Source organism: Microbulbifer maximicatervae (SeqCode) (assembly GCF_052467325.1).
The window spans coordinates 4,585,343-4,643,013 of sequence record NZ_CP174310.1 but is presented as its reverse complement, the minus strand read 5'-3'; the positions used below and the strand labels follow the sequence as shown (position 1 = coordinate 4,643,013).

Genomic DNA, 57,671 nt, shown 5'->3' with positions numbered 1-57,671 from the left:
AATTTCAGCCACCCCCTGTACCAATTCGCTAAAACGGGCGGCCCACTGATCATTGTGCTGGTTGGTACGAATTGAAATATAGACCGTCAGCGGCAAGTTCAGTTTTTGCTGATCGAGGAGGGTAACCCTGTCGCAAATCACCCCCTCACTCTCAAGACGCTGAATGCGGCGCCAGCACGCCGACTTGGACATCCCAACCCGCTCGGCAATATCCCCCACTGACAGGGTCGCATCAGCCTGCAACAGCTCGAGTATTGCCCTATCCAGTTTGCTTAATCCTTCAGTCATCACTCAGTCCCCGCCTCGCCCAATCATACAAAATAACGCTTTATGGCACAGTTTTACGGTTTATATCTTATTATCGGCACATTCATTCATAAAATACACAATAAAAGATACAAGTAGAGACATTGTTTCAAGCATTCGGGACTAAAGTGAGCCCCACAAAACAGGGGAAAGGAAATCATGACAGACCTGATAAAGCACATCCGCGACTCGGTAATCGGCGATATGCAAGCAATCGTAACGCCATTTGGAAAACGTCCTCTGGTGTACGCCGATTACACAGCTTCCGGTCGTGCGCTGACATTTATCGAAGAGACTATCCGCCAGCAGGTACTGCCCTTCTATGCCAATACCCACAGCGAGAGCTCCTATACCGGTGCCCATACAACCGCGCTACGGGAGCAAGCCCGTGAAGAAATTCGTCAGGCAGTCAACGGCGGCGATAACCATAAAGTGATTTTTTGTGGTTCTGGTGCAACAGCCGCGATCAACAAATTGATCGATATTCTCAACTTGCGCCTGCCCGCAGACCTGGATAGGCAACACCAGCTCTTAAGTAGAATTCCCGAACATGATCGCCCGGTTATTTTTATCGGCCCATACGAGCACCATTCCAATGAACTCCCCTGGCGAGAGAGCATTGCCGATTTGATCGCTATTCCACTAGATCAAAGTGGCAAACTTGACCTTGAAGCACTGGAATCAGAACTGCGCGCCCATGCCCATAGACCACACAAAATCGGCAGTTTTTCTGCGGCCTCTAACGTAACCGGAATCAAAACAGATGTAGAGGCAGTGACTGCACTCCTTAAAAAACACGGAGCTTTATCTTTTTGGGACTACGCCGCCGCAGCACCCTATGTGCAAATTAATATGCAAGGGCCAGCAACGCCGGATAGCCATTACCAAAAGGATGCCGTGTTTGTCTCCCCGCACAAATTCATCGGAGGACCCGGCACTCCAGGTATTCTGGTTGTACACGAAGACCTGCTGAAAAACTCGGTACCTGCTACACCAGGAGGCGGTACCGTCCTTTATGTCACACCGGAAGATCACCGCTATCTGGAAGACGCCGAGCGCAGTGAAGAGGGCGGCACTCCAGCCATTATCGAGTCGATCAGGGCCGGTATGGTTTTCAAACTTCAACAGACGGTGGGCGCAAAAGAGATTGGTCGACGCGAAACCCAATTTTTACAGCGGGCACTGCAACGCTGGTCGGAGGAGGAGGCCATTGAGATACTCGGCAATACTGACTCCGCACGACTATCCATCATCTCCCTGCGAATTAAATGGAACAATAAGGACCTTCACTACGGTTTTGTAGTGGCATTGCTCAATGACCTTTTTGGTATTCAGGTTCGCGGAGGCTGCTCCTGTGCCGGTCCCTATGGGCACGCTTTATTGGGCATCGACATGGACCATAGTAAATCCCTGGAAGAACAAATCCTGCAAGGTCACAAGGTACTGAGACCCGGTTGGATAAGACTCAATTTTAACTATTTTATCAGCGAGGAGGTCTTCGAATACTTATTGGAGGCAGTGGCCCTGGTCGCCAACTACGGCTGGAGATTGTTGCCGTTTTACCGTTTTGACCCACTCACCGGCGTATGGCGATATCAGGATAAGAAAATGAAGACATCGCTTGATATTTCTCAGCTGACATTTACCGAGAAAGACACGCAACAAGAGCAGGAAAACCGTTGCAACTTAAATCTTAAGAGCTATTTAATGATGGGAGAAAAAGAGCTTCGCAAAGTTGGTCGCGAAGCCCTTTTCTACGATTTAAGACTGCCCGATGAGGCAGAACCCCTACGCTGGTTTGCCAGCCCCCGGGAAGCGGCACTGGCACTCTAAGTGGGAAGCGAAGAGGCTTCTACCGCAACAGCAACAGAGGCTGACGGGCTTTCAACAACATTTTTACAGTGATGCTTCCCATCAGAAGGTCGTGCAGGCGGTTGTGACTGAAAGCTCCCATCACGGTTAGGTCAATCTGGTGCTCAGTTTGGTAGGCCACCAAAGCTTCAACGGTATTGCCAGTGAGATTACTGGCAGTGCAAGTGAGTCCTGCAGAATCCAGTTTGGCCGAGGCTTCAGCCAACAAATTCTCCGCAGTTTCAGCGGGCCCTACATAGACAAGGTGACAGGAGAGTTCGCGAAATAATGGGCTCTCTGCAACCATCGCCAATGCCTTGCACGAGGCCTCACTGCCATCGTAGGCAAGCATCACCCTGCTGGGCTCTGTGAAGTCCCGATTGACCACCAGAATCGGCTTGTGCAGTGAGCGCACTACTGTCTCCAGGTGAGCGCCAAGTCCACGCTCAGAATCCCCGTGCTCTTCACCGCGAATTCCTAACACCAGCGCGCGAATGGAGTCTTCCATTTCCACCACTGATTCTGTCAGGCTGTCGTGACGCTGGCAGGCTTTGATATTTTGCACACCGGCATCTTCGGCGCGGCTGCGGGCGGCCTGTAGCATCAGCTTGCCCTGCTGCACCATTAACTGCGCCCGCTGCTGCTCCAGCGCAGTTAACTCTTCCAGCAACTCCTCCTGACTTCCCAGGCCAATACTGCCGGTAAAATCGGTTACCGCAGGGACACTGCTTCTTTCGATGTTGTGCAACAGCTTCAGCGGTGCTTGCAGGCTCCTGGCCAGCCAGGCCGAGTAATCACACACCGCTCCAGTGTAATGAGAGCCATCGATACAAGAGAGTATCAATGGCGCCTTGCCGCCATTACCTGTGTTCTCATTGTTATTTTCGCTGTTGCTTACGGCCATCAATGTCCTCCAAGAACCCGCTCAATTTCCTCGGGCTTATCGTGTACGCCAAAACGGTCGACGATCGTTTCACTGGCCTCATTCAGTCCTACCAGTTCAACTTGTGCTCCCTCGCGGCGGAACTTAAGCACCACCTTATCCAGCGCATTAACCCCGGAAACATCCCAGAAATGCGCACGGTTGAGGTCGATCACCACCGTATCCACCACCTCTTTGAAATCAAATGAAGCGGTAAACTTATCGGCTGAATTGAAAAATACCTGCCCAATGACCTTGTAAGTGCGGCGACTCTGCTTTTCATCCAGAGAGCTGCTCACATACATAAAGTGACTGACTTTGTTGGCAAAGAACAGCGATGCCAACAGCACACCGACAAATACACCATAGGCCAGGTTGTGAGTCCACACTACCACAACCACAGTGGCCAGCATGACCAAATTTGTAGAGAGTGGGTAGTGCTTCAGGTTGCGGATGGAGCCCCAGTCAAAGGTGCCGATAGAGACCATAATCATGACTGCCACCAGCGCCGCCATGGGGATCACAGCAACCCAGTCACTGATAAACACTACCAGTGTCAGCAGACCGATACCGGCCACCAGAGTGGAAAGACGGCCGCGGCCACCGGATTTCACATTAATAACAGACTGGCCGATCATCGCACAGCCAGCCATACCACCCAGGGTACCCGCAGCAATATTGGCAATACCCTGACCTTTACACTCGCGGTTCTTGTCACTGGTAGTATCCGTCAGGTCGTCGACAATCGTCGCGGTCATCAGGGATTCCAGCAAGCCCACAACGGCCAGACCTGCGGAGTAGGGAAAGATAATCTGTAAGGTTTCAAAGTTAAGCGGAACTTCTGGCCAGAGGAAAACAGGCAAAGTATCCGGCAGCTCACCCATATCGCCGACAGTGCGAATATCCAATCCCATAGTCACCGCCACTGCGGTGAGGAGCAGAATACACACCAGCGGTGATGGCACAGCCTTGCCAATCACGGGGATATAAGGGAACAGGTAAATAATCCCCAGACCCGCCGCAGTCATTGCATAGACTTCCCAGGTGCCGCCGATCAATTCCGGCATTTGCGCCAGGAATATCAATATTGCCAGGGCATTGACGAACCCTGTCACCACAGCCCGGGAGACAAAACTCATTAAGCTCCCCAGCTTCAGGTAACCCGCAATAATTTGCAGTACCCCCGTCAATAAGGTTGCCGCAAGCAAATATTGCAGCCCGTGTTCCTTCACCAGGGTCACCATCAGCAGAGCCATGGCCCCGGTGGCAGCGGAGATCATTCCCGGGCGACCGCCAACAAATGCAATCACAACAGCAATACAGAAAGAGGCGTAGAGCCCGACCCTGGGGTCAACGCCCGCGATAATCGAGAAAGCGATGGCTTCGGGTATCAAAGCCAAGGCCACTACCAGGCCGGCGAGAACATCCCGACGTATGTTGCCGAACCAGTCGGCTTTGGTCGATGAGAGCAGCGAAGGAAACATAGGAGACAGCTAATTAAATTGAGATTGATCAAAAAAAGGCCGCGCACTCTACCATAAACGGCAGCAACCCCGCATGGCACAACCCCCCTATCCCCACTTTTCCTCTGACAAATATCAGAGCTGTCCTCTGCCGTCCGACTGCGGACAAGGCGGACACCGGACACTTTTTGCGGACACCCTCAAGAAAACAAAAAAACACAAAAATCTAAAAAATTCCTTTTATTTCAACAGGTTAAACAAAACTTAACTGTTGGCATGCTTATTGCGATACCCCTCCTAACAAGCAGATTCTTAACTCTGAATCCAAATTTCCAAAAGCCTGCATCCAAATACCAACGACAGGCAAAACAGTAAGAGAAACGGAAAGCCGCAATGATTAGAGATACTTCCAGACAAGATACCAAGATAGAAGCCGTGCCGGTTTGGAAGAACAAAAAGGTCGTCAAAGTCTCGGTATTTGCCAGTTTGACAGTGGCATTCCTGATCTGGGGTATCAGCTCCTGGCACAGCAATAGCTCCGTCGACAGCACCCTTTCCCTGTCCCAAATCAATATCGCCCAGGTCCAGCGAGGAGACCTGGTGCGGGACCTGGTGGTTCAGGGCCAAGTGGTCGCTGCAAACAGCCCAACGCTTTTCAGCCCTGCCCAGGGCATTGTGAAGTTTGCGGTGAAAGCTGGGGATACCGTTGACGAAGGGCAATTGCTGGCCACAGTCGACAGTCCGGAACTATCCAATCAGCTGGCCCAGGAAAACGCCCAACTCAACCAGCTGACGGTGAACCTACAGCGCCAAAAAATCCAGGCCAAACGCCAGCATATGGAAAACCAGCAAAAGGCCGACCTGGCCAAAGTCAACCTCACCGCTGCCAAGCGAGAGTTGAGACGTGCAGAGCTGTCTATGGAAAAGCAAATTATCTCGCGGCTGGATTTTGAAAAAACCAAGGACGATATGGCCCGCGCCCAGCTGGAGTACGAACAAGCCGTACAAAATGCGGGACTGGAAAAAGAATCACTGACCTTTGAAACCCAGAACCTGGAACTCCAGGTCTCACAACAACGTCTTCAGGTAGAAGAAACTGAGCGCCGTGTACGCGAGCTGAACATTATCTCACCGGTCAACGGCACCGTCGGTAGCTTGGCTGTGGCGCAGCGCAGCGCCGTAGGTGCCAATGCGCCACTTATTACAGTCGTCGATCTCACCAGTTTTGAACTCGAGGCCAAGGTGCCGGAAAACTATGCCGACGATCTGGGCATCAGCATGGCCGTGGCAATCAATCTCGGTGGAAAAGAATTATCCGGGGAAATTACCGCAATCTCCCCCGAAGTCATCAACGGTCAGGTGGTTGCACGGGTTCGCTTTACCGAGGGCCAGCCGAAAAAGCTGCGACAAAATCTCCGCCTTACCGCCCGCATACTGCTGGAAAACCGCAATAACGTACTACTGGTCAAACGCGGTGGCTTTCTCGATCAAAGCGGTGGCAATCATGCCTTTCGCTTGAACAGCGAACAACAGGCGGAGCGAGTTTCCATCCAGATAGGCGCCTTTGGCTTAAAACAGGTGGAAATTGTCTCAGGCCTGCAAGAGGGAGACAGAATCATTATCTCCTCTTCCGAGGAGCTCGAAAATGCCCAGCTGGTTGCGCTGACAGATTAACCCGGAATTCAAATTGGAGCTCGGTATAGCTCCTTAGTAAATCAATCAATAGTTTAAAGTTTAAGAAAAAGGGAATATCGCAATGTTGAAAATGAACAATATCCGTAAAAGTTTCCGTACCGATACTATAGAAACTCATGCGCTGCGCGATTTCAGCCTAGAGGTTAAAGAGGGCGAATTTGTTTCGGTGACCGGCCCCAGTGGCTCCGGTAAAACCACCTTTCTCAACATCGCCGGTCTGCTGGAAACTCCCACCAGTGGAGAATACCTGCTCGACGGTGAGAATGTCAGTAATCTCAATGACCGCCAGCGTTCACATCTGCGCAACGAAAAGATAGGCTTTATTTTCCAGGGATTTAACCTGATTCCCGACCTGACCTTATTCGACAATATCGACGTTCCCCTGCGCTATCGTGGTTTCAATGCAAAAGAACGCCGCAAACGTATTGAAAAAGTGCTCGAGCAGGTAGGTCTTTCTGCACGCGCCAAGCACCTGCCAGCACAGCTCTCCGGTGGACAGCAGCAACGTATCGCTATCGCTCGCGCTTTAGCCGGCGAGCCCCGTTTTTTACTCGCGGACGAGCCCACCGGCAACCTCGACTCCTTAATGGCCCGCCAGGTAATGGAGCTACTGGAGTTTATTAACGAGTGGGGAACCACCATTGTGATGGTTACCCACGATCCGGAACTCGCTCGCCGTGCCCATCGCAACATCCAGATCGTGGATGGACAGGTTTGTGATTTACGTGCGGTCCCCGAGCAGCCTGCTGCCGTTACTGCTTAAGGAGTCTGCACCATGTTTGGATACTATATTTCCCTGGCTTTGCGCAGCCTGCGCGGTACGCCAATTTTAAGCGGCTTGATGATCTCTGCTATTGCGGTGGGCGTCGGAGCCTCCATGACTGTTCTCACCCTCAACTATATGATGTCGCAAAATGCACTCCAGCATAAAGATGACGTTCTTTTCGCTGTGCAGCTGGATGGTTGGAACCCTAAGGAAGCTGCAAATACGGCCAATGAGATACCCTGGCAATTGACTTACCAGGATACACAAGCGCTTCTACGCTCAGATATTCCAACTCGCCAAGTTGCCATGCACCGCTTCGGGTTTACGGTTCAACTTGAAAACTCATCGATGCGCCCTTTTACCGCATCTACCCGCGTCACTACGCGCGATTTTTTCTCCCTTTTTGATGTGCCTTTTATTTACGGCGGTACCTGGGAAAATGAAGCAGACTCTTCTCATGTCGCGGTTGTTGTTCTATCCAAGTCGATGAATGACAAATTATTTTCTGGCGAAGACAGTGTAGGCAAATCCATCATCCTAAATGGCGAGCCCTTTACTGTTGTTGGCGTTATTGATCACTGGGAGCCTGCTCCTAAAGTTTATGACCTTAACAACAGTGCCTTTGGCAGCGCCGAAAAACTGTTTGTGCCCTTCGGGCTACATAGGAAACTGGAGATATACAGCTGGGGAAACACCAATGGGTGGAAAAATGGTGAAGGCCATGGCTACGAGGGATTCCTACAAAGTGAGGATATTTGGATACAGTATTGGGTCGAGATAAATAGTAGCGACCAAAAAGCTCAATATGAAGATTTCCTGACTGCATATATTAATGGTGAAAAAATACAGGGGCGCTTTGAACGACCATTAAAATTTGCCCTGAGCAAGCCCTCTGAATGGCTGGTTCTTAACGAAGTCCTCAGAGATGATAACCGTGTATTGGGCTGGATATCTCTGGCTTTCTTATTAGTTTGTATCATCAATGCTGTAGCTTTATTGCTCGCTAAGTTTTTGCGTAAAGCACCCGAGGCTGGTGTCCGACGTGCCCTGGGAGCGAGCAGAGGCGCTATATTTACCCAACACTTAATTGAAAGTTCTGCCATTGGATTAATCGGTGGTATCGCCGGAATATTCATTGCAGTCATGGGTATTAGTGGAATTCGCTACCTAGCCATGGGGCAAATGGATACTGTTGCTACGATGGATTGGATAATGATGATTGCAGCCATCGCTCTCGCTTTGATTGCAAGCCTACTCGCAGGAATCTATCCGGCTTGGCGTATCAGCCGTACCAACCCCTCCATTTATCTGAAAACCCAGTAAGGCCGAATCATGTTGGAATTGAAACCTATGTTGTCTGCCCTCTGGCGCAACAAAATATCAGCAATGTTAATCGCTATGCAGCTAGCATTAACATTGGCGATCATCAGTAACATTGTGGTTATTGTACAGGATCGCATTGGCAAGATAACACGACCGACAGGTATTGCCGTGGAAGAAATTATTGCTATAAACGTTATGGCAATCCCCCAAGATTACGACATGATCAGTGCAGCTTCTTCTGATTTAAAATTGCTACGCGAACTGTCCCACGTCAAGGACGCATCTGTTACACAGCAAGTACCCTTATCACAATCAGGATCTGCTGGCGTATTTTACACGCAGCCAAATCAGGAAATCGGTGGGGTCGTCTCCAACCGTTACAATACAGATCCACACTTCATTAATACTCTAGGTCTTAATTTAATTGCGGGCCGAAATTTTACAGATGTGGAAATGCAGTATTTTGACCCTAATGAAATCAGGGAAATGTCAGTTGCCATTATCACTAAGCAGTTCGCTGAAAAACTGTACCCTAACCAGGACCCTATAGGTAAACCTTTATATGATGGCAACAACCATCCAATAGAAATCATTGGTGTTGTCGAGAGACATCTGGGAGCCTGGGTAGGATGGTCAAACGCAGGTAATGTAGCCTTTTTTCCCGTCGTTAGAAACACGCAAGATATAAATTATTTAGTTCGGACTGAATCAGGAAAGCGCAATGACGTACTGAAGGTACTAGAGGAAAAATTATCTGAACGCGACCCTCAAAGAGTAATAAAAACAAAAGTACTTACAGAGTATGTCGCCCGAAGTTATGCCCGCGATAATTTAATGGTTAAAGTCCTATCTATTGTTGCTGCCATGTTGAGTTTTATTGTAGCTCTTGGCATTGTAGGCCTAACCATATTCTGGATTAATCAAAGGGCCAAACAAATTGGGGTTAGACGTGCATTAGGAGCCACCCGCACCAATATCAGTCGCTATTTTCTTATAGAAAACGGAATGATAGCGAGCCTGGGTATCGCAGTTGGCAGTGCAGCAGCACTAATTGCCAATCAATATATGGTTCGCGATTACTCACAGCCCACTTTGACAATTGCACCCCTAGTTGTTTGTGCATTACTGGTACTTTTAGTCAGTCTTGTAGCTGCACTTGCCCCAGCGTTACGAGCAGCGAATATATCGCCGGCAACAGCCACCCGAAGTATCTAAATAACAACCTTGAGGGGGTGGCCTACTTGCTCGCCCCCAGCAAACAATAAGGACATTGATTTTGTTAAAAAAAATATTTTCTTTATTTTTTATGGGGCTGCCCCTCCTAAGCTCAGCTTCTCAAGCTGAAAAACATCCAGTTATTGCTGGACCAATAGCAAATGAAGAATTAGTACAACAAATTACAAAAGCTGACCAACGCTTATTTGATGCGTTATTCAACAATTGTGATCTAAGAGAAGCACAAAACCTGGTGACCGATGATTTTGAAATGTACCATGACAAGTGGGGTCAAACAGCGAAGTCTGGAGAAGAGTTTGTCAAGGCCATTACCAATATGTGTAAACAGCGTGAAAATGGAAATGATATTCGTGCACGTCGTGAATTGGTAATCGAGAGTTCTAAAGTCTACCCCGTCAACCATTATGGTGCTATTCAGTCCGGTACCCATCGATTTTATGGCATCAATGACGACAATTCTGAAGTCTTACGGGAAAGTTCTCAGTTCACTCATCTCTGGAAACAGGTTGATGATAAGTGGCAGCTCGCGAGGGTACTTAGCTTCGACCATAAACCCGCTGAGTAACATATCGGCCACCAACTCTCCCGAACCTATTTGTGGCAGGGAAAACCTGCCACAAACATTCCCCCTCGCCACCAACACATTGCATAATAGGCGCCTTAATAGCGTGTCTTAGAAACTATGGACAAAGTACTTATTATTGATGACAACAGCAGTATCGTTTCCGCCCTGGAGATCCTGTTGTCCCTGCATGACTTGCAGCCACTTTGTGCGATTACTCCTCAAGCCGGATTACAACTGCTGCGAGAGAACAGCGATGTAAGCCTGGTTATCCAGGATATGAATTTCACCGCTGATACAACCTCTGGGGAAGAAGGCAAAGAGCTGTTCTTCGCAATTCGGGAAATAAATCCGGACCTTCCAATTATCCTTTTGACCGCTTGGACCCAACTGGAAATGGCAGTCGAGTTAGTCAGAGCTGGGGCTGCTGATTACCTGGGCAAACCCTGGGATGACAATAAACTAATATCCACAATTAACAATTTATTGGAGTTGGGAGAATTACAAAAGCGCCAGCAGGCATCCCAGCAACAGGTTTTGGATGCTCGACGCCAATTACAGGAAGATTTTCTACTACAAGGCATAATTTACCGCAGCGATAAAATGCAAAAGCTGCTGGAGATGGCCACTCAAGTAGCTAAATCTGAAGTTCCTATCCTGATCACAGGACCAAATGGGGCCGGCAAAGAGAAGATTGCTGAGATTGTCCAAGCGAACTCTTCATCGAGAGAAGGGCCTTTTATTAAAGTTAACGTAGGTGCACTGCCAGAAGATCTGATGGAAGCAGAGCTGTTCGGAGCCGAACCCGGAGCCTATACCGGCGCCGGCAATCGGGCACGGGAGGGTAGGTTTGAGGCCGCCGATGGCGGCACCCTGTTTCTCGATGAAATTGGCGAGCTGTCATCCAGTGGCCAGGTGAAACTACTGCGCGTACTGCAAACCGGGGAATTCCAACGTTTAGGCAGCAGCCAAACCCGCAAAACCAAAGTTCGGGTAATCAGTGCTACCAATAGGGATCTCCACAAGGCTATCGGGGAAGGTAAGTTTCGCCAGGATTTATTTTATCGACTCAATGTTATAGAACTGCGCCTCCCGCCACTACATGAGCGCCCTGAAGACATCCCTCCCCTGGCGATGAGCTTCCTCGCAGAAAGTGGCAACTCAAAAAAACTATCTCCTCAAGCGTTAAACGCCCTTACTCGCTATCATTGGCCCGGCAATGTGCGAGAACTTCAAAATGTTATGCAGCGAGCGGCCGTCCTTAGTCAGGAGGATACTATCGATGAAGCCGTCCTGGCACTTCCTGAGCAAACGCCAACCGACAAAGTGGAAGTGAGTTTTGAGCCCAGTCGCGAGTTGCTACAGGAGACTCTCTCCAATTGTAATGGCATTATTGCCCAGGCTGCACGTGAACTCGGTATGAGCCGTCAAGCGCTGTATCGCCGCTTGGAAAAACACGGTATACCCTATTGATGTCAAAATATTTTTCGCTTGAAGGCCGCCTAATTGCAATAGCAGCTATTCCTTTATTAGCCGGCATTACTATCAGCTGGCTCGGCACCCGAGCGGGCTTTAGCCCATCACTCTCCTGGGCTGTGGGGCTTTTAGCTTCACTGCCCCTGTTAATTGGACTTATAAGGCACACAATTGGCCCCCTGAACAGCACCATAAAATCACTGCAAAATGGGCTGCTAAATTTTCGTGACGGCGACTTCTCAATCTCCCTTGTGCCCCCGAAGGACAATGAGCTCCGACAAATAACACTGCTTTATAATGAGATTGGCGAACACTTACGTAAAGAGCGTGCTCATATTTATCAACGAGAACTCCTTTTAGATACCGTTATCCAGACATCTCCCCAAGCTCTTTTACTGGTCGATCAAAGCGATCGCATCATTTACTCAAACAGTAGTGCCAAACAACTACTCAATAATGGGAAACCTATACAAGGATTACTATTACAAAAGCTCCTGCCCAAAAGCCCCAAAGAAATAGTTAGCGCCATAAACAGCTGGAAAAATGGACTATTTAATTACACTGATACTAATGGGCCACACTCCATGCATATCGGAAATAGTACTTTTGTATTAAATGCCCAGAAGCATCGCTTAATCGTCTTGCGAGAAATGACCCGCGAACTAACCCGTGCAGAGGTAGAAGTTTGGAAAAAAGTTATTCGCTTGATCAGTCATGAACTGAACAACTCTTTAGCCCCAATTTCATCTCTCGCCCACTCAGGAAAGGTGCTGGTAACAAAACCTGGAAAAGAGCAAGCACTGGAAAAAGTGTTCGATATTATTGCAGACCGCTGCAAGCACCTTACGGAGTTCACCCAAGGGTATGCCTCTTTTGCAAAACTCCCTCCTCCAAGTTGCGAGACCATAGCTTGGCAAGATCTAGTCGATCGTATAATGCCAATTCAAGCGTTCTCACTTAAAGGCTCCTTACCAGATGAACCCGGTTATTTTGATCTCATTCAACTAGAGCAAGCCCTGCTAAATTTGATTAAGAATTCACGAGAAGCAGGCAGTAATAGTGAGGATATTGAGCTTGAAATCGCCACCGATACCTTTGGACAAAAGTTAGTACTCTCCGATCGTGGCTGCGGCATGAGTGAGAAAGTACTTGAGCAGGCGCTGCTCCCCTTTTTCTCAACTAAAGAGCAAGGTGTCGGCCTGGGCTTAGCGCTTTGCCGGGAAATCATTGATGCACACGACGGGTACATACAGCTCTTGAACCGCCCCAGCGGGGGGTTGCAAATTTGCCTTTGGCTACCATGGAAAAATAAAAAAAACTAGACATGTAACAAGCTATGCTACAGAAGCTCTTCAGATGGGGAAATAATTTTCATTAACATCTTCAGGAAAATTTATCAGCGATCAAATAAACATCACACTTTAGTTTAAAATTGTGCCACCCCCCCATAAATTTATTGCGGCCTATTCATCTTAAAACGTCATCCCTCTGTAGCTAATAATAAAAAACCTGAGCTGCCATAACTCGAAATCTGACTATTTTAGTAAATTTTATTTATGTCTAATTTCGGAACTTAAAATCATCTCGGAACGCACAAGAAGGGATCATGCTAAAAATAAACAGTTTGCTCTCCGTCGGCACGCTGGCACTGAGCCTGATGACAGTCAATGCCCACGCCGTTAATTCATCTCAAAAGGGTGGTGATCAAGTCGACTTGGTCATTGCCAATGAAGCCAAATTGATTGATATGCTCAAGCGCTCTGGTCGCATCAGCCAAGATGCCTCTATTGCCGAAGCTGAGCGCACTTTACGGGTTTATTTAAAAGAGCGGGCCACCCATAGTATTAATGGGGCTCAAGATCTTACCAGCGATACCGTAACAATGATGCGCGATGCCCGAGGAGGGCACCACCCTCGGCTTAAAAGGGGCAAAGGTTCCCTTCACCGCAACCACGGCAGCCGCTACCCTAGAAACATTCAACTTGAGAGCTACGACGGTGAAGCCCAAACTGCACGGGTTCTCGCTATTTTGATGGAGTTCCCCGATTTTCCCCATAACAGCATCGAACCCGGGGAAAGTGATATGTACTACGCGGATTACGCCGCTGAACATTACGCTGACCTGCTTTTCTCCCAAAATGGCTTTGAAGGCCCCAATGGGGAAAACATGCTATCCATGCAACAGTTTTACTGGCAGCAATCCGGTAACAGCTACTCGGTTGAAGGCTCTGTTGCAGGTTGGTATATGGCCAGCCAACCAGCAGCTTATTACGGCAATAACACCGATGGAGATGCCCGCTCCCTAATTCGTGAGGCCCTGGAAGCTGCAGCTGCCGACCCCACAGTAGACCTGTCAGATTTTGATATTGAAGACCGTTACGACCTGGATGGTGATGGCGACTTTTGGGAAGCAGATGGTTTGGTAGATCACATCATGATCTTCCACTCCTCGGTTGGTGAAGAAGCAGGTGGCGGGCAACTGGGTGAAGACGCCATTTGGTCTCACCGTTGGAACCTTGGCGGAGTCTATTCACTTGAAGGGACTACTGCGGAGGTAGATTACTGGGGCGGCACTATGGCTGCTTACGATTACACCATTCAGCCGGCGGACGCCGCTGCAGGGGTTGTCAGCCATGAATATGGCCATGATTTGGGCCTGCCCGATGAATACGATACCGATGGAAGCGGCCGTGGAGAACCCGTCTCCTACTGGTCCATTATGTCCAGTGGTAGCTGGGCTGGTGTAACACCGGGTGCAGAACCCACGGGCTTTTCCGCATATGCCAAGGAATACCTGCAACACAACCATGGTGGGAACTGGCTTCACGGTGAAACTATTGCACTAGATGAAATTCCTCGCCGCGGTATCGAGTTGCTACTCGATGAAGCGGTTAATAAGGGGACCAATAACGATGCCGTCCGAATTGACCTACCTGCAAAACAAGAAATAGTTACCGAACCCAGCAGTGGGGAATACGCCTACTTCAGTGGTAGCGGCAACAACCTGCAAAACTCTATGACAATATCTGTTGATCTGAGCAATGCAGAAACAGCAAGCCTCTCTTTCAAAGCTTGGTACGACATTGAGCTGGATTGGGATTACGCCGCGATCATGGTAGATTCCGGTGATGGCTTTGTCTCCATTCCTGGTTCAGTAACTACAGATACCAACCCCAACGGCACCAACCCAGGTAATGGTATTACTGGTAGCTCCGAGGGCTGGATTGACGTTGCATTCGATCTAAGCGCTTACGCCGGGCAAGAAATTAGCCTTTCGCTTGCCTATATTACTGATGGCGCCGTAGCGAATTCAGGTCTTTTTGCCGATGACATCAGCATCGAAATTGATGACACAACATTCCTTTTCGATGATGCTGAGACTGATGGCAACTTTAGCCTTGCAGGCTTTAGCCGAAACCCAGGCTATCTTGAGCACGATCACTACTATTTACTCGAATGGCGTACTCATCGCGGCGTTGATGCCGGATTGGCGCACGTGAATGTAGCTGGCGAAATGCTCACTTTCACGGAAGGCCTCTTGGTTTGGTACGTAGATTCCAGCTACGATAATAACTGGGTTGGCGTACACCCAGGAAACGGCTTCCTCGGAGTTGTTGATGCTGACCAAAATGTATTGAGATGGAGTGATGACTCTGTTGCCAGTACCCGCTATCAGGTTCACGATGCCACATTTAATATCGAAAGAGCCGACGACATGGTTCTGGATTTACTCGAGGACTACGGCATACTCCTGAGTGACACTCACAACCGCCGCTACCCATTGTTTAATGACACCCGGAGCTATAGCAGCGAAGAAATACCAGATGCCGGCCGCGCTATCACACCTTACGGCTTAAAGGTTCGGGTCGTATCTCGCAGCGGAGATAAATCTGTAGCTAAAATACGCGTAACCAAGTAAAAGAAGTAAAAACAGACGGCGCCTACATGGCGCCGTCTCCAACTTAACAAATAGAATAAAATTACCGCTTAAAACAAAGCCTTTAATTTGAGCAAAACTCCCTTCTCCAGCTAACCTGAATGCCAGAAACTTTTTTTCATCATTCAGGCATTCATTTATGGAAAAGCCGCTAGACAATTCCCGTCGTCACTTTCTTAAGCTTTCAGGAACATCGCTACTTTTAATTCCTACCACATTTATCACAGCACCCTCGGCACAGGCACAAATCAAAGCACAAAAAGACAAGGTAAATTACCAGGATACTCCCAAGGATGGGAAAAAGTGCGTGGACTGTCAGCTGTTTGAGCCCCCCAATGCCTGCCTGGTTGTGGAGGGCGATATCAGCCCCGAAGGGTGGTGTAGCTTATTTGTTTTGAAGCAGGGCAACCCAGTTTCAAATTAAGCTGGGACCCGCTGCTCACCGCGCAATTTAATCACATCCGCGCGGGGCGGAAGACCAAACATGCGGCTGTATTCACGACTGAAATGCGAGGGGCTCTCATAGCCAACCCGATAGCTGGCGGAAGCCGCTTCCAGCCCCTCGGTCAACATTAGGCGTCGTGCCTCGTGTAAGCGCAGCTTTTTCTGGAACTGCAACGGGGACATGCGGGTGATCTGCTTAAAGCTGTGATATAGGGATGACTCACTCATATTGGCCTGGTCAGCCAAGTCACTGATACGCAATGGCTCTGAGAAGCGGTCTTTCAGCACCTCAATCACCCGGGATACCCGGTTCGCCTGGCTATCTACCATGGCAAACTTGCGCATCCGCGCGCCGATCTCCCCCATCAAGGCACGATAGATAATCTCACGCCGGGCTAATGGCGCCAGTATCGGGGCATCTCTAGGACTATCCAGCAAGGAGACCAGCCGGTTTAGCGCATCGAGCATACTGTAATCCATTTTGGTCAGGCACAGGCCGCAGCTGACTTCGGGGCAGTCGTAGCCAGCCTCCACACCCGGCGCCTTATCACCTAGCTCCATAACCAAGTCTGCCACCTCTTGCGGGTCGATCGTTATCTTTACCCCGAGGAACGGTGTATCCAGGGAAGCGTCTTCAACGCGTCCCAGGATCGGTAAGTGCACTGAGGTTGCCACATAGCTCAGCGGCATATAGGAAATTTCCCGGTCTCCCAGCTCTAAGGTCTTGCGGCCTTGAATAATAAAATTCAGGGACGGTGTATACACCGATGCCGCACAGGCTCCCGGCTCATTGCAGCGAATCAGGGAGAGACCACCCAGTACCGTTTCATTTAATCCCTGTTCCGGTGCCTGACGCATCAGGGAGGCAATCAGCTTCTGCCGTATCGACTCCATATCCATGGCGACAGAGTTAAATTCCGCTCTTTTTTCAATGCTCATATGCTCCCCTTGTGCCCGCTAACAATTCCACGACTCAACACGAAGTGGCACAGAGTATACGGAGTTTTAGGCAATTTCCGTGCAGTTTTGCAGGATTGGGCAATTACTGTGCAGTAATAGGTAACCATAATCGATTAACAGGCCTACAGTCGCTGTAATATCTTAATCACTTTTTGCGATAACTAGTTATATATCCAGTTCTTTACACGTCCACCAGAATGTGATCCTTCCAACCCAAAAGCACGCCTTAAGTAGAAATAGGCAATCAATTAACAGTTCCCGGATACCGCAACCAACTTGGCCACCGCTAGAGTTACGCCCTTACTGGGAGAAGCACCCAATAGCCCTTCCCCCTCCGTAGCAAAGGGAGTACACGCGTAATGGTAAGAAAATTAACGACGGTTTTATTCGGCGTATCTGCACTGGTACTCGCCGGCTGTAACAGTGACGCACCCAGCGGTCAACAACCGCCTCCCCCAGCCGTGGAGGTCGCCCAGGTATCTGCAGGAAATACGACATTGTGGCGCAGCTTTACCGGCCGTGTGGCAGCCCCAGAAACCGTTGAACTGCGCCCACGGGTTAGCGGTTATATCGAAAAGGTTTCATTTGCCGAGGGAACTCTGGTCAAACAGGGCGATATCCTGTTCACCATTGACCCCCGCCCTTATCAGGCCCGCGAACGCGCCGCCCGCGCAGACCTGGCTCGGGTTCGCAGCGACCTCTCCTATAGCGAGAAGCAAGCCGGCCGGGCAAAACAGCTACTCAACAGCAAAGCCATCTCCCGCGAGGAATACGATCGGCGTATCGCTTCGCGAGATTCGGCCCGAGCGGCCCTCAGCGCCGCCGAGGCAGCACTGGAAAATGCCCAGTTGGACCTTCAATACACTGAAGTTAAAGCACCAATAAGTGGCCGAGTAAGCCGCGCCCTGGTTACTCAAGGCAATCTCGCCAATGCCGACAGCACCCTGCTGACAACGCTGGTCTCTGTCGACCCAATGTACGTGTATTTCGAAAGTGACGAACAGACTTTTGCTAAGGGCCGCGACTTACTTAATAGCGGGCAAAAACCTGCTGTGCGCGTAGGTCTCGCCGGTGAGCAGGGCTATCCACACAGTGGAGAGTTGGACTTTATTGATAACCGCTTGAACAGCCATACCGGCACTATTCAGTTCCGCGCTGTGGTTAACAACAGGGACGGCTTTTTCAGACCGGGGCAATTTGCTCGGGTGGAAATGCCAATTGAAGAGGTTTCACAGGCAGTTTTAATCAATAGCAAAGCGGTTCTTACCGATCAGGACCGCCGCTATGTTTACATCGTCAACGACAGTAATGTCACCGAAAAGCGCCCCGTGGTCGCTGGCCAACGCCAAGGTGACCTTGTGGTTATCCGCAGCGGCCTGGAGCCCGGCGAGAAAATTGTGGTGAATGGCCTGCAAAAGATTTTCTTCCCGGGCATGCCGGTCGCACCGGAAATGGTGGCCATGCAGGAGCAGGTAAAGGCGACCCAAGTCGCTGGCCACTAAACAAAGAGCAAGGGGCTTGCCGAAGTGAGCCCATACATTCAGCTAATCCTATCAATGGAATCCGAGCGGCTGACTGAGTCGCTCTCGGAGTAGCAGTATATGAATTTTTCCCGTTTCTTTGTCGACAGACCGATATTTGCATCCGTGTTGTCGATCATTATTTTCGTCGTCGGCCTGATCAGTATTCCCTCACTGCCGGTCAGCGAATATCCCGAAGTTGTGCCCCCCAGCGTGCAAGTAAGTGCTCGCTATCCTGGCGCCAACCCTAAGACGATCTCAGAAACTGTAGCCACGCCGCTGGAAGAAGCGATTAACGGCGTGGAAAATATGATCTACATGAAGTCAGTGGCTGGTAGTGACGGCACCCTGACTTTGAACGTGACCTTTGAGTTGGGCACCGACCCGGACCAAGCCCAGGTACAGGTGCAAAACCGGGTGTCCCAGGCCCTGCCGCGCCTGCCCGAAGATGTCCGCTTGCAAGGTGTTACTACCCAGAAGCAGTCACCAAACCTGATGATGGCGGTGCACCTGATTTCACCGGACGACAGCCTCGACGCTACCTATATTCGCAACTACGCCGTACTGCATATTCGCGATGAGCTATCGCGCATTCCCGGCGTAGGCCTCGCCGCCGTATTCGGTTCCGGTGACTACGCCATGCGCTTGTGGGTGGACCCGCAGAAAGCCGCCGCCGTAGGCATTACTGCTGCCGATATTGTCAGTGCCGTGCGCGAGCAGAACGTACAGGTTTCCGCCGGCCAGATCGGCGCCTCCCCCATGCCGAACGGCTCCGACTTCCTGATTTCCATTAACGCCAAAGGCCGCCTGGAAAGTGAAGAGGAGTTTGGCGATGTTGTACTCAAGACCGGCAATGATGGTGAGATCACCCGCCTGCGAGATGTGGCCCGTGTAGAGCTGGCCTCTTCCCAGGACTCCCTGCGCGCCCTGCTCAATGGCCGCCAGGCTGTCGCTATCCCTATTTTCCAATCCCCCGGCTCCAACTCACTGGAGGTTTCTGCGGCGGTACGGGAGAAAATGGCTGAACTGGATGATCAGTTCCCGGAAGGCCTCAAGTGGGAAGTCGCTTACGACCCCACGGTTTTTGTTAGCACCTCCATCAGCTCAGTGATCAAGACCCTACTGGAAGCCGTGCTGCTCGTGGTTCTGGTAGTTATCCTGTTCCTGCAAACCTGGCGCGCCTCATTGATCCCACTGTTGGCCGTGCCGGTATCTATTGTCGGCACCTTTGCGGTGCTGTTGATGTTGGGCTTCTCAATCAACACCCTAACCTTGTTCGCTATGGTGCTGGCCATCGGTATTGTGGTGGATGACGCCATTGTGGTGGTGGAAAACGTCGAGCGGAATATCGAGGAGGGACTGACGCCTTTAGCCGCTGCCCACCAAGCCATGCGCGAGGTGAGCGGTCCGATTGTCGCGATCAGCCTGGTGCTCTGCGCAGTGTTTGTGCCCATGGCATTCCTGGACGGCATCACCGGCCAGTTCTACCGCCAGTTCGCCACCACCATTGCCATCGCCACTATTATCTCCGCGATCAACTCTCTGACTCTGTCTCCGGCTCTGGCGGCAACTCTGTTGAAGCCTCACGGCGCCAAACCGGATATGCCTGCGCGCATTATTGAGCGTTTGTTCGGCTGGATATTCCGCCCGTTCAACCGCTTCTTCCAGCGCAATTCCGAGCGTTACCAGCGGATCGTTGGTGGTAGCCTCAAGCGTCGCGGTATCGTATTTGGTGTTTACCTGATATTGCTCGGCGGTACTTTCGCCCTGTTCCAACAGGTGCCCGGCGGTTTTATTCCGGTTCAGGATAAGACTTACCTGGTGGGTAGTATCCGCCTGCCGGAAGGTGCTTCTCTGGACCGCACCGAGGAAGTTGCTCGCCGCGTGAGTGAATTGGCCCTGGAAACAGAAGGTGTTGCCAACGCCGCGGCCTTTGTCGGCTTCAATGCCCTGCAAGGTACCAACACCCCCAACGTGGGCACGGTATTTATCCTGTTCGATGATTTCGATGAACGTGAGCGCAGTGCCCAGGAAATCGCTGCGGAGCTAAATGGCAAGATCTCACAGATCAAGGAAGGCTTTGCCATGACCTTTATGCCGCCGCCCATCTTCGGTCTGGGTGCCGGCTCCGGCTACTCCCTCTATGTTCAGGACCGTCGCGGTGCCGGCTACGGTGAGCTGCAAAACGCCACCAATATGTTGGCTGGCGCCCTGAGCCAAGCCAGCGGCCTCAGCTACCCCTTCAGCTCCTACCAGGCCAATGTGCCGCAAATGGACGCGGAAGTGGATCGACTACAGGCCAAGGCTCAAGGTGTGCGCATGGACGACTTGTTCGGCACCCTGCAGCTCTACTTCGGCTCTATGTATATCAACGACTTCAACCTTTTCGGCCGCACCTACCAGGTCGTTGCCCAGGCTGATGCACCCTTCCGCGATGAAGTGCAGGATCTCGATAATCTCTACACTCGCAATATGAATGGGGAGATGGTGCCCATCAGCACCATGGTGACCCTGCGCCAGAGTTACGGACCCGATCCGGTGATCCGCTACAACGGCTATCCCGCAGCCGACCTGATGGGGCAGTCCGATCCCAGCATGCTGTCCTCTTCCGAGGCACTGGCAGCGGTTGAGCAGGTTGCCAGCCAAGCCCTGCCACCGGGCATGCAAATCCAGTGGACCGACCTCAGCTTCCAGCAGGTCAACCAGGGCAATGCCGCTATGGTGGTTTTCCCTCTCGCAGTACTACTGGTATTCCTGGTGCTGGCCGCCCTCTATGAAAGCTGGGTAATGCCACTGGCGGTGATCCTGATCGTGCCCATGTGTCTGCTGGCTGCACTATTCGGTGTCTGGGCTACTGGCGGCGACAACAATGTATTTGTTCAAGTCGGGCTGGTTGTACTGATGGGGCTGGCTTGTAAGAACGCCATTTTAATCGTGGAATTTGCTCGCGAACTGGAAATGGAAGGCAAAGGCACTGTCGAGGCTGCACTGGAAGCCTGCCGCCTGCGTCTGCGCCCGATCATTATGACCTCAGTCGCCTTTATTGCCGGTGTTGTTCCACTGGTATTGGCCGGCGGCGCTGGCGCTGAGGTGCGCAATGCCATGGGCATTACCGTATTTACCGGCATGATCGGTGTAACCCTGTTTGGCCTGTTCCTCACTCCGGTATTTTATGTTGCCCTGCGCAAGATTGCCGGCGGCAAACTATCAGCTGCCCGCACTACAGATAGCCAGGAGAGTAACTTACCTCTGGAGCAAGTAGCTAACACTTAACCCCGCTTAGCCCGGGCGCATAAATGCTGTGCGCCCGGGCTTTTTTCTATTTGCGCGTTTCCTTTTTCCAGCGGGCTCTCGGAAATAAAATTACATAAACCCGAATCAATAATCCCATGGGAACACAAAAAATAATAACGATCACCCCCAGAAGGGCTCGCATATAGTCACTGCCCTCTTCGTGTTTCTCAGCGCGATCCCACAGATAAGACTGGTAACAGTGATCCGGCCCATCTATTGGCATCAAGGTGTAATTAATCACCCGCTCCAAAAATCTCCAATAGTGGCGAAAACGGGTTTCCGTCACTCTGGAAAAATATCCACAGCGTGCCGATATTGTTGCATCGGGATTACCACCGGCAATGGCATTTCCCAGCTGATCCACTGCGACAATAACATTTCTCATCCAGCTTCTATTGGCACCCCTCATTATTAAACCTGTTTAAATCGGCATCCCAAAATAAAACGATCCAGTCTTATTTTTTACTCCACTCAGGAAAAAACAATGGAGTCAAAATAAACTGCGTGCCCCCATACCGCCATCCCGCATTGGCTCAAAAAGCGGCACTAGCGGAAAATTACTTGGTCAGTAGAAACTGTAACTCAACTCAAACGGTGAATAAGGTCCTTCACACCAATCACCGGTATCCAATTGATAGCAGTGCACACCCTCGGCAATACAGTTATCGAGACTTCCCATATAGGGATCACCGGCCAGGCAAAAACGCGGGAATGCAGTAAGTTCATCCGGTGGCACCGGAGTGGTTTTGTAGGTGTAGTAAGTTGCCGTGCCGGTCAAGTCATAACCGAAACCGTCAGCCACGCAGCCCGCCAGGGACTGCGCTACAAGAATAAGAAAAAAAACAACGCTAATTTTCATAGGAAATACAACGCCTTCCACCGGAAATGTCAAAACAACGGGCACTGGGTGGACAAATAGAACCCGGCGCCAACTCCTCAGAATCCCCCGGGCAGCTGGTTGGAGACGCAGGTGCATCTGGCACATGGGAGGAATGAGAAGAGTGAGAAGAGGGATAACCCCGGTATTCCGCATGGCGGGGAATTGGCGGGCTTACGGGATAAACCACTTGATTGCGCGTATCGGGGGCTCCACAACCCTCAAGGAATACACCCATCGACAAGGCAGAAATAAATATCGCAAACTTTTGCATGGTAGCGCTCCGTATCAGCACCGCGCGGACAGAATCCACGCACTTTTAGATCCGGCTATTTCGCAACAGCTCCACACTAGGCTCAGCTACTGTCGTTAGTAAACCCGCAATATAGGGAAAAACCAGGCCATGGAGTCCTGCAAGCTATCTACGCAATCCGCCGCCTCGCATTCGCTTTTGGCGGTAAGGGGTTGTGGGTATTTTGTGTGATTACTGCCGACTTCCACAAAGCTGGCGCTTTGTCCGGCAGCCTCTGCCTCATAAAAGAAAGGGTCTTCACCCTCCACTTCTTCCGCAGGCAAAAACAAGCAGCCCTGCATCGCAAATACCGCCACAAGCGGCAACGCGAATTTCCTTGTAGGTCCCATAATCCGACACCTCACATTTTCAGTGCTGCGATGATAGTAGCCTCTCTGTGAGTCTAGCTGCCGAGGCATTAGCAGCCAGCAACCCAGAATCGATTTGCGCGTAAATCATCTTATTGATGTTTTTCACGGCAACATCTGCAGCTTTCAAGACCCGCAGAGGCATCACGGAGTTATTCAGAGGCTCCTTAGCCCTGACTATAAAAAAAGCGGCCGATTGGCCGCTTTTTTTTACTGACTTTAACTCGCTGGTACTTACAGCAACAGTCTGCGCACATCTGCCAGCACGCTGACCAAGTAAGTCATAAAGCGTCCGGCATCTCCGCCATTTACTGCGCGGTGATCGTAGGACAGCGCTAAGGGCAACATTTGCCGAGGCTCAAAGTCCTTGCCGTTCCACACCGGCTTCATCGCCAGCTTGGAAACACCGAGGATACCAACTTCCGGAGAATTGACGATCGGGGTAAATCCAGTGCCGCCGATAGCCCCCAAACTGGAAATGGTAAAGCAGGCGCCCTGCATCTCATTGGGCTTCAGCTTGCCATCGCGGGCTTTCAGGGCCATTTCAGTGGCCTCGGCCGCCAGCTCGTACAAGCCTTTCTTATCCACATCGCGGATAACCGGCACCATTAAGCCTTTGGGTGTATCTACTGCCATACCCACATGCACATAGTCCTTGCGCACAATGTGCTCGCCATCGTTGTGCAGGGACACATTAAAGCTCGGCTCTGCACGCAGGGCCGCAGCTACCGCTTTCAGCAGGAAAGGCACTGGCGTAAGTCTCACACCGCGCTTTTCCGCCTCGGCCTTCATGGACTTGCGGAAGGTTTCCAGCTCTGTGATATCCGCATCGTCAAACTGGGTGACGTGAGGCACATTGAGCCAGTTGCGCGACATGTTGGCTGCGGTAATCTTGTGGATCTTGCTCATCGGCTCCACATTCACCGGGCCAAACTGGCTGAAGTCGATATCCGGCATCTTGGCGATACCGATTCCACCGCCGACACCAACCCCGCCGCTTTCAGCTTTCTTCACCTGCTCGCGGATGTAATTATGCAGATCGTCCTTGGATACCCGGTTGCGCGGGCCGGTGGGCTTCACCTTATTCAAGGTAACGCCCAACTCGCGGGCCAGTTTGCGCACGGCGGGGCCGGCGTAAACCTGGGCTGCTGCGGTGAGGTTGCGCTCCAGCTGATAGTCTTTCTGCGGCACTGCCGGGGGCTCAACAGACGCAGATGCCTGCTGTGGCGCGCTCTCGGCAGGCGCTGTCGCTGCAGGGGCTGCAGCTGGAGTAGCGGGCGCGGCGGCGCCTGCAGCAACTACTTTCAACACGCCCAAGGTGTCACCTGTGGAAACCTTGTCGCCTTCTTTAACGGCGATAGAAACCACGGTACCGGCGCTGGGGGAAGGCACATCCATAGAGGCTTTATCGCCTTCCACCACAATCAGGGAGTCGCCCTCTTCGACCGCATCACCGGGCTGCACACTGATCTCAATCACATCAACCGCATCGGCACCACCCAGATCCGGGATCTGGACCGTTTCCTCTTTCGGCTCGCCGCTCGCCGCTGCCGCAGGGGCTTCAGCCACAGGCTCTGCAACTGGCGCAGCTTCTTGCTTGGCAGGGGCCGCAGCGGGCTCCTCTGCCGGCGCTTCCGCCACATCGGTTTCGATTTCCCCAATCACGTCGCCTTCAGAGACCTTATCGCCCTCTTTCACACTGATGCTGAGGATCTTGCCAGCCACTGGAGCCGGCACATCCATGGAGGCTTTATCGCCCTCCACCACAATTAGTGAATCCTCTTGCTCGACGGTATCACCGACGGCAACAGTAATTTCAATCACATCCACCTGATCGGCACCACCGAGATCAGGCACTTTAATGACTTGTTTTGCCATAGGAGTTCTGCCTTCTCTTAGCTGATGCGCGGGTTAACTTTTTCGGCGTCGATATTGAGCTTGACGATCGCTTCCGCAACCTCTTTCGCATCAATAACGCCCTGTTTGGCCAAGCCGTTCAGAGCGGCAATCACCACGTAGTTGCGGTCCACTTCGAAGAAGCGGCGCAGCTGCTCGCGGCTGTCACTGCGGCCGAAACCATCGGTACCCAGGGTGGTCAGTTCACCGTCGATAAATTCGCGCAGTGGCTCCACATAGGAACGGATGTAGTCGGTGGAGGCGATAACTGGGGAGGTATTGCCTTCGAACTGCTCAGTGATCCAGGCTTTGCGCGGCTCGGCTTCCGGGTGCAGCATATTCCAGCGCGCCACATCCTGGCCTTCACGGGCCGATTCCACAGCGGAGGTGAGACTCCAGACATCGGAGGTCACACCAAACTGGTCGGCGAGGATATCCGCCGCTGCCAGTACTTCGCGCAAAATAGTACCGCCACCAATCAGCTGTACATGTTTCTTCGCCGCCTTGCCCTTGGCGCCTTTCTTTACGTTGGACTGCAGCTTGTAGATACCGCGGATAATCCCCTCTTCCACGCCCTGAGGCATTTCCGGCTGAAGGTAATTCTCGTTCTCGATGGTGATGTAGTAGAAGAGGTTCTTCTGCTCTTCGTACATCTCTTTCAAGCCGCGCTGCATAACTACAGCCAGCTCATAACCGTAAGCCGGATCGTAACTGCGGCAGTTGGGGATAGTGGAGGACAGTACGTGGCTGTGGCCATCCTGGTGCTGCAGACCCTCACCGTTCAAGGTGGTACGGCCAGCAGTGGCACCGATCAGGAAGCCGCGCGCCTGCATATCGCCAGCGGCCCAGGCCAGGTCGCCGATACGCTGGAAGCCGAACATGGAGTAGTAGATATAGAAAGGCACCATCGGCACGCCGTGGTTGCTGTAGGCAGTAGCCAACGCCATCCAGGTGGACATAGCACCGGCTTCGTTGATGCCCTCTTCCAGCACCTGGCCTTTCTTATCTTCCTTGTAATACATGATCTGGCCGTGATCCACCGGGGTGTAGCGCTGCCCTTGGGAGGAATAGATACCCAGCTGGCGGAACAGGCCTTCCATACCAAAGGTACGGGCTTCATCGGGAACGATCGGCGCGATGTTCTTGCCGATATTCTTGTCTTTTACCAAGGCGGCGATTGCGCGGACAAATGCCATGGTGGTGGAGATTTCGCGCTCACCGGAACCTTTGGTCAGTGCGCTGAAAGCATCGAGACCGGGGACTTCCAGTTTCGGGCACTCAACCGGGCGACGGGGAACCGGGCCGCCCAGGGCCTTGCGGCGCTCCGCCATATATTTCATTTCCGGGCTGTCCGGAGATGGGCGGTAGTAAGGAACTTCTTCCAGCTCTTTATCGGTGAGCGGAATGGCAAAGCGATCGCGGAAACGCTTGAGGGAATCCAGGTCCAGCTTCTTCACAGAGTGGGTGTCCATCGCCGCTTCGCCGGCGGAGCCTAAGCCGTAACCTTTAACCGTTTGCGCCAGGATCACGGTGGGCTGGCCTTTGTGGGCCATCGCCGACGCGTAAGCTGCGTAGACTTTATAGGGGTCGTGGCCGCCGCGATTGAGCTTCATAATCTCATCGTCGGACATATCCTTAACCAGCTCTAGCAACTCCGGGTATTTGCCGAAGAAATGCTCGCGGGTATAAGCGCCGCCGTTGGCCTTGAAGTTCTGCATCTCGCCATCGACCACTTCGTCCATGACTTTCTGCAACAGGCCTTTGTCATCTTTCTCCAGCAGCGGATCCCATAGGCGGCCCCAGAGTACTTTGACAACATTCCAACCGGCACCTCGGAATACGCCTTCCAGCTCCTGCACGATCTTGCCGTTGCCGCGTACCGGGCCGTCCAGACGCTGCAGGTTACAGTTAACCACGAACACCAGATTTTCCAGTTGCTCGCGGCCGGCCAGGGAAATTGCGCCCAGGGTTTCCGGCTCGTCACACTCACCGTCACCAAGGAAAGCCCACACTTTGCGATCGCCGCGCGGGGACAGGCCGCGGGCAGACAGGTAGCGCATAATGTGCGCCTGGTAAATCGCCTGGATCGGCCCCAATCCCATGGAGACCGTGGGGAACTGCCAGTACTCTGGCATCAGCCAGGGGTGCGGGTAAGAGGACAGACCATTGCCGTTCACTTCGCGACGGAAGTTGTCCAGCTGCTCTTCATCGAAGCGCCCTTCCAGGTAGGAACGGGCATAAATACCCGGTGCGCTGTGGCCCTGGAAGAAAATCAGGTCGCCGCGCTCCTCTCCCTCATTGCCACGGAAGAAGTAGTTAAAGCCCACATCGTAGAGTGTCGCCGCAGAGGAGAAACTGGAGATATGGCCACCGAGGCCATCGTCATTCTGGTTGGCACGTACCACCATCGCCAGGGCATTCCAGCGAATCAGGGAGCGAATGCGGCGCTCCATAAATAAGTCGCCAGGCATACGCTTTTCCGCATTGGGCGGAATGGAATTGCGATAGGGAGTGGTGATTGCCGCAGGCAGTTGTACGCCTACATCGGTAGCGCGGTCAGACAGCTGCTTCAGGAGGAAGGCTGCGCGTTCTTTGCCGCTATAGCGGATAACCGCTTGCAGCGCGTCCAGCCACTCCTGCGTTTCGAGGTTATCGGTATCTTCGTGCATCAAGTGCTCCTCGGCGAATTAGGCGACGTCGAGTCGGTCTATTTCTCAAAAATCGGTACGCGGGCAAACTACAGCGCGAGCAAAAAAAAGCTTCCTTTTTTTCTTGGTTCCGCCAATTCACCAACTTTGTTGGCGTAAATGCAAAGTTTGTGAATCTTTACTCGAATATGACGGTGAGGAAAGCGGCGCAATTGATTGCCGCAAGTGCCTAGTTTGACTGTGATTATTTGTTCCGGGGCCCGCGCAGACTGGCGGACAAAACCCCATCCCCGGTTGTTAGCGGAGGGAATTGTAGTATTACTACAAAAAATTTTCCAGATAGGACGGTTAGTAACAAATAAAACAAAAGAGCAAAACAATTATTTGCCGTTTGGCCGTTTCACCGGAACATTTAGTGGAATTTTTGAGAAAATGAACTACAAAATCGAGTCTCAAACAAAGACATCAGTCACAGCTGAACCAGCTCCCCACCGGGTTGATATTCAGCGTAGACCAAGTAACGCAGCGGGCCACCAGCCGCCAGGGCATTAAAGGGGTAACAAGTCACCAGCAATAAACCCCGCTCGGCAAAGATCGGCAAACGCTCTCTCTCACTGTCCACAATTCGCATTTCCGCAACCCGATAAGTATGCCAGCGTCCGCGTTTATCCTGCAGGTAAATGGAGGTACCCCGCCTGACACGCTCTAATCCCGCAAAGTGAGTATCCCGGTGTGCGGCAATAACCGTGGTGCGAGGCTCGCCAGGATTGCCGGACCCAGCTAAGAGACCAGGGCCGAAAGCCAACGCCTGGCCACTACCGCCGCTGAGAACAACTAATGGCGACTGCCCTTCCAACTTTAACTTGGCCACGGGCCAGGTGTCCGCCCAGGGCCAGGGCTTTTGCAAAGCCCCGCTCTGTAGCTGTTCTTCCCAAGCACTATTAATCAACACTTGGGCCAATTCTGCCTTGGCCAGAAGCCAGCTGGCTGAACCCAACTGCCACAACCCCGTTCCCAAGCAAAGCATAAAGAGCAGTGAGCGAGCCACGCTTACACACCTCCCCGTTGCAGAGGATTAGCGCTGCTGGGTTGACGGGGGTCCGGTAAAACCCTGCGCAGGAAGGAGCGCAGGGCTCGGGTCAAGTTGCTGCGCAAGGCCCGACCGCGCGGGAAGATCGCCGCAAACATCAACAATACCGCCGCTGCCAATAACTGCCCGTAGAGTCCTGTAGCAGTTTGCGGGTAGGCCTGGCGCTGTAGCACTTGCCCTTTAGCCACCATATTGGTGACCGAGCTACGAGATAACTTCTCTTCAGCACTGCGTACAACTTCCTCTTCGACTGCAACAAAACTGGTGTAGGGGCTGGCAAGTTGATGCCTCAGGGCAATCTGCAAAATCTGTTCGCGCAGAGCCAGGCCCGCATCCGACTGCTCTCCAGACTGAAGCTGCCGGTCCCGCAGAGAATCTATCTTGCTGCGCGCCCAGACACTGCCGATACCTGAAGTATCGCTACCACTCTCTACTTTCAGAGCGAGTTTGCGCACAAACTGTTTACCTGCCATTCGGCCCCGCAGCTGGATATCTCCCTGCAAGAGACCACCCTGCACCTTTGCCACCAACTGCATAGGCTCACCGTTATAGAGATCCGGGATACGCTTGGGGTAGGCATCCGCGACGACTCCCTGGGGCCAACTGAGTTGCAGGTCTGTAGCCATAGGGTTTTCCAACTTGGCGAACAGGGCCTGCATACGCTCGCGAACTTCGGAAATATCACCGATGGTGACGAAAGTACCGCGTCCAAACTGAGCAGCTTTGCGCATAAAGTGGCTATTGGGAGCCGAACCAATACCCACAGTAAACAGCCGGGCGTTATGCAGGGACTGGCTAATTAACTCGAACAGGGCCCGCTCATTGCCCACCGCACCATCTGTAATAAACACGACTTGCTGAACGGTACTGGTGTCATCCTGCATTTGCTGACCGAATGCCATTCGCAAGGCCGGCGCCATTTCTGTACCCCCCTCGGCATTCAGGTTTTCGATTTCCTGGCGCGCACGGCGGATATTCTCCGCGCTCGCCGCTATCGGGCGCGGGAAAAATGCCCGGGTTGTACTGTTAAATTCAATAACATTAAAGCGATCATTGCTGTGCAGGCGAGACAGTGCCAGGGTAAGGCTCTCCTTCGCCTGGCGAATAGAATTGCCAGACATGGAGCCGGAAGTATCGATCACATAAATCACTTCCCTCGGTAAACGCTGCGCAGAGGTACCGTCGCTGGGTGGCAGCAGCATGACCTGCAGATAAGCACCAGCCTGCTCTTCTGCCCCCTCTTGCGCTGTGATTTTCTCGCTAAACAATGCCGCCCGCGGCATAGCAGAAGCGCGCGGCTGCCAATTCAATAAGAAATCCCGATCCATAGCAGCTGTTTCATCGCGCAACTGAATCCGGTAGCGACCATCACCTCGGTTATCAATATCAATCTGGTGATAGGGGCTATCGATTTTTGCTAGTGGCAGTCCGCCATGCAGATCCACCTCGATAGAAATATTATGACTACCCAGTGCCTGTAGCTCCTGCGCTGGCTGCATAAACGGAGTTATCGACGCAGCATCCGGCACTTGATTAGTTGGCAGTGCCCAGCCACTACTCTCTGCCACCAACTCCTGTTCATCGCCGTTCAACGCCTGGGAGGGTATTGGCTTGCCAGTGATATAGCGCGGGGTCAATGTCGTGGGCATGCGCAGTGAAAAAACGCCGCTGTCATAATTAACCGGCTGCAAAAAGCGGATATTAATTTGCACCATCTCATCGGGGGCAATATTGGCCACTTTATTGGTAAACAGGTTCGGGCGCTGCTGCTCGAGAAGAGCTGCACGCTTACCCGCCGCACGAGCAGCCTTATAAATCTTGGAAGCCTCTTTCCGCTCACGCACCTTGCCAACAATACGGCGTTCACCCACTTGCATTTCAAGCCCCACCACCGCAGCTTGCTCAGGCAGTGGTAATGCATAAACCGCTTCCTGCCAGCCGTCGGTGGTATTCTTGAATTGCTGCTGAAGCTCGACTTCCGCTACCAGACCCCGCACGGAAATACTGACCTGACTTTTCAGGTGCACCGCTGGAATGTACGTTCCGGGTTCATTGCCAGTAAAAAGTAAGTCCCCCCCCTTTACATCATCCAGGGTAACTGTCTCGGTAAACTCCTGCTGGATCACATCACTCACAGCAGGAAGTTCCTGGGCATTGACCTCTGCCCCGATTGCAGCAATGACTACCGCCAATACCACCACAATAAATAACAACCAACGCCCGACACCACCGGTCTTCTGGCGACGACGATAGTATTCCTCTGTCGGCAACATCAGATCGTCTTTATGGAACCGCTGCCCGAATAACATCACCCTGTTCACTCACTTACCTCCACTTTTAAATTGGATGTTGAAGTCATTAAACAGAGGGAAGCGGGCGAAAGGCGGCAGGAATACGAGCACAAAACAGGAGGAATTGTGGCGAATTATGGCAGGCATAAAAAAACCGGCGAAAACGCCGGTTTTTTGCAGTTCGATCCAGATTAGTCGACCAGACCGTAATCCTTGCGGAGAACTTCAAGCAATTCCTCTTTGGGATTATCAGATATCTCAAGTTTCGTACCAATAATCTTCTCCGCAATACCAATATAAGTATTAGAGAGATCCATCAGCATAGATTCTGGCAACTCGTTATCACGAGCTAAAGCCGAACGTTCATCCATGCGATCTTTGTTCAGCAGGATATCGGCATCGGGGAAGTATTTGAGCAGGGCCTGGCGGAAACCTTCTTTAGATTTCTCCACTACCTTGCCCGTGCGGTACTGTTCGCCGTCCCAGATACGGGAGGAGTCCGGGGTACCCACTTCGTCCATATAAATCAGCTTCTCTTCACCATTGGCATCGGTGACATAGCCGAATTCAAACTTGGTATCGACAAAGACCTGGTCGAGCTTTTCCAGCTCGGCGGAAATCAAATCAAAACCTTCTTTCAGCAACTTCTCGTACAGGTCGATATCGCCTGCCTTGCGGAAGCCGAAGGCCGCGAAATTGTCTTCGATATTCTTGCGGGTGACATTGACATCGTCTGCTTCCGGCACGCCGGGGATACCCTTGAGAATGCCTTTGCTGGAGGGAGTAATGAGCAATTCAGGCAGCTTCTGGTCTTTTTGCAAGCCATCAGAAATCTCGATACCACAGAACTCCCGCTCACCCTTCTCATAGGAGCGCCACATGGAGCCGGTGATGTACTGACGAGCGATCGCCTCGATCATAACCGGGCGCGCCTTCTGTACGATCCACACCAGCGGGTGCGGGATATCCAGAATGTGGCTATCGGCGAGGCCCTGCTCTTTAAACAGCTTGAACCAGTGGTTGGAAATAGCATTTAGTGCTGCGCCCTTGCCAGGTACGCCGCGCATGCCGCCTTCGCCAGTCCAGATACAGTCAAACGCGGAGATCCGGTCGGAAATCACCATTACCGCAAGTGGGGTGTCAGGAGAAACCGGGTAGCCCTTCTCCTCAATCAGGCGGCGGCTGTCTTCTTCGCTCAGCCAGTATACGGAACGGACCTTGCCACTGTGGATAGGCTTGTCGGTGCGGATCGGCAGGTCATTATTGACCGCTAGAACTTTGTCAGCCAGGCTCATGGGCTCTCACCTATTTGAAGGGACCAAATAAAAGAAAGCGCGGCATTCTAGCAAATGCCGCAGCCTACAGACAAAGAAAGATATCGGGCAATTACTCCGAGCTACGCCGGGCCTCCCATTCCACCTGGTGCTCATGGGTGGGCCAGGCACTCATAATGGCCTTGAGCAAGGTCGCCAGGGGAATTGCAAAGAAGACGCCCCAGAAACCCCAGATGCCGCCAAAGAACAGCACCGCGAGGATAATGGCAACCGGGTGCAGATTCACTGCCTCGGAGAACAGCAGTGGTACCAGTACGTTGCCATCGAGCAGTTGGATAATGCCGTAAGTCATCATCAGGTAGAGAAATTCATTACTCCACCCCCACTGGAAAAGCCCAATAGCCGCAACGGGGATAGTGACAACCGCTGCGCCGATATAAGGAATCAACACACTGAAACCCACGGCGACTGCCAGCAACAGGGCGTAGTTCACCCCCAGTAGCAGAAAGGCGGCATAACTGACAGCAGCCACAATGCCAATTTCTATCACCTTACCGCGCACATAATTGGCCACCTGATCATTCATCTCATGCCAAATCTGGTGGAGCATGGGCCGCTCTTTCGGCAGGAAAGAGGTGCACCAGCGGATCAGCTGTTCCGCATCCTTAAGGAAGAAGAACACCAGGATCGGCACCACTACAACGTAAATCAGCAAGCCGGCAAAAATGGGTAGGTTGGTAAGGGAGAAGGCCAGCAGCGTCTGCCCCAGGCCGCCCAATTCGCTGCCAAGGGTATTGAAAATTTCATCGATCTGTCCGGCCGAAATTAATCGTGGGTAGCGCTCAGGAAGTAACAATAAAAGCTCCTGCCCGCGCTGTACCATATTGGGCAACTCTGCCCCAAGCCGCACCAACTGACGCCAGATAATAGGCAGCACCACAAATAACAGGGCCACAATAGTGCCCACCAACACCAAACAGGACAGGGTAACCGCCAGCCAGTGGGGAACACGCCAGGACTTCAGTTTTTGCACCATTCCCTGCATCAGGAAGGCGATCACCAGCGCGGTGAATACCGGGGCCAGCACGGCGCCCAGAGTCGCCAGGACCACCAGGGCCAGGGTCAAAATCAAAACCAGAAGCACCACTTCTTCCTGACTGAAGTAGCGGTTCACCCAGCCTTTTACAATCGATAACATAGACTCTCGGGATTTATCTTTATTCATTTGCCAGCGTACAGCCAATATTGAAAGGTATGATTACGTCGCTCAGCGCGGAGCAGGGACCGGCCACTCAAAGACGCAAAACTGTGGAAGTCTCGCCAGGACCCTTCATCAGTGGCCAGTACACAAAGCAGCGTTCCCTCTGGGTATTCCCGCAATGCCCGGCGCATGGCCAGTAACGGTTGTGGGCAGGGCAGATTTCTTGCATCCACAATAGTGGCCGTATCCCAGTTCGGTATCTGGGTATCGGGCTGATTGTTAGAAGAAGTTACTGACATTGCCTTTTTAGTCACAAACCAGAATTGCCGGGGATTATAGCGCGAACCAGACGCCATAACCCGCGCAGGCTTTACGCTTTTTAACTTTCCGCCTGGCGCAAGTGTGAACCTTTTATGGTCCACTGAGTCCAATCCTCGACAGTCCAACGGGGTAGCGTATAGAGTTGGACTATAGATCCTTCAAGGACAGACCGAGCAGTAATCAAGATGACTGATTCCAAAAGCAGCCTGCTTCACAGGACACGCCCTACAACTATCCTCCATCGAATTCGCGCTGGGCTAAGTACCCTGAGTATGGGTTTTTTACTTGGTACTGCACCGATTGCAGCTGTAGCCGATAGCGACGAGATCCGACTCCCAGAGCTCGGAGACAGGACGAGCGGCGTAGTCTCCCACACCCAGGAAAAAGAGCTGGGCCAGATGTGGCTGCGTATGTTTCGCAGTCAGGTTCGTACCTCCAGAGATGCGCTAATCCAGCAGTATGTCGAAGGCATGGTCAAAGAGCTCGCTGAGTACAGCCCGCTGGAAGATAAAGAAATTGATGTTGTCGTAGTCAACAATAAAACTATGAACGCCTTTGCGGTACCCGGTGGGGTCATGGGGGTTCATACCGGCCTGTTTCTATTCGCAGAGAGTGAAGACCAATTTGCATCGGTGGTTGCCCATGAATTGGCTCACCTTAGCCAACGTCACTACGCCCGCTCTCTGGAAGCACAACGCAACAGCACAATACCCACTCTAGCGGGCATGCTCGGCGCCCTGGTTCTAGCAGCTACTGCTGGCGGTGAAGCCGGGATCGCAGCCATGACTGCCACCCAGGCTGCAGCCATGGACAATCAGCTGCGCTTCAGTCGTAAAAATGAACATGAGGCCGACAGGGTCGGTATTGAAACACTGGCTAAATCCGGACGCGACCCAGAGGCTGCCGGTGAGATGTTCGAGCAAATGCTCAAGGCAACACGCTATTATCAGCGCCCACCAGATTTTCTCCTCACTCACCCCGTTACAGAAAAACGTATCGCTGACGCCAAGCTGCGCGCTCAGCGCATGGCAGAAGTGGCGCCCAGCGATAACCTCGATTATCACCTGATGCGTGCTCGAGTACGCCTCGCTACAGAACCAACACCTCAGCAAGCAGTAAAACGCTTCAGCGCAGAACTGAATGGCATTAATGATAACGAGGATGCAGCCCGCTATGGCTTAGCCCTGGCCCAGATTGCCGCCGGCAAGCCTGACTCAGCACTGGATACTCTTCAGCCCCTATTGGATAAAACCCCCTCCAAAGCCACTTTTGTCTTGGCTAGGGCAGATATTGATCTGGTGCGAGAAGACTACAGCAGTGCCACCAAGCGCCTGCAGTGGGCCCTCGATCGCAACCCGGGAGACCATGCCTTAATCATGGGCCTCGCCAATGCCCACTTTAAAGCCGGCAACTACCTGGCTGCAGAGCGCCTGCTGGCGAAATATAGCCGTACGCGGAAGAAAGACCCGGCAGTATGGTATCTACTGGCGGAGACTCACGGATTGGCCGGAGATATTGTTGGCGTGCACGAGGCCCGGGCTGAGTATTACATCCTCAACGGCATATTCGACAAGGCTATTCAGCACCTGCGCCATGGAATTCGCATGTCAAAAGACGATTACCAAGTCAATGCTATCCTGGAACAGCGCCTCAAAGATGTGCTGAAAATGCAGGAAAGAATCGAGGAGCTGTAACTCCCCCCAACGAAAAAGAGCGGCCACTGGCCGCTCTTTTTGTTTACTCACCGCTACTCCCCCGAGAGCTAACCTTTGCGGAAATCCAACATCCGCTGCAGCGGGATCATCGCCTTGCGCCCCAGCTCCGGGTCCACAAAGATCTCATTATCCCCACGCTCCAGTACACCGCAGAGGTTCTCCAGAGAGTTCATCGCCATCCAGGGGCAATTAGCACAGCTGCGGCAAGTGGCTCCAGCACCAGCAGTTGGCGCCACCATTAGCTCTTTGTCTGGGCACTCCTGCTGCATCTTGTAGAAAATGCCCTGGTCGGTAGCCACAATAAAGCGCTTCTCTGGGCGGGTCTTGGCAGCATTAATAATCTGCGAGGTAGAACCCACCACATCGGCCAGCGCTACCACAGGGGCGGGAGATTCAGGATGCACTAGAACCACAGCATCCGGATAGAGGGCCTTTAGGTCCTCAACCCCCTTGGCCTTAAACTCTTCATGCACAATACAGGAACCGTCCCATAACAGTACGTCCGCGCCGGTTTCCCGCTGGACATAGCCGCCGAGGTGCTTGTCAGGTGCCCAAAGGATTTTTTCGCCATTGGCATCCAGGTGATCCACTACATCCAGTGCAATACTCGAGGTCACCACCCAGTCCGCCCTGGCTTTTACCGCAGCAGAAGTATTCGCATAAACCACCACAGTGCGGTCCGGGTGCTGATCGCAGAAGTCAGAGAACTCTTGCGGAGGACAGCCGAGATCCAGGGAGCAAGTTGCCTCAAGGGTCGGCATGAGTACTTTCTTGTTCGGGGTAAGGATCTTGGCGGTCTCACCCATAAACTTTACCCCGGCTACCACCAGGGTGTCTGCCGAGTGCTGAGCGCCAAAACGGGCCATTTCCAATGAGTCAGAAACGCAGCCGCCGGTTTCCTCCGCGAGGGCCTGAATCAAAGGGTCGGTATAGTAGTGTGCGACCAATACTGCATTCTGTTCTTTCAACAAGCGCTTGATGCGCTCGCGCCATTCTTGCAGCTCTTCTTCGCTATATTGAGACATTACCGGCTCCGCCAGGTGCGCTTGCACCAAAGAGCGAGAATCTACCTTGTCTGCGGCAATGGACTTATGAGTCATGACTAACTTCCAGTCGCGGAAAAGCGCGCATTATAGCGCAATGAAACGACACCACCACGCACCCTTTCGACAGCAATTTTAATCTGGCGTTACAGGCAAAATAGGCCGAAGGAATTCAACCTGGTCACCTCAGAAAGTACACATTTCGGCAACAGGACTGCTATGGAGATATTGGATACCGTGATAGTTGGGGCTGGGGTATTAGGACTTGCCTGCGCCTACCAATTGAGCCGCGCAGGCCGAAAAGTGATGGTACTGGAGCAACACAATGCCATTGGAACTGAAACCAGCTCGCGCAATAGTGAGGTTATTCACGCAGGCCTCTACTATCCAACAGACAGCTTGAAAGCCCGTGCCTGTGTTAACGGTAAATCCATGCTGTACCAATTTTGCCAAGAATACGCAGTGCCCCATAAGCAAATTGGCAAACTGGTAGTCGCCACCGATAAAGCACAGCTGCCGCAACTCCGAGCCCTCAAAGCCCAAGGGGATACGAACAACGCCGGGGGACTTCGTTTACTGAACACTAAAGAGGCTCTATCTATGGAGCCAGAATTACAGTGTGCCGGGGCCATTTACTCACCGACGACAGGCATTATCAACAGCCACAGCCTGATGCTGGCTCTTGAAGGCGCCACGGAGTCCAAGGGAGGCGAAGTCATACTTGCGAGCAGGGTTGTACGCATTGAAATATCCAGTGGCACCTGCCAGCTGGTGATGAAGGATGGCTACAGACTGACGGCCCGCAACCTCATCCTGGCCGCAGGCCTTCACACCAGCTCACTGATGGGCACAGTAAACAGCGAAGTTATAAAGCGAGAAATTCCCACCACGTATTTTGTTAAGGGCAGTTACTTTACCCAGTCAAGTAAGGTGCCTTTTTCACATTTAATTTACCCTCTACCTGAAAGTGCCGGTCTGGGTATTCACCTCACTCTCGATTTGGCTGGAGGGGCGCGGTTTGGCCCAGATGTGGAGTGGGTTAAAACCATTAACTACCAAGTAGATCCGGGCAAGCGGGATAAATTCTATAGCAGCATCCATCGCTACTGGCCCGGGTTAGAAAGCAATACGTTGCAGCCTGGCTATGCCGGTATTCGCCCAAAGATTGTTCCCCAAGGCGCCCCCACTGGTGATTTTCAGGTTTTTCATAAAAAGCTAAGCAACAGTGCGCAGCTAATGGCATTCTTTGGTATCGAATCTCCCGGTCTGACCTCTTCACTCTATCTGGGAGAGATGATTTCAAAGATTACCGACTAACCCATTACTTATCGCGTGAATACGCATTGTAATCGCGACAATTTTACAATCACAAGAAAGCCAGAATGGAAGTGACTAGAGAGGAAAGAAAACGCTTCAGTATCAACCAATCATTTGGTTATCGCTAAAATACAACTCGATCTACTTGAAAACGAATTCTTTACCTCCAACTTTTCGTATAAGCACATCAATTTTCTGATAGCAAAATATTACTGCATAATTATACCCGTGTTACTTGTACCTAGCTGAGTAGCCGAGGCTGTCTGAAAATCATTAAGCTGGGTGGTAGTGTGGGTATTTAAAGATCCATTTTGGCTGATGGTACTAACACTGCCCAAAGTACCCATTTGAGAGACATCGATCGTATTCATATCTCCATCCTGGGTGATAGTGATATCCGATGAAACTACATCCATTTGCAATACGGTTAGCGAGTTTTGCGTACCAATTTGCGAGGTGGTGACACTGCTGAGATCTACCAGGGTATCCTGAGCGACATCTGCGTCATTGCTCGTACCCGACTGGAAAATATCAATAGTACTACTAGAGATAAGGCCATCCTGTTCAGCATTTACCATATTAGTTGAGCCATCTTGATCCGCCATTATCACGCTGAGTGAGATTGGACCATCTATTTGCATCAATTGAGCACTATTACCGTCACCGGCTTGAAATACTGATGCGGTTGATGAATCTACAAGAATATTTTGGGTGATCTCAGTACTATTCGAGCTACCACTTTGTACAACAGTAGCTGTGGAAGAGGATATTTCTTCTTCTTGAACAACTTCTACCTCATTCATATCACCAGTCTGGCTGACAGTGACAAAACTTTGGGAAACCTGGTCTGTCTGCTCTACAAACAATTCATTATCTGTACCATCTTGCGAAGTATTAATACCACTTCCAGAGACTACATTCGACTGGTCTGTACTCGCCTCATTGCTGGTGCCAGATTGAGTTATGCTGGAAGTGCTGGATGAGACATTAATAAACTGGTCAATGTCAGCATCGTTGGAAGTACCAATCTGTAAAATATTCGCAGATACGGACGATGTCTCAAACTGATTAGCGTCTAAAACATTCTGATCTCCAACTTGACTAAAGGACATGATACTGGAAAAGACCGAAGTAGATTGCTCCGCATCAACATCATTCATATCGCCGCTTTGGGTCGCATTAATAGCACTTGAATCGGTAGCGTCTTCCTGATCTAGATTTACCCTGTTCGAATCGCCGACCTGAGACGAAAATATTGTGCTAAAAGTAACCTGCGTATCTTGCCTGGATTCAAATTCATTATCTGTGCCTATCTGTGTTGCCGAGATAGAGCTACTGTCGATTACATTCTCTTGTATCGTTTCCGCGTCATTCATATCTCCCTGTTGAGTAATAGCTGTAGTAGCCAAATTAACATTCGTATCTTGAATCGACATCGCATCATTGTCGTCGCCAATTTGTATATGCGAAATCAGGCTGTCGGTAGTATTATTTACTTGCTCCGCATCAGAGACATTTCCCGTTCCGTCTTGAATAACCACAATCTGATTATCAGTAACCGTGGGATCTGATTGATTAATTGTGGCCATATTGAGGATTCCCTGCTGGGAAACATCACTTACGTTGCTGTCTGCGGCTACTCCACAGTGTATTACTGCCAATATGGCAGCAGCTAAAGGCTTGATAAATCTCACGAGAAATTCCTTTTAAATAAAAAAACCCCTTAACAAACTATAGATACAAGACTACCTCCCAACAAACAAAAGAGCTCCCAATTTAAAAACATCAACCTTCGCTTATCGTCTCAAAGGATTATCGTAACTCTTACTGGAGGATAGTCCCCACATTTGACATACCATTTTGTGTTGCGGATGCAGTTTGGAAATTATTTAACTGGCTAGTAGTATGATCATTTAAAGTGCCAACTTGAATTGTGTTGCTGGTACTATTTGACGCGCCCATCTGAGTAACATCACTCGAATTCATATCACCATCTTGAGTAATAGAGATATTTAACGAAACAACATTAACTTGTAAAACCGTCAAGGAGTTACTCGTACCGATTTGTGAGGTTGTGACGCTACTGAGTTCAACAAAAGTATCCTGTTCTACATCTGCATCGTTAGATACTCCTGACTGCGCAATATCAATCGTGCTACTAGAGATAAGCCCATCTTGCTCCGCATCCACCGTATTGGAAGAGCCATTTTGATCAATACTGACTGTACCGAATGAAATCAGGCCATCGATCTGCAATACCTGAGAATCATTGTTATCACCGGTTTGAACAACCGCGGTAGAACTGGAATCTACCAAATTACTTTGATTGATTTCAGCATCATTCATACTGCCATTTTGCACAACCCCGGCAATCGTTGAAGAAACTTCGCCCTCCTGGTCCACATCGACCTCATTCATATCCCCCGTTTGATCAACGCTGACCAAGCTAAGAGAAACTATTTCCTCCTGATCTACTAAAAGACTGTTGTCCGTCCCATTTTGGCTGACACTAATGTTACTGGATATAACTTCACTTGATTGATCCACGCTAGCATCATTATCAGTACCCGACTGGGAAATGGTGGCCGTACTGGAAGAGATATCTCCAAACTGGGCTATATCTGCCTCATTGGAGGAACCTAGCTGGGTAATAGATCCTACTGTTGCAAATATGGTATCAAAGTGATCAATATTCGCATCATTCTCACCCCCAATCTGATTTAAGATAATCGTACTCGATGAAACAGTACTCGCTTGTTGAGCATCAGCATCGTTCATATTTCCATCTTGAACCGTGGTAATGGTGCTAGTAGTAACAACATCCTCTTGGTCAATTTCAATCACATTGGAACTACCAATCTGCGTGGAGTTAATGGAGCTCAAAGTGATATCTGTATCCTGCTGCCCTGCAAATTCATTACCCGTCCCTGACTGAGTGGCGACGATGGTACTGGATTCAACACCGGTCTCCTGAATAGTCTCCGCTTCATTCATATCACCTATTTGAATAACAGTTGCCTGGCTGGAGATAACTGTTCCTTCCTGCACCAAATCCGTGAAGTTTGTATTACCAACTTGAGTTGCAGTTAAACCAGAAAATTCAATAAGTGTGTCCTGAAATAACTCAGCATCATTCGCATCTCCTTGTTGAGTCGTAGAAATCAAGCCGACATTGGTATCATTGGCTTGAGCCGAAATCGCCTCATTATCGTCACCAATCTGTATATGTGTAATTAAACTATTAGTCGTCCCTGTCACCTGCTCCGCCTCAGATGCATTGCCAGAACCTTCCTGGATAACCACTATCTGATTTCCTTCAGTAATTGCGTCAACTTGGTTGAGCGTAACCATATTTAGAGTACCCAACTGAGTCACATCACTTGAATTATTATCAGCGGAAACCACGGTATGGATAATGGCCAACATCGCTGCGGCTAATGCCTTTAATAAATTCATTGAAAATCCCTTTCAAATACAAATTGAATTTATAACCTTGAGCTCTAACCAGCACTAATGGAGAGCCCCCCCTAAAAGCCCACTACTACTATTGAACAATATTTCCCTGGTTGCCCGTCCCTATCTGAACAGCCGTAGCCACCTGTCCATCATTTGTCTGACTTGTAACATGAACATTAGAGGTTCCCACTTGAGTAATAGTGGCTAATCCAGTGCTTAACCCCGACTGGGAAACCTCCGCATAATTCATATCACCACTTTGGAAGGTGGTAATAGAGGAAAATAGGGCAAAGCCCTGCGCTACCAACGCCTCATTGAGAGTTCCATCTTGATCAACACTGATAAAACTCGATTCAGTTAGGTCCCCCTGAAATAACTCGGCACTATTTTCACTTCCAAGTTGATTAATTATCCCAGTGCTGTTGAGCGCAAAATCCTCATGGAGCGCCAGTGCAAAGTTCATTGTCCCATTCTGAGTAACAGCGACAGTCCCCTGTATTCCCCCCACATCCACCTGGGCTGCAATACCCTCATTATTTGAACCGGACTGGATAACAGTGGCGCTACCAGCTTCAACAAAATCATCCTGGACCACCCAACCCAAATTACCATCGCCAGACTGGATAATTAGAGCCGTACTCTCAGAGACTTCTGCAATTTGTTCCAGGATTGCTTCGTTCATCAATCCCGATTGCTCAATCGTGCCCGAGTTCAAATCTGTAAGGGTACCCTGCAAAACAGTTGCTTGGTGGGAATCCCCAGTTTGAGTTATCGAGACTGTATTATTGGTACTGGTCGGATTAGACTGGTCCACTGTTGCCAGATGCCCAACACCATCCTGATCAATATCTGTCGTATTATTGCCGCCCATAGAATGGCCACTAAAAGTGAGCGCAGCTATTGCAGTAACTGAAGTCCAAATTTTCATTTAACTAATCCCTTGTACATAGATCTCACCCCTTCTATTTAAACTCCAGGCGTAGCAAAACATCCCAGAAAATAATCTAAGTCAATTCAAATTAGAGTTAAAACCCAGACCAGACAGGAGAGAGTCAATAGGAAGAGAACATGTAACTCCCTAAATAAATCGCTCATATCTCAAGCATAGGAATGAATAAAACACAAAAGAAAAACTGGGACTTTGCAGATACACGACAACTGCCGGTATTCATGCTGATATCGCAAAGCCCCAATTAAATCTATTGAAAAATAAATCCAATATTGGAAGTACCATTTTGCGTCGCGATTGCAGTTTGTGAATCTAGCATTTGCTCCGTTGTATGTTGATTCAAATCACCGATTTGAGTGGTTGTCGCCACACTAAGCATATTTCCCTGCTGGAGTACGCCCGCCATATTATCGGTACCATTTTGAAATATGGTGCCCGTAACTGAGGTGGCAGTAATTTGCCCCAACGTCGCATCATTCGTAGACCCTAACTGAGTAACCGTTGCAGAGGCAAAAGAAGTTCCCCCAGCTTGCTGGGTAACGCCCATATTACCAGTACCAGATTGGCTCACTATGCCAACACTGGTATCTATACCAGTATCCTGAACACCACCACCAAAGTTACCATCCCCTACCTGAGTCACACTTACAGTACTATTGGCAACGCCATTCTGCTGTAGGGCCCCACCAAAGTTGCTGGTACCGGTTTGAGTAATTAGGACCGTACTTGAAGTAACTCCATTTTCCTGGTCTGACTCGATAGCATTCAAATCGCCTGACTGGATAGCAGTAACGGTGGAATTAAAAACCCCCATTAATTGCTCACTATCAAAGCTATTCTGGTTGCCAAACTGATCTGCTGACACCGAGCTAAATTCAACAACACTCTGCTGGGAAATCTGGGCCATATTGTCATCGCCAATTTGATTTAGGATGACACCACTTCCCAATATATCGAAGACCTGCCCCATTATGATCGCATCATTCATATCGCCAGTTTGAGTCACCGCGATACTAGATGCTTCGGTATCAGTCTGGGTGATGGTCATAAAGTTCATCTCCCCAGCTTGATTTAGTTCCTGGGTAGAACCAAGTGATTCAAGTTGCTCCGCTGTCGTATCGTTATTATTCCCAATTTGGTTAATTTCTAGCGAACTTGACTCAGTCATAAACTGCTGGAAAGACTCGGCCATATTGCCATCACCCTCTTGGTAGTGGGTCATGGTATTACTTACGGCATCGCTCGCCTGGGTCGATGACGAAGAGTTTACATCGCCAATTTGGGTGACATCTATCAGGTTCCCTATAGCCGTAGGGTCAACCTGATTGGCGTTCGCTGTATTACCCACTCCCTGCTGATCTATTAACGTCGTATTATTACTGGCCATCGCACTTCCACTCACTGCGGCCAATATAACTAGAGCTACAGGCTTCAACTTCCTCATAATTCAATCCTTCATTAACTATTCAAGCTTTTCTTGGGACTCAAACTAGAGGGCCTCATCAACAACATCGATACCAATAGGCATGTCGGCGTAAGGCATGCGCAAAATCCAATTTAGCGCCATCCCTACTCCAAACCAAAGAGGTGTTAAAGCTCGCCAAACTCGAGCGCTGAGGCAATAAAATTGACACAGGCAATTATGCGAACAACAAATCCCAAGAGGAATTGACATGCACTGGCACAAGGTCACTTGCGATAATGAACGACTGAATATTTAGAAACTATTCTCAAATCGCTGATCATGGGCCGACCAACTACTGGGTAAGAGTTAACGATAAGCGGCGATACAGCTATAAGAAGGAAGTGGGGAAAAACTAGGAACAAAGTTTGGAATTAAATTTCTGTGCCACCGGTAGAGCTTTAATAACTCACTCTTAGCGGATCAAGTCATTCAACAACTAAGAAGATGACTCTCACTAGCCACTTATGTCGCTAATCTGGTGCCAGTAGTACCAGCGCTAGATGTGACATATCCCTTAGATGGATCCGGTCAAGATCTAGAAGCGCCTTAGTGATGAAATAAAATAGATCCAGTCGCACGAATAAATTACTTGCGTTGTCAGCACCTACTGAAAAGCAGCCCCAATAGTCGAGTGAAAATATTTAGCAAACAGAAATAGAAAATTAAATAGATTTTAGAGAAATCTAAGAGAAGTAATTATTACGGAAGTTGAGAAGAGATGGTGGGTCGTGCTGGATTCGAACCAGCGACCAATTGGTTAAAAGCCAACTGCTCTACCAACTGAGCTAACGACCCCCAGGATGGTTGGACTAACTTGGTAATGGTCCAACTTGGGTTGTTTTTACCTTCGCGCAGAAGTGTAAAAACTGGATGGGTTGCCTTGGGCATCCCTGTCGAAAATGGTGGGTCGTGCTGGATTCGAACCAGCGACCAATTGGTTAAAAGCCAACTGCTCTACCGACTGAGCTAACGACCCTTTTCGATGCCTCGTTGTGAGGAGCTGCGTATCTTACGGATCTATTTCGAAAAGACAATACCTAACTCAAAAAAAAATCTAACAAATTTAAGGAGTTAGGTATTTGTTCAAAAAATTGGCGCCAACGGCCAATTAAGGTGCGTAGACCGTGGGGTCCTCCAGGCCGGCCTCTGTGAAGCCGGCAGCCCTCAGGCGGCAACTGTCGCAGCGACGGCAGGCAGCGCCATCTGGCAAGGCTTGGTAGCAGGACACAGTTAAACTGTAGTCCACCCCTAAGCGGGTTCCTTCGGTAACAATATCCGCCTTGCTCATGTCCATCAGCGGCGCACGTATAGACAGCTTGTTGCCCTCGACACCGGCCCTGGTAGCCAGGTTGGCCATCTTCTCGTAGGCCTCAATATATTCCGGGCGGCAATCCGGATAGCCGGAGTAGTCCACGGCGTTCACACCCACGAAAATATCCTGGGCGCCCAACACCTCTGCCCAACCCAGGGCAATAGACAGGAATACCGTGTTTCGCGCCGGCACATAGGTCACCGGAATACCGGAGGTTTCCTCTTCGGGTACTTCAATAGAGTCATCGGTCAACGCCGATCCGCCGATTGAGCGCAGGTCGAGCTTAACCACCTTGTGCTCAACGGCCCCCAAGTCCTTCGCCACCTTCTGCGCAGCCAATAGTTCTGCCTCGTGACGCTGGCCATAATCGAAGCCCAGGGCGTAACACTCGTAGCCCTCAGCGCGAGCCATGGCCAGTACGGTGGCTGAGTCCAGGCCACCGGATAGCAAGATTACTGCTTTCTTTGCTGTCATTTTTTCCTCTTTTCTTGATGTGGCGCAGCGGCGCTTTAGACGCCGGGGATGTCACCCCACAACAGCTTGTGCATTTGCATCTGCATACGCACCGGTAACCCATCTTCCAGTATCCATTCAGCTAGCTGGCGCGGCTGCAGCTGCTCGTAACTGGGGGAGAAAAGCACCTCTCCAACCCGCTCAGGTAAGCGGTACTGATCCAGGGTAAATCGAGCCCAGTCATAATCCCCGCGATCACAGATCACAAATTTGATCTGGTCCTGGCGAGTGAGTACTTGCATATTCTCCATTCGGTTGCGGTGCTGCTCCCCGGAGGCCGGCGTTTTCAGGTCTACCACTCTCGACACCCGCTCATCCACTTTATCCACAGGCATAGCGCCACTGGTCTCAAGGGACACCGCATAGCCCGCATCGCAAAGCGCCTTCATCAGGGGAAAACAATTGGGCTGGGCCAGGGGCTCACCACCGGTAACGCACACATGGCGAGCGGGATGGCTTTGCACCTGCTGCAAAATCTGCTCCAGCGTCATGCGCTCGCCGCCGTAAAAGGCGTACTCGGAGTCGCAATAGGTACAGCGTAACGGGCAGCCCGTCAGGCGTACAAACACCGTAGGAAGGCCACTTTCTCGCGCTTCTCCCTGAAGGGAGTAGAAAATTTCACTGATTCTGAGTGATTCTTTGGAAAGATCGGTCATACACACCCAACACAAAAACGCCCGAGTGGCACATGCCACCCGGGCGCGGGATCATAGGCTTTTTCTGCTCAAAAAACCAGCGATGGCAGTCAGTAGCGGCTGAAGGCTACTGGAAGTTCTCCTGCAGATACTTCTTCGCCAGGTTCGACGCTCTGGCGTCACTGGCTGCCACCTGCTCCAGCAGGTTGCGGGCTTTTTGCTGGTCACCCAGCTGGTGATAAACAGTACCCAGCTTGTAGCGGCCATCCCAGACTTTACTGGAATTCGGGTAACCGTCGAGGAGGGCTACGAACCACTCCCGAGCCTCCTCCAGGTTGCCTTGAACCAGTGCAATCTCACCCAGCCAGTAATTCGCATTCGGGGCGTACTGACCATTGGGGAAGTCCTGCAACAGGCTTTTGAACTCTTCACTGGCGCCGCCGTAATCGCCATTGCGGGCCAAGCCAAAGCTGGACTGGTAGCGGTCGCGCTCGCTCTTGCCGTCTTTCGGGCCCTGGGGTTTAGGCGGCATTGCTGAGCCCCCCTGCCCTTGCATGGACGAAGCACCGCCTTCAGCGGTAGACGGCGGCTGAGCCGCTGGCTCTGTACCACTCAGGCGCGCAATACGCCGGTCCAGATCCATATAATCTTCGGTGCGCTGCTGTTTGAGACGCTTGATCTCATGGCGCAACTCTTCAACTGTGCCACGCAACTCCCGCACTTCCTGCTGCAAAACCTGCATTTGATAGTAGGCTTCGGCCTGGGGATTGCCCTGGGCTCGGGGTGGTGACATACCGGCGCGGGCGAGCTGTGTCGGAGCACCGCTTTCCACCTCATCGGTATAAGTAATGGTCGACTGGTCCTGGCTTTTAGAAGACAGGTCTACAATCGGGGCCTGGGAAAATACCGGCGATGCCGCAGTCATTACTGCTGCGGCGATCGCTAGTTTTCTAATCGTTAAAGCCATTGGCATCCATTTTTACGATTAGTTAATAACAACGCGACGGTTCATCGCACGGGCAGATTCGTTAGAACCCATTTGAGCCGGACGCTCTTCACCGTAGCTGATTACTTCCAGGTTAGCTGCGTCTACGCCTTGCAGTACCAAAAAGTCGCGAACGGCATTGGCACGACGCTCACCCAGAGCCAGGTTGTACTCGCGAGTACCCAGTTCGTCAGCGTGGCCTTCCAGGCGAACAGAACCGGTGGCAGCGCGCATACGGTCAGCGTGACGGATCAGCAGCTCACGGGTTTCGGGCTTCAGCAGGGACTGGTCGAAATCGAAGTAAACCACGTTTTCAAGAGGTGCAACTGTCTCGGTTGGCGTGGTATCAAAATCGGTGGTTTCAACCGCAGTTTGATCTGCCTGGTCCAGGGTCTCCTGGCTGCCTTCGGTGGTGTCAGTGCTGCTACAACCAGCCATAACTGCCAATACACAGGCTAACCCAAGGCCTGTTTTTACTGATTTCAACATAAGCTACTCCGCTTTATATATAGTGTTATCGAAAATCCTGAAAGATTTCTACTTGCTCTAATTCACACCCTTCGCTTAAGCGCGTCGGGCACCCCCGCCTTATTCAAAGTACGGCGACCAGGCCGGTTCACGGACATCACCCCTCTGAGAGGGCAGGTTGTACTTCACCCCGGCATCCAGCGACACCGCTGCCAGAATACCTTTATCCCCACGTTTGGTAGCGTACATCAACATGGCCCCATTCGGCGCGATACTAGGGGATTCGTCCAGCGTGGTTTCCGTAAGGACACGCACTCTGCCCGAGTTGATATCCATCGTAGCGATGGTAAATACGCCCCTATTACGATGCACCATCACCAGTGTCTTTCCATCGGGAGAAACACGGGGCCGCGCATTGTAATCGCCATCGAAGGTTAAGCGGTCGACTTGACCAGTGGCAAGAGTCAATTGGTAAATTTGTGGCTTCCCTCCCCTATCGGAGGTGAAAATCAGTGATTTACCATCTGGCATCCAGTTCGGCTCGGTATCAATGGAGAAGTGCCTTGTCATTCTTGTCAGCTTATTACTGACCAGATCCAGCACATAGATCTCCGGGTTGCCGTCCTTGGAGAGCACCATCGCCAGTTTGGTTCCATCCGGGGACCAGGTCGGCGAGCTGTTGATGCCCTTGAAGTTAGTCAACTGTTTGCGCGCACCGGTGCGCAGGTTCTCGCGGAAAATTGCCGGGCGGCCGGTTTCAAAGGAGACGTAGGCGAGTTCCTGGCCATTGGGGGACCACATGGGAGACATCACCGGCGCGCTGAAACGGCGGATCTGCTTGGCGCGAGCACCATCGATATCGGCACGCATCAACAGATAGCTGGGCTTGCCGCCACGGGTCTCTTCCTGCACGTACACCATTTCGGTGGAGAAGGCACCGCGAATACCGGTGATAGCCTCAAAGATCTCATCGGCGGCGCGGTGGGCGATATCCCGCAGCTGGGTCTGGCCGCCACGCACCTGTTTGGTAAACATCTTGTGCTGGCCGAAAACATTGACCAGATCAAAAGTAAGCAGGTAACCGGTGGCCTGCGGCTCAATGCGGCCGGTCACTATGTACTCGGTGCCGAGAATTCGCCAGTCCCGGAATACCACGTCTTCCGGGGCCTTGGGGAAAGACAGCATGTCCTCCTTGGGCACCGGGGAGAAAAGGCCACTGCGTCGCAGGTCTGCGGAAATAATCCCGGAAACATCTTCCGCCAGTACCCCGCCACCAGACCAGCTGAATGGGGATACGGCGATCGGCGTGGGGTCATCGATACCACTGGTAATATCCACCACCAGCTGGGCTCGGGCCCCCAGACTCACCGAGGCGATTGCAATAATAACGACTGTCTTCAGTAAACTCTTGATCATTGGCGCAGATCTTCGACTTTAAAGTTCAAAATGGTTGTGCGGACTTCCCGCTCGAATATCACCGGTTCCTTTTGGGCCAGCTCGGCCACTTCGGGAAATACTTCCACCTTTTTAATGGCGGTCAGTACCGAGCGATCCAGGGCGGCATTACCACTGCCCTCGACGATATTAGCTGCCACCACCCGACCGGTGGGGACAAAGTTTATTTTTACCTTGGTAAGCATACCGTTTCGGGCACTGGGCGGGCGACTCCATACCGCCTCAATCTGCTGCTGAATCGCCTGGCCAACGGACATCACCGCTTGCTCGGCCTCATTCGCATCCAGCAGATCCTCTTCATCCTGAAGTGCCTCATCAAAAGAACTCTGGCGCTCTTGGGCCAGCTTCTCCTTCAGCTCTTTTTCTTTGCGCGCCTTCTCTTGCTGCTCTTTCTCGCGGCGGGCCTTTTCTGCCTGCGCTTTGCGATCTGCTTCGGCTTTTGCCTTGCGTTTCTTTTCCGCCTCGAGCTTTTTCTTCTGCTCCAGGGCTGCGCGGCGCTTACGTTCGACCTCAGCCTTGCGTTTTTGCTCCGCCTCGCGCTCAGCACGCTGTTTTATTTTATCGACCTTTTTCGGCAGTTTCTTCTTCGGTGTTGCCGCTTCAATCGTCACCAGCTTGGCCTGCACAAACTTCGGCATCGGTTTGCGCTCGGGCATACTGCTGGCTTCCCAGCCGTAGGTCATGGCAGCTATCAACGCCCCGTGTAACACGAGGCTGATGATAATCGCCAATGCATAAAAGCCTTTATTCACCGGCACCCTACCCCTGAGGTGGCTCTGTCACCAGGCCGACGCTGGGCGCTCCCGCCTGCTGCAGTTCGGTCATGGCATTGACGATCAGGCCATAGCGGGCCTCGGTGTCACCCCACACCAAAACCGGAGTTCCCGGCTTTTGGCGCAACACCTTAGCAACCGTTTGTTTAATCTCTTCGAGCGGCTTGGCACTCTTCTCGTCAGTCCCCAGATTTAGGTAATAGGTGCCATCGGAGCGCACAGAAATAATCAGCGGCTCCTCATCGGTTTCCTCCATCGGCGCCGAGGGCGCGTTTGGAAGGTCGACTTTGACCCCCTGCATCAACAATGGTGCCGTGACCATAAAGACAATTAGCAGCACCAGCATTACGTCAATGTAGGGCACCACATTGATCTCGGAGACCAGCTTCTTTTTGGTTCCCTTGCGAAACACACTCATAGGGTTCGCCTATTCACTACTCAGCCGGAATGCACTTTGCGGTGCAGGATAGAGGAAAACTCCTCGGCGAAAGTTTCGTAGCTGGACAACAGCGACTCCGCCTTGGCGGAATAGCGGTTAAAAGCCATCACCGCAGGAATTGCTGCAAACAGGCCCATAGCCGTAGCCACCAACGCTTCACTGATACCGGGTGCGACCGTGGCAATAGTGGCCTGGTGCATAGTAGCGAGACCACGGAAAGAATTCATAATCCCCCACACAGTGCCAAACAGGCCGATATAGGGACTGACAGAGCCTACGGTTGCCAGGAACGGCAGGTTCATTTCCACCTTTTCCTGCTCCCGGGACATAGCCACACGCATGGCCCGCTCAGTGCCTTCCATCACCGCTTCAGGGCCGCTGCTGCCCTGTTGGCGCAGGCGGGTAAACTCGGTAAAACCGGCGCGGAAAAGGGACTCAACACCATCCGTCTTGCCTTTTTCCGCCCGCTCGTTACCTTCGCGGAAGAGTTTGTTCAGGTCGGCACCGGACCAAAAACGGCGCTCGAAATTGTTCAGGGAGCGCTTGGCCTGGGACAGGTAGAGCCCGCGCTGGATAATCATCACCCAGGACACCACAGAGGCCAGTAACAGCAGCAGCATTACTAACTGTACCAACAGGCTGGCGTTCTGGATTAGCCCCCAAAGAGAAAGTTGTTCACCGGCGTTCATCTTCTTAAATAACTGCCTTTAATGCTGAATAAATAGGTTCCGGCAGGGCACAGGGCCTGCGGCTGTCGTCAGCGACACAAGCAACTTTGACCACACCTTCGCAAATTAGCTCATCGCCGCGCCAGATTTTTTGCTCAAAAGTCACTGCGGCCCGCCCCAGTTTGCCAATCGAGGCCGTAGCGCGCAATGCATCATCAAGAAGTGCGGACTTTCGATACTGAATCTCGGCGGAGTGCACCACCAGTAACAGACCCTGTTCTGGCATCGCCGGCTTATCATACCCGAGGGAGCGCAGCAGTTCTGTGCGCGCGCGCTCCATATACTTCAAATAATTGACGTAATAAACGATACCACCTGCGTCGGTATCCTCGATATAAACCCGCAGCGGAATACTGAAAACTTCCTTCACCCCATCCTCTCTCTACTTATTATCTGGCTTCGGCAGGCCGAAGTGCTCATAGGCGAGGCCGGTGACCACCCGTCCCCGTGGCGTACGGGTGATATAACCCTGCTGGATCAGATAGGGCTCCAACACATCTTCCAGGGTATCCCGCTCTTCACTGACTGCTGCAGCGAGACTGTCCACCCCCACCGGTCCACCATCGAACTTCTCAATCATGGCCAGTAGCATACGGCGATCCAGCTGATCGAAACCACGGGAATCCACATTGAGCATATTGAGGGCGGCATCGGCAATTCCGGAATCCACGGCACCATCACCTTTAACCTCCGCGTAGTCGCGCACGCGGCGCAGCAGGCGGTTGGCTATTCGGGGGGTACCCCGAGCTCGACGGGCAACTTCGAGAGCACCACCTTCATCCATCTCCACTCCCATCAGGCCAGCGGAGCGACGGACAATACTGGTGAGATCTTCAACGTTATAGAACTCAAGCCGCTGAACAATGCCGAACCGATCCCGCAGTGGCGAGGTAAGCAGCCCCGCCCTGGTGGTGGCACCCACCAATGTGAAAGGTGGCAGGTCGAGCTTAATCGAACGCGCTGCAGGTCCTTCGCCGATCATAATATCCAACTGGTAGTCTTCCATCGCCGGATACAGTACCTCTTCCACATGGGGGCTGAGGCGGTGGATCTCATCGATAAAAAGCACATCTCCCGGCTCCAGGTTGGTCATCAACGCAGCCAGATCGCCAGCCTTCTCCAGTACCGGGCCCGAGGTGGTCTTAATGGCCACTCCCATTTCGGCGGCGATGATATTTGCCAGGGTGGTTTTACCCAGCCCCGGTGGTCCGAATACCAGGGTGTGATCCAGGGCCTCTTTGCGCAGCTTGGCAGCCTGAATAAAGATCTCCATTTGCTCCCGCACCACTGGCTGACCCACATAATCATCCAGGGTTTTGGGGCGCACGGCGCGGTCGTACTGCTCTTCCTGGCCCGAGGGGCCCACGGGCTCCGGTGCCACCAAACGGTCGGCTTCGATCATTGCAACAACTCCAGGGCCTCAGATTAAGCGGGGGCCATTCCCTTAAGGGCCAGGCGAATCAAAGTCGCACTATCGGCATCCGGCTGCTCCTTGCTGGCGCGGGCCACCATTTTGCTGGCTTCAGTGGGCTTGTAACCCAGAGCCGCCAGGGCGCTCTCCGCTTCACCGGTGTGATCCACCTTGGGCTCGGCAGCAGCGGCCATCAGGGGGATATCGTTGGCATCGCCAAAATCCGGGGTCAATTTATCCCGCAGCTCCACAATCAGGCGCTCGGCAGTCTTTTTACCGACGCCGGGGACTTTGACCAGCGCCGCTACATTATCCTCCGACACACAGCGGGCCAAGGCAGCGCCGTCCAGCCCGGATAAAATAGCCAGGGCCATCTTGGGGCCCACTCCACTCACCTTGATCAGGGTGCGAAACAATTTGCGGTCCCCATCGCGAATAAAGCCATATAACTGCTGGGCAGTTTCGGATACCGCTAAATGAGTGTGCAGCTGTACCGGCTGCCCCAGTGCGGGCAGTTCAAAAATTGTGGTCATGGGTGCGAGCACTTCATAGCCCACCCCCTGTACATCCACCAACAGCAGAGGTGGCTGCACTGCGGCCAGGGTACCGCTCAATCTTCCAATCATGTGTTATTCCAGGTTTATATTGTCTGCGCCCTTTACGGGGCCAATTCTACCAGCCGATCACACGCTCAGGCGGCCGCGACGAAAACGACTGCGCGCACCGCCAGCGGTAAATACCAGGGTTTGCTCGGTATGCATATGACACAGAGCCACGGCCAGCGCATCGGCGGCATCCTCCTGGGGCGACGCAGGTAGGGACAGCAGGGTTTTTACCATGTGCTGGACCTGCAATTTATCCGCTCCACCGTTACCGACCACTGCCTGCTTCACTTTGCGAGCTTCATATTCGGCTACTGCCAGACCGCTATTTGCCCCTGCCACAATAGCTGCCCCCCGGGCCTGTCCCAATTTCAAGGCGGAGCCGGCGCTCTTGGACATAAAAACATTTTCAATTGCCATCTGAGCAGGCTGGTATTGCTGGGCAATCTGGCTCACGGCATCAAAAATCAGTTTGAGACGCTCAGGCAGGGGACCTTCGGGAATACGAATGACCCCACTGGCCACATAGCGAGCCTTGCCCCGCTCCACATCGATAATTCCATAGCCCGTTTTTCGCGAGCCGGGGTCAATACCCAGGATTCGGGTCAAAAGGCAGCTCCCCAAATATCTGTATGTTTATATAGTGGTGGGAGTGTCCCAAGGTGAACAGGAAGCGTCAAGGGAGGGGGAGTAAGAAGGGCTTGAAAAGATAAAAAACCAGAGGCGGGACAGTAGCCGCCTCCAGTTACGGAACCGGCCTTAGCCCAGTTCCTCCATCACCTCTGCCGGAATATCCGCATTAGTGTAAACGTTTTGCACATCATCCAAGTCTTCCAGCATCTCGATCAGAGCGAGTACTTTTTCAGCACCGTCTTTATCCAGCGGAATCGTGGTGGACGGAATCATGGCAATTTCGGCACTGTCCGGGGTAAAACCAGCTGCAACCAGGGCGTCCTTAACCGTCAGGTAGTCCTGGAATTCAGTGGTAACTTCAACACTGCCGTCATCGTTGGATTCGATATCCTCAGCCCCGGCTTCGAGAGCTGCGTCCATCAACGCATCTTCATCCACTCCGGTCTCGTAGAACATCTGACCTTTGCGGGCAAACAGATAGCTAACGGAACCGTCGGTACCCAGGTTGCCACCGCGCTTGGTGAAGGCGTGACGCACTTCAGCCACAGTGCGGTTGCGGTTGTCAGTCAGGCACTCCACCAAGACCGCTACACCACCAACGCCGTAGCCCTCGTAAACTACGGCTTCGTAGTTTTCACCATCCGCATTGCCAGCGCCTCGAGCGATAGCTTTGTCGATGGTATCGCGCTTCATATTGGCGCCCAAAGCCTTATCGATAGTGGCGCGCAGCGCCGGGTTATCGTCCGGGTTTGGACCCGATTTGGCGGCTACCGTCAACTCGCGAATGATCTTGGTAAAGACCTTGCCCCGCTTGGCATCCTGAGCTGCTTTGCGGTGCTTAATATTGGCCCATTTACTATGTCCGGCCATTTTCCGTCTCTCTTCAGTCAGTGCGTAGGATGAGCCAAAGAGCGAAGCGAATCGCCCATCACTACGATTGGATAGGCCCGCTTCGCTCGGCCCATCGGGGAAAAATCAGCTGATTTTCTCTTCTTTTTGTCGCAGGCGAATACTCAGCTCACGCAGTTGTTTCGCATCTACAGCACCCGGGGCATCTGTCATCACACAGGCGGCGCTCTGGGTTTTCGGGAAAGCGATAACATCGCGAATAGAGTCACTGCCGGTCATCAACATCACCAGGCGATCCAGGCCAAAGGCCAAGCCACCGTGGGGCGGCGCACCGTATTTGAGTGCATCCAGCAGGAAGCCGAACTTCTCGCGCTGCTCTTCAGCATCGATACCCAGAATGCGGAATACCGCTTCCTGCATCAACTGGTCATGGATACGAACAGAACCACCGCCCAGCTCGGTGCCGTTAAGCACCATATCGTAAGCGCGGGAAAGTGCTTCAAGCGGATTCTTTTCCAGCTCTTCCGGGGTACAGGAAGGCGCAGTGAAGGGGTGGTGCAACGCAGTCAGGCTGCCGTCGTCATTTTCTTCAAACATCGGGAAGGCGACAACCCACAAAGGCGCCCACTCGCTGGTGTACAGATCCAGGTCTTCACCCAGCTTGCAGCGCAATGCACCCAGGGCTTCGGAGACAATCTTGGCCTTGTCCGAGCCGAAGAAAAGAACATCACCATCTTCCGCTTGCAGGCGATCAAGAATGGCTGCACGGGTTTCAAGCGGCAGGAATTTAACGATTGGCGACTGCAGACCATTTTCCAGGTCAGAGCGATCGTTAACCTTGATGTACGCCAGACCCTTGGCGCCATAAATACCAACAAATTTGCCGTAATCGTCCAGCTGCTTGCGGGTCAGCTTCTTACAACCGCCAGGTACTTTAATCGCGGCAACACGTCCCTTCGGATCATTGGCCGGCCCTGAGAATACCTTGAAGTCCACCTCGGTCATCAGGTCCTTGATCTCCACCATCTCCAGCGGAATACGCAGGTCCGGCTTGTCGGAACCGTAGCGCAGCATCGCCTGGTAGTGGGTCATGCGCGGGAATTCACCCAGATCAACACCCTTAAGCTCTTTAAACAGCTTGCGAACCATGTTCTCGGTGATCGACATGATTTCCTCTTCGTCGAGGAAGGAGGTCTCAATATCGATTTGGGTAAATTCAGGCTGGCGATCAGCACGCAAATCCTCATCGCGGAAACACTTGGCGATTTGGTAGTAGCGATCGAAACCGGAAACCATCAGCAACTGCTTAAACAGCTGTGGTGATTGTGGCAGGGCGAAGAACTTGCCCTCGTGAGTGCGGCTCGGCACCAGGTAATCCCGGGCACCTTCTGGGGTGGCGCGGGTCAGGATTGGGGTCTCGATATCGAGGAAGCCGTGCTCATCCAGGTAATTGCGGATTGCGGTAGTCAGCTTGGAACGGAAATACAGGTTGTTCTGCATTTCGTTGCGGCGCAGATCCAGATAGCGGTATTTCAAGCGGATATCTTCACCCACCTCGGTGTGCTCATCCAGCTGGAAAGGCACTGTCTCAGCAGTATTGAGGATCTCCAGCTCTGTGCCGTAAACCTCAACTTCACCGGTCACCATATTGGGATTCACGGCCTCCGGGGCACGGGCGCGCACACGACCTGTCACTTTAAGCACATATTCGCTGCGCACGCGATCGGCCATCTCGAAGTGTTCGGCCGCATCGGGGTCGAACACCACCTGTACAATTCCCTCGCGGTCGCGCAGGTCGATAAAAATCACTCCGCCGTGATCGCGGCGGCGGTCGACCCAGCCACAGAGGGTTACTACGCGGTCAATGTCCGCAGAACGAAGGACGCCACAGTAATCGCTGCGCATGGATGAAAATTCCCGTTATCGATAGGTGAAAAGATTAGTTAGAGGGTACACCGCACGGACAGCCCCGCACAGCTCGCCTAGGCCGTCTTTGCCGCCGCTGTGCCAGACTTGTCGCTTTTGGCCTTACCACTGTTGGCAGAGTCACCGCCAGCGAGGTTTTTCTTGCTACCAGTTTTAAAATCAGTCTCATACCAACCGGCGCCCTTCAGGCGAAATCCAGCCGCTGAGATTTTCTTGCGCAGCTCGGCCTTCTCGCAAGCTGGGCAGTCTTTGAGCTGGTCATCGCTCATCCGCTGCAAAGCTTCCATTTCATGGCCGCAGGCATTGCACTGGTATTCATATATCGGCATTACACAGTACCTGGTGCTTAAAAAAAGGGGGAGAGAGTATACATGAGGCCTACAGAGGTAAGAAGCTGCACGGGTCTTTTCCCTGGGTAAAGCGTCCCATAAAGGCGACGTGAGGCTAAAAAATGTAAAAAAAGCACTATTTTTCTAGTATTTCTTCGTGCGGCCGAACAAAAACTATATATACTTCCCCCATCACCCGCTGAGACACCCGTAACGGATGCAGCGCAGCGGGAGAAAAAACACACTTTTACCGGATATATACCGAACAACAAAGAAGGAAGTAAGCCATGGCTGTCTCCAAGAAAGCTGCTACTAAAAAGGCCCCGGCAAAGAAAGCTGCGGCCAAAGCTGCACCGGCCAAGAAAGTAAAAGCAATCAAGGAAAAGTACACTAAGACTCAAGTACTTAATCAGATTGCAGAAAGCACTGAGCTGTCCCGCAAGCAGGTTCAATCTGTTCTGGACGAGCTGAACGATATCATCGAAGGCCACATCAAGAAGCGCGCAGTTGGCGAATTCACCCTGCCGGGCCTGATGAAAATCACCACCGTGAAAAAGCCGGCTAAGAAAGCTCGCAAGGGTATCAACCCGTTCACCGGTGAAGAGACTACCTTCAAGGCGAAGCCTGCCAGCATCCAGGTTAAAGTTCGCCCACT

50 protein-coding genes and 2 tRNA genes (2 of these 52 running past the window's edge) are annotated in these 57,671 nt (G+C 51.8%); 15 read left to right on the top strand and 37 right to left on the bottom strand.

The window, feature by feature from the left end; genetic code table 11:
• A protein-coding gene (locus ACJJIE_RS20750; protein ID WP_282934191.1) for an Lrp/AsnC family transcriptional regulator crosses the window boundary here: on the bottom strand, positions 1-288 show its 5' portion. It extends 189 nt beyond the left edge of the window; the window shows 288 of its 477 coding nt (coding positions 1-288); it begins with the start codon at positions 286-288; the stop codon falls past the left edge of the window.
• A gap of 177 nt (positions 289-465) precedes the next feature.
• Here ACJJIE_RS20750 and ACJJIE_RS20745 point away from each other — a divergent pair, with 177 nt between their 5' ends.
• On the top strand, positions 466-2,139 hold the full coding sequence (locus ACJJIE_RS20745; RefSeq protein ID WP_444892833.1) for an aminotransferase class V-fold PLP-dependent enzyme: 1,674 nt from the start codon (positions 466-468) through the stop codon (positions 2,137-2,139).
• A gap of 19 nt (positions 2,140-2,158) precedes the next feature.
• Here the strand turns inward: ACJJIE_RS20745 and ACJJIE_RS20740 are convergent, their stop codons facing one another.
• Both ACJJIE_RS20740 and ACJJIE_RS20735 read right to left on the bottom strand, forming a co-directional pair.
• On the bottom strand, positions 2,159-3,061 hold the full coding sequence (locus tag ACJJIE_RS20740) for a universal stress protein (RefSeq protein WP_413664448.1): 903 nt from the start codon (positions 3,059-3,061) through the stop codon (positions 2,159-2,161).
• Complete coding sequence (locus ACJJIE_RS20735; RefSeq protein WP_413664447.1) at positions 3,061-4,563, bottom strand: SulP family inorganic anion transporter; 1,503 nt, start codon at positions 4,561-4,563, stop codon at positions 3,061-3,063. Before ACJJIE_RS20735 ends, ACJJIE_RS20740 begins: the two co-directional genes overlap by 1 nt.
• Before the next feature lie 372 nt (positions 4,564-4,935).
• Here ACJJIE_RS20735 and ACJJIE_RS20730 point away from each other — a divergent pair, with 372 nt between their 5' ends.
• The 9 genes from ACJJIE_RS20730 (at position 4,936) to ACJJIE_RS20690 (ending at position 15,961) form a co-directional block, all read left to right on the top strand.
• Positions 4,936-6,216 carry an efflux RND transporter periplasmic adaptor subunit gene (locus ACJJIE_RS20730; protein ID WP_282934194.1) on the top strand — a complete coding sequence of 427 codons (1,281 nt, stop codon included), beginning with the start codon at positions 4,936-4,938 and terminating at the stop codon, positions 6,214-6,216.
• Between the two features lie 82 nt (positions 6,217-6,298).
• Positions 6,299-7,000, top strand: coding sequence for an ABC transporter ATP-binding protein (locus tag ACJJIE_RS20725; protein ID WP_108731860.1), 702 nt, complete (start codon positions 6,299-6,301; stop codon positions 6,998-7,000).
• Between the two features lie 12 nt (positions 7,001-7,012).
• Positions 7,013-8,326: an ABC transporter permease gene (locus tag ACJJIE_RS20720; protein ID WP_282934195.1), complete on the top strand. Its 1,314-nt coding sequence runs from the start codon at positions 7,013-7,015 to the stop codon at positions 8,324-8,326.
• A gap of 9 nt (positions 8,327-8,335) precedes the next feature.
• Entirely contained in the window at positions 8,336-9,541 is a 1,206-nt protein-coding gene (locus ACJJIE_RS20715; protein ID WP_282934196.1) for an ABC transporter permease, read from the top strand.
• A gap of 61 nt (positions 9,542-9,602) precedes the next feature.
• Positions 9,603-10,127, top strand: a complete 525-nt coding sequence (locus tag ACJJIE_RS20710) for a nuclear transport factor 2 family protein (RefSeq protein ID WP_282934197.1) — start codon at positions 9,603-9,605, stop codon at positions 10,125-10,127.
• A gap of 117 nt (positions 10,128-10,244) precedes the next feature.
• Positions 10,245-11,597 carry a sigma-54-dependent transcriptional regulator gene (locus tag ACJJIE_RS20705; protein WP_282934198.1) on the top strand — a complete coding sequence of 451 codons (1,353 nt, stop codon included), beginning with the start codon at positions 10,245-10,247 and terminating at the stop codon, positions 11,595-11,597.
• 254 nt (positions 11,598-11,851) lie between these two features.
• Positions 11,852-12,922, top strand: a complete 1,071-nt coding sequence (locus ACJJIE_RS20700) for a sensor histidine kinase (RefSeq protein ID WP_444892832.1) — start codon at positions 11,852-11,854, stop codon at positions 12,920-12,922.
• Between the two features lie 284 nt (positions 12,923-13,206).
• Positions 13,207-15,519, top strand: a complete 2,313-nt coding sequence (locus tag ACJJIE_RS20695; protein WP_282934200.1) for an immune inhibitor A domain-containing protein — start codon at positions 13,207-13,209, stop codon at positions 15,517-15,519.
• A 157-nt stretch (positions 15,520-15,676) separates the two neighbouring features.
• The gene (locus ACJJIE_RS20690; RefSeq protein WP_444892831.1) at positions 15,677-15,961 is read left to right on the top strand and encodes a high-potential iron-sulfur protein; all 285 of its coding nucleotides are present in this window, start codon (positions 15,677-15,679) and stop codon (positions 15,959-15,961) included.
• On the opposite strand, the gene ACJJIE_RS20685 is transcribed toward ACJJIE_RS20690, so the two are convergent.
• A complete protein-coding gene (locus ACJJIE_RS20685) occupies positions 15,958-16,920 on the bottom strand; it encodes an AraC family transcriptional regulator (RefSeq protein ID WP_444892830.1) in 963 nt (320 codons plus the stop codon). The genes ACJJIE_RS20690 and ACJJIE_RS20685 overlap by 4 nt on opposite strands.
• A 380-nt stretch (positions 16,921-17,300) precedes the next feature.
• On the opposite strand from ACJJIE_RS20685, the gene ACJJIE_RS20680 reads away from it, so the two are divergent.
• The gene (locus ACJJIE_RS20680; protein WP_444892829.1) at positions 17,301-18,443 is read left to right on the top strand and encodes an efflux RND transporter periplasmic adaptor subunit; all 1,143 of its coding nucleotides are present in this window, start codon (positions 17,301-17,303) and stop codon (positions 18,441-18,443) included.
• Positions 18,444-18,542: 99 nt separating this feature from the next.
• Positions 18,543-21,734, top strand: coding sequence for an efflux RND transporter permease subunit (locus ACJJIE_RS20675; RefSeq protein ID WP_444892828.1), 3,192 nt, complete (start codon positions 18,543-18,545; stop codon positions 21,732-21,734).
• Positions 21,735-21,780: 46 nt separating this feature from the next.
• On the opposite strand, the gene ACJJIE_RS20670 is transcribed toward ACJJIE_RS20675, so the two are convergent.
• From ACJJIE_RS20670 to ACJJIE_RS20620, 11 genes are all read right to left on the bottom strand, one after another.
• Positions 21,781-22,140, bottom strand: a complete 360-nt coding sequence (locus tag ACJJIE_RS20670) for a hypothetical protein (protein WP_444892827.1) — start codon at positions 22,138-22,140, stop codon at positions 21,781-21,783.
• A 180-nt stretch (positions 22,141-22,320) separates the two neighbouring features.
• On the bottom strand, positions 22,321-22,614 hold the full coding sequence (locus tag ACJJIE_RS20665; protein WP_413664437.1) for a hypothetical protein: 294 nt from the start codon (positions 22,612-22,614) through the stop codon (positions 22,321-22,323).
• On the bottom strand, positions 22,604-22,906 hold the full coding sequence (locus tag ACJJIE_RS20660; RefSeq protein WP_444892826.1) for a hypothetical protein: 303 nt from the start codon (positions 22,904-22,906) through the stop codon (positions 22,604-22,606). The genes ACJJIE_RS20665 and ACJJIE_RS20660 overlap by 11 nt, the downstream gene beginning before the upstream one ends.
• Positions 22,907-23,001: 95 nt before the next feature.
• Positions 23,002-23,274: a hypothetical protein gene (locus ACJJIE_RS20655; RefSeq protein WP_413664436.1), complete on the bottom strand. Its 273-nt coding sequence runs from the start codon at positions 23,272-23,274 to the stop codon at positions 23,002-23,004.
• A 252-nt stretch (positions 23,275-23,526) separates the two neighbouring features.
• Positions 23,527-25,170: a dihydrolipoyllysine-residue acetyltransferase gene (gene aceF / locus ACJJIE_RS20650; protein WP_444892825.1), complete on the bottom strand. Its 1,644-nt coding sequence runs from the start codon at positions 25,168-25,170 to the stop codon at positions 23,527-23,529.
• A 17-nt stretch (positions 25,171-25,187) separates the two neighbouring features.
• A complete protein-coding gene (gene aceE, locus ACJJIE_RS20645) occupies positions 25,188-27,857 on the bottom strand; it encodes a pyruvate dehydrogenase (acetyl-transferring), homodimeric type (protein ID WP_282934210.1) in 2,670 nt (889 codons plus the stop codon).
• Between the two features lie 448 nt (positions 27,858-28,305).
• On the bottom strand, positions 28,306-28,884 hold the full coding sequence (locus ACJJIE_RS20640) for a class GN sortase (RefSeq protein WP_444892824.1): 579 nt from the start codon (positions 28,882-28,884) through the stop codon (positions 28,306-28,308).
• A gap of 2 nt (positions 28,885-28,886) precedes the next feature.
• Positions 28,887-31,247 carry a marine proteobacterial sortase target protein gene (locus tag ACJJIE_RS20635; protein ID WP_444892823.1) on the bottom strand — a complete coding sequence of 787 codons (2,361 nt, stop codon included), beginning with the start codon at positions 31,245-31,247 and terminating at the stop codon, positions 28,887-28,889.
• A 161-nt stretch (positions 31,248-31,408) separates the two neighbouring features.
• Positions 31,409-32,512, bottom strand: coding sequence for a phosphoribosylaminoimidazolesuccinocarboxamide synthase (locus ACJJIE_RS20630; protein ID WP_444892822.1), 1,104 nt, complete (start codon positions 32,510-32,512; stop codon positions 31,409-31,411).
• A gap of 91 nt (positions 32,513-32,603) precedes the next feature.
• Positions 32,604-33,689 (bottom strand): AI-2E family transporter, encoded by a 1,086-nt coding sequence (locus ACJJIE_RS20625; RefSeq protein ID WP_282934585.1) that lies wholly within the window; start codon positions 33,687-33,689, stop codon positions 32,604-32,606.
• Positions 33,690-33,712: 23 nt separating this feature from the next.
• The gene (locus tag ACJJIE_RS20620) at positions 33,713-34,006 is read right to left on the bottom strand and encodes a sulfurtransferase TusA family protein (protein ID WP_282934215.1); all 294 of its coding nucleotides are present in this window, start codon (positions 34,004-34,006) and stop codon (positions 33,713-33,715) included.
• A gap of 192 nt (positions 34,007-34,198) precedes the next feature.
• Between ACJJIE_RS20620 and ACJJIE_RS20615 the strand changes: the two genes are divergently transcribed.
• Complete coding sequence (locus ACJJIE_RS20615) at positions 34,199-35,707, top strand: M48 family metalloprotease (RefSeq protein ID WP_282934216.1); 1,509 nt, start codon at positions 34,199-34,201, stop codon at positions 35,705-35,707.
• 68 nt (positions 35,708-35,775) lie between these two features.
• On the opposite strand, the gene nadA is transcribed toward ACJJIE_RS20615, so the two are convergent.
• Positions 35,776-36,828 carry a quinolinate synthase NadA gene (gene nadA, locus ACJJIE_RS20610; RefSeq protein ID WP_282934217.1) on the bottom strand — a complete coding sequence of 351 codons (1,053 nt, stop codon included), beginning with the start codon at positions 36,826-36,828 and terminating at the stop codon, positions 35,776-35,778.
• A 162-nt stretch (positions 36,829-36,990) separates the two neighbouring features.
• Here nadA and ACJJIE_RS20605 point away from each other — a divergent pair, with 162 nt between their 5' ends.
• Positions 36,991-38,088 carry an NAD(P)/FAD-dependent oxidoreductase gene (locus tag ACJJIE_RS20605; RefSeq protein WP_444892821.1) on the top strand — a complete coding sequence of 366 codons (1,098 nt, stop codon included), beginning with the start codon at positions 36,991-36,993 and terminating at the stop codon, positions 38,086-38,088.
• Between the two features lie 209 nt (positions 38,089-38,297).
• On the opposite strand, the gene ACJJIE_RS20600 is transcribed toward ACJJIE_RS20605, so the two are convergent.
• The 21 genes from ACJJIE_RS20600 to ACJJIE_RS20500 form a co-directional block, all read right to left on the bottom strand.
• Positions 38,298-39,782, bottom strand: coding sequence for a hypothetical protein (locus tag ACJJIE_RS20600; RefSeq protein WP_444892820.1), 1,485 nt, complete (start codon positions 39,780-39,782; stop codon positions 38,298-38,300).
• Positions 39,783-39,912: 130 nt separating this feature from the next.
• Entirely contained in the window at positions 39,913-41,544 is a 1,632-nt protein-coding gene (locus ACJJIE_RS20595; RefSeq protein ID WP_444892819.1) for a hypothetical protein, read from the bottom strand.
• A gap of 88 nt (positions 41,545-41,632) precedes the next feature.
• Positions 41,633-42,472, bottom strand: coding sequence for a hypothetical protein (locus ACJJIE_RS20590; RefSeq protein ID WP_444892818.1), 840 nt, complete (start codon positions 42,470-42,472; stop codon positions 41,633-41,635).
• Positions 42,473-42,743: 271 nt separating this feature from the next.
• On the bottom strand, positions 42,744-43,937 hold the full coding sequence (locus tag ACJJIE_RS20585; RefSeq protein WP_444892817.1) for a hypothetical protein: 1,194 nt from the start codon (positions 43,935-43,937) through the stop codon (positions 42,744-42,746).
• 740 nt (positions 43,938-44,677) lie between these two features.
• Positions 44,678-44,753, bottom strand: a tRNA-Lys gene (locus ACJJIE_RS20580).
• Between the two features lie 105 nt (positions 44,754-44,858).
• Positions 44,859-44,934 (bottom strand) — tRNA-Lys (locus ACJJIE_RS20575).
• Between the two features lie 132 nt (positions 44,935-45,066).
• The gene (gene queC, locus ACJJIE_RS20570) at positions 45,067-45,744 is read right to left on the bottom strand and encodes a 7-cyano-7-deazaguanine synthase QueC (protein WP_282934224.1); all 678 of its coding nucleotides are present in this window, start codon (positions 45,742-45,744) and stop codon (positions 45,067-45,069) included.
• 35 nt (positions 45,745-45,779) lie between these two features.
• A complete protein-coding gene (gene queE, locus ACJJIE_RS20565) occupies positions 45,780-46,439 on the bottom strand; it encodes a 7-carboxy-7-deazaguanine synthase QueE (RefSeq protein WP_282934225.1) in 660 nt (219 codons plus the stop codon).
• A gap of 106 nt (positions 46,440-46,545) precedes the next feature.
• Positions 46,546-47,385, bottom strand: a complete 840-nt coding sequence (locus ACJJIE_RS20560) for a YbgF trimerization domain-containing protein (protein WP_444892816.1) — start codon at positions 47,383-47,385, stop codon at positions 46,546-46,548.
• 18 nt (positions 47,386-47,403) lie between these two features.
• A complete protein-coding gene (locus ACJJIE_RS20555; RefSeq protein WP_444892815.1) occupies positions 47,404-47,892 on the bottom strand; it encodes an OmpA family protein in 489 nt (162 codons plus the stop codon).
• Between the two features lie 99 nt (positions 47,893-47,991).
• Positions 47,992-49,287 carry a Tol-Pal system beta propeller repeat protein TolB gene (gene tolB, locus ACJJIE_RS20550; RefSeq protein ID WP_444892814.1) on the bottom strand — a complete coding sequence of 432 codons (1,296 nt, stop codon included), beginning with the start codon at positions 49,285-49,287 and terminating at the stop codon, positions 47,992-47,994.
• Positions 49,284-50,078: a cell envelope integrity protein TolA gene (tolA, locus tag ACJJIE_RS20545; protein ID WP_444892813.1), complete on the bottom strand. Its 795-nt coding sequence runs from the start codon at positions 50,076-50,078 to the stop codon at positions 49,284-49,286. Before tolA ends, tolB begins: the two co-directional genes overlap by 4 nt.
• A gap of 7 nt (positions 50,079-50,085) precedes the next feature.
• Positions 50,086-50,517, bottom strand: coding sequence for a protein TolR (gene tolR / locus ACJJIE_RS20540; protein ID WP_444892812.1), 432 nt, complete (start codon positions 50,515-50,517; stop codon positions 50,086-50,088).
• A gap of 20 nt (positions 50,518-50,537) precedes the next feature.
• Positions 50,538-51,227, bottom strand: coding sequence for a protein TolQ (gene tolQ / locus ACJJIE_RS20535; RefSeq protein WP_413664412.1), 690 nt, complete (start codon positions 51,225-51,227; stop codon positions 50,538-50,540).
• 4 nt (positions 51,228-51,231) lie between these two features.
• Positions 51,232-51,636: a tol-pal system-associated acyl-CoA thioesterase gene (gene ybgC, locus ACJJIE_RS20530; RefSeq protein WP_282934233.1), complete on the bottom strand. Its 405-nt coding sequence runs from the start codon at positions 51,634-51,636 to the stop codon at positions 51,232-51,234.
• A gap of 12 nt (positions 51,637-51,648) precedes the next feature.
• Positions 51,649-52,668: a Holliday junction branch migration DNA helicase RuvB gene (gene ruvB / locus ACJJIE_RS20525; protein WP_444892811.1), complete on the bottom strand. Its 1,020-nt coding sequence runs from the start codon at positions 52,666-52,668 to the stop codon at positions 51,649-51,651.
• Positions 52,669-52,691: 23 nt separating this feature from the next.
• On the bottom strand, positions 52,692-53,303 hold the full coding sequence (gene ruvA / locus ACJJIE_RS20520) for a Holliday junction branch migration protein RuvA (protein ID WP_282934234.1): 612 nt from the start codon (positions 53,301-53,303) through the stop codon (positions 52,692-52,694).
• A gap of 57 nt (positions 53,304-53,360) precedes the next feature.
• Positions 53,361-53,888, bottom strand: coding sequence for a crossover junction endodeoxyribonuclease RuvC (gene ruvC / locus ACJJIE_RS20515; RefSeq protein WP_413664410.1), 528 nt, complete (start codon positions 53,886-53,888; stop codon positions 53,361-53,363).
• 150 nt (positions 53,889-54,038) lie between these two features.
• A complete protein-coding gene (locus ACJJIE_RS20510; RefSeq protein WP_444892810.1) occupies positions 54,039-54,782 on the bottom strand; it encodes a YebC/PmpR family DNA-binding transcriptional regulator in 744 nt (247 codons plus the stop codon).
• Positions 54,783-54,887: 105 nt separating this feature from the next.
• Complete coding sequence (gene aspS / locus ACJJIE_RS20505) at positions 54,888-56,666, bottom strand: aspartate--tRNA ligase (protein WP_282934237.1); 1,779 nt, start codon at positions 56,664-56,666, stop codon at positions 54,888-54,890.
• Positions 56,667-56,743: 77 nt separating this feature from the next.
• Positions 56,744-57,016, bottom strand: coding sequence for an FmdB family zinc ribbon protein (locus tag ACJJIE_RS20500; RefSeq protein ID WP_444892809.1), 273 nt, complete (start codon positions 57,014-57,016; stop codon positions 56,744-56,746).
• A 287-nt stretch (positions 57,017-57,303) separates the two neighbouring features.
• Here ACJJIE_RS20500 and ACJJIE_RS20495 point away from each other — a divergent pair, with 287 nt between their 5' ends.
• Positions 57,304-57,671 carry the 5' portion of an HU family DNA-binding protein gene (locus ACJJIE_RS20495; RefSeq protein WP_282934239.1) on the top strand. 31 nt of this gene lie beyond the right edge of the window, so the window shows 368 of its 399 coding nt (coding positions 1-368); the start codon lies at positions 57,304-57,306; its stop codon lies off the right edge, out of view.

Excerpts from the sequence above, each read along its gene's own strand:
- aceF (WP_444892825.1), bottom strand. The coding sequence starts at position 25,170 with ATGGCAAAACAAGTCATTAAAGTGCCTGATCTCGGTGGTGCCGATCAG.
- ACJJIE_RS20660 (WP_444892826.1), bottom strand. The coding sequence starts at position 22,906 with ATGCAAAAGTTTGCGATATTTATTTCTGCCTTGTCGATGGGTGTATTC.
- ACJJIE_RS20740 (WP_413664448.1), bottom strand. The coding sequence starts at position 3,061 with ATGGCCGTAAGCAACAGCGAAAATAACAATGAGAACACAGGTAATGGC.
- tolQ (WP_413664412.1), bottom strand. The coding sequence starts at position 51,227 with ATGAACGCCGGTGAACAACTTTCTCTTTGGGGGCTAATCCAGAACGCC.
- ACJJIE_RS20670 (WP_444892827.1), bottom strand. The coding sequence starts at position 22,140 with ATGAGAAATGTTATTGTCGCAGTGGATCAGCTGGGAAATGCCATTGCC.
- ruvA (WP_282934234.1), bottom strand. The coding sequence starts at position 53,303 with ATGATTGGAAGATTGAGCGGTACCCTGGCCGCAGTGCAGCCACCTCTG.
- ACJJIE_RS20680 (WP_444892829.1), top strand. The coding sequence starts at position 17,301 with ATGGTAAGAAAATTAACGACGGTTTTATTCGGCGTATCTGCACTGGTA.
- ACJJIE_RS20715 (WP_282934196.1), top strand. The coding sequence starts at position 8,336 with ATGTTGGAATTGAAACCTATGTTGTCTGCCCTCTGGCGCAACAAAATA.
- aceE (WP_282934210.1), bottom strand. The coding sequence starts at position 27,857 with ATGCACGAAGATACCGATAACCTCGAAACGCAGGAGTGGCTGGACGCG.
- ACJJIE_RS20510 (WP_444892810.1), bottom strand. The coding sequence starts at position 54,782 with ATGGCCGGACATAGTAAATGGGCCAATATTAAGCACCGCAAAGCAGCT.
- ACJJIE_RS20695 (WP_282934200.1), top strand. The coding sequence starts at position 13,207 with ATGCTAAAAATAAACAGTTTGCTCTCCGTCGGCACGCTGGCACTGAGC.
- ACJJIE_RS20625 (WP_282934585.1), bottom strand. The coding sequence starts at position 33,689 with ATGTTATCGATTGTAAAAGGCTGGGTGAACCGCTACTTCAGTCAGGAA.
- ACJJIE_RS20585 (WP_444892817.1), bottom strand. The coding sequence starts at position 43,937 with ATGAGGAAGTTGAAGCCTGTAGCTCTAGTTATATTGGCCGCAGTGAGT.
- ACJJIE_RS20720 (WP_282934195.1), top strand. The coding sequence starts at position 7,013 with ATGTTTGGATACTATATTTCCCTGGCTTTGCGCAGCCTGCGCGGTACG.
- ACJJIE_RS20605 (WP_444892821.1), top strand. The coding sequence starts at position 36,991 with ATGGAGATATTGGATACCGTGATAGTTGGGGCTGGGGTATTAGGACTT.
- ACJJIE_RS20560 (WP_444892816.1), bottom strand. The coding sequence starts at position 47,385 with ATGGCTTTAACGATTAGAAAACTAGCGATCGCCGCAGCAGTAATGACT.
- ACJJIE_RS20675 (WP_444892828.1), top strand. The coding sequence starts at position 18,543 with ATGAATTTTTCCCGTTTCTTTGTCGACAGACCGATATTTGCATCCGTG.
- tolB (WP_444892814.1), bottom strand. The coding sequence starts at position 49,287 with ATGATCAAGAGTTTACTGAAGACAGTCGTTATTATTGCAATCGCCTCG.
- ACJJIE_RS20665 (WP_413664437.1), bottom strand. The coding sequence starts at position 22,614 with ATGAAAATTAGCGTTGTTTTTTTTCTTATTCTTGTAGCGCAGTCCCTG.
- ACJJIE_RS20615 (WP_282934216.1), top strand. The coding sequence starts at position 34,199 with ATGACTGATTCCAAAAGCAGCCTGCTTCACAGGACACGCCCTACAACT.
- ACJJIE_RS20590 (WP_444892818.1), bottom strand. The coding sequence starts at position 42,472 with ATGAAAATTTGGACTTCAGTTACTGCAATAGCTGCGCTCACTTTTAGT.
- ACJJIE_RS20690 (WP_444892831.1), top strand. The coding sequence starts at position 15,677 with ATGGAAAAGCCGCTAGACAATTCCCGTCGTCACTTTCTTAAGCTTTCA.
- nadA (WP_282934217.1), bottom strand. The coding sequence starts at position 36,828 with ATGACTCATAAGTCCATTGCCGCAGACAAGGTAGATTCTCGCTCTTTG.
- ACJJIE_RS20705 (WP_282934198.1), top strand. The coding sequence starts at position 10,245 with ATGGACAAAGTACTTATTATTGATGACAACAGCAGTATCGTTTCCGCC.
- ACJJIE_RS20745 (WP_444892833.1), top strand. The coding sequence starts at position 466 with ATGACAGACCTGATAAAGCACATCCGCGACTCGGTAATCGGCGATATG.
- ACJJIE_RS20735 (WP_413664447.1), bottom strand. The coding sequence starts at position 4,563 with ATGTTTCCTTCGCTGCTCTCATCGACCAAAGCCGACTGGTTCGGCAAC.
- ACJJIE_RS20500 (WP_444892809.1), bottom strand. The coding sequence starts at position 57,016 with ATGCCGATATATGAATACCAGTGCAATGCCTGCGGCCATGAAATGGAA.
- ACJJIE_RS20685 (WP_444892830.1), bottom strand. The coding sequence starts at position 16,920 with ATGAGCATTGAAAAAAGAGCGGAATTTAACTCTGTCGCCATGGATATG.
- ACJJIE_RS20630 (WP_444892822.1), bottom strand. The coding sequence starts at position 32,512 with ATGAGCCTGGCTGACAAAGTTCTAGCGGTCAATAATGACCTGCCGATC.
- tolR (WP_444892812.1), bottom strand. The coding sequence starts at position 50,517 with ATGAGTGTGTTTCGCAAGGGAACCAAAAAGAAGCTGGTCTCCGAGATC.
- ACJJIE_RS20655 (WP_413664436.1), bottom strand. The coding sequence starts at position 23,274 with ATGGGACCTACAAGGAAATTCGCGTTGCCGCTTGTGGCGGTATTTGCG.
- aspS (WP_282934237.1), bottom strand. The coding sequence starts at position 56,666 with ATGCGCAGCGATTACTGTGGCGTCCTTCGTTCTGCGGACATTGACCGC.
- queE (WP_282934225.1), bottom strand. The coding sequence starts at position 46,439 with ATGACCGATCTTTCCAAAGAATCACTCAGAATCAGTGAAATTTTCTAC.
- ACJJIE_RS20730 (WP_282934194.1), top strand. The coding sequence starts at position 4,936 with ATGATTAGAGATACTTCCAGACAAGATACCAAGATAGAAGCCGTGCCG.
- ruvB (WP_444892811.1), bottom strand. The coding sequence starts at position 52,668 with ATGATCGAAGCCGACCGTTTGGTGGCACCGGAGCCCGTGGGCCCCTCG.
- ACJJIE_RS20555 (WP_444892815.1), bottom strand. The coding sequence starts at position 47,892 with ATGTTGAAATCAGTAAAAACAGGCCTTGGGTTAGCCTGTGTATTGGCA.
- ACJJIE_RS20725 (WP_108731860.1), top strand. The coding sequence starts at position 6,299 with ATGTTGAAAATGAACAATATCCGTAAAAGTTTCCGTACCGATACTATA.
- queC (WP_282934224.1), bottom strand. The coding sequence starts at position 45,744 with ATGACAGCAAAGAAAGCAGTAATCTTGCTATCCGGTGGCCTGGACTCA.
- ACJJIE_RS20595 (WP_444892819.1), bottom strand. The coding sequence starts at position 41,544 with ATGAATTTATTAAAGGCATTAGCCGCAGCGATGTTGGCCATTATCCAT.